Genomic DNA, 56369 nt, shown 5'->3' on the forward strand with positions numbered 1-56369 from the left:
CGCCGCGAGAAACGCCTGTACGCTTCCGGTCATCCGCAAGGACTTCATCACTCACGGCTATCAAGTCACCGAGGCCCGGGCGATCGGCGCTGACTGTATTCTGTTGATCGCCGCCGCCCTGGATGACAAAACCCTGGCAACCCTGCACCGTCAGGCGACGGATCTGGGTATGGACGTGCTGGTCGAGGTGCACGATGGCCAGGAGCTCGAGCGGGCGCTGGCGCTGGAGTTGAAGCTGGTCGGCATCAACAACCGCGACCTGCACACTTTTGAGACCGACCTCGACACGACCATCGAATTATTGCCGCGTATTCCCGAGGACGTCACGGTGATCACCGAGTCCGGCATTCTGACCCGCGACGATGTCACCCGGATGCGCGATCACCAGGTAAACGGCTTTCTGGTGGGCGAGGCATTCATGCGCAAGGATGACCCGGGCCAGGCGCTCGGCGCGCTCTTCTTCTAGCGCCGTTTTGCTTGCCTGGCACTGGTCAGCGCAGGAATAAAAAAGCCCCGGGCGATCGCGCTCGGGGCTTTTTCGCTTTGCAAGGCGCTACGCCGGCGCGGCGGCTTTCAGGCAGCGCAGCAGCGCCTGCAGCGGGTGCGCGAGCGTACGTTCCGAGTAGCGCTTGACCTGGCTGCGACACGAATAGCCGGTGGCCAACAGCCGGTCGGCGTTCTCCGTGGCCTCGACCTGGGGCTGCCAGGACTGAGCGTAGATGACCTTCGAGGTGGCGACGTTGCGGGTTTCGTGGCCGTAGGTGCCGGACATGCCGCAACAGCCGGTGGCCAGAAGCTCGAGCTCGAGGCCAAAGGCGGCGAACACCTGCTGCCAGGCTTTCGGGCTGCCCGGCGCGTTGGTTTTTTCAGTGCAGTGGGACAAGAGCCGGTAGCCCGGGTCCGCCAGCCGCCCCTTGAACGAGGCCAGCGCCTGGGTTTGGGTCACCAGCCACTCCTGCAGCATCAGCACGTCGGGCACGGCCTCACGGCCGAGCGCCTTCACGTACTCCTGCCGGTAGGTCAGCGTCATGGCCGGATCGATGCCGACGAAGGGGATCGAGAATTCGGCCAGCGCGCGCAGGCGTTTGGCCTGTTTCTCGGCGGTGCGCTCGAAGGCGCCGAGAAAGCCCTGCACCTGCAGCGGCTTGCCGTTGGCTGCAAACGGCAGCACGAACACGCGCACGTCCAGGCGGTGCAGAAGCTCCACCACGTCCAGCACCAGGTCCGCTTCCATGTGGGTGGTGAAGGCGTCCTGCACCAGAATCACGCTTTTCGCCCGCTGGCGCTCGGTCAGAAGCGCAAGCGAGGTCGGGGTGGCCTCGGCCACGCCCCAGGCACGCAGCTGCTTTTTCACGCTGGCGCGCGATAGCGTCGGCGAGTCGCTCATGCCGATCGACCGGCGCATCAAACGCTCCATCCAGGGCTTCTGGATCGCGGCGTTGTAGAGCGGCGCCATTTTGGCAAGCCAGGGCAGCGTCCACTCGGTGGCGCCGATCACGTAGTCGCGCACCGGGCGCAGATAGCGCCCGTGATAAACCTCCAGAAACTGCGAACGAAACTGCGGCACGTTCACCTTCACCGGGCACTGGCCGGCGCAGGACTTGCACGACAGGCATCCGGCCATGGCGTCGTACACCTGATGGGAAAAATCGTGATGCTGCTCGCGGCTGAGCGTGTTGCTGATCCGTTTGGGCAGGCTTTTAACAAAGCCAAAGCCCGTTTCGGCCTTTTTCCTGCGCGACTCCTCGACCACATCGATACCGGCGTTGGACTGCAGGCGCAGCCATTCGCGCACCAGGCTCGCGCGGCCCTTGGGGGAGTGGATACGATCGCGCGTCGCTTTCCAGGAGGGGCACATCGGGTCGTCGACGTCATAGTTGTAGCAGGCGCCGTTGCCGTTGCAGTAGACCGCGGCGTCATACGCCTGCCAGGCGCGCTCGTCGATGGTACGGTCGAGCTCGCCGCGAAGGGTCACGCCGTCGATGGTCAATAGCCCCGGGTCGCGGACGACCGGGTCGCGCTCGACCGGGTCGCGCTCGACCGGGTCGCGGTCGACGGCGATCAGCGTCGAAGGCGTCTGGTCGTCGCTGGCAGGTGTAGCGATCTTGCCCGGGTTCAGCTGGTTGTGGGGGTCGAACGCCGCCTTGACGCGCTGCAGGCTCGGGTAGAGTTTGCCAAAGAACTTGGGTGAGTACTCCGAGCGGATACCCTTGCCGTGTTCGCCCCAGAAAAGCCCGCCGTACTTCTGCGTGAGCGCGGCGAGCTCATCGGAAATCTCGCGAATCAGCGCCTGTTGGGCCGGGTCCTTCATGTCCAGCGCCGGGCGCACGTGGAGCACACCGGCATCGACGTGGCCGAACATGCCGTAGTCGAGCCCGCGGGCATCGAGCAGCGCGCGAAACTCACTGATGTAATCCGCCAGGTGCTCCGGCGGCACCGCCGTGTCCTCCACGAACGGCAACGGGCGCTTCTCGCCCTGCACGTTGCCCAGAAGGCCCACCGAGCGCTTGCGCATGCCGTAAACCGTACTGATCTGCTCGCGGCCGCGCGCCTCGGTATAGCCCAGCCGCGTAACGGTGGCGTCACGACCGAGGTGCTCGGTGAACGCCGCCACCCGCTCGGCGAGTGCGGCCTCGTCGTCGCCGCTGAACTCGACCAGGTTGATACCGCCGGTAGGCGGGTCGCTTTCCGGGAAGAACGCGGCCACGCCGTCCCAGACGAAATCCTCCATGGCGAGCTTGAGCACCGTATCGTCGATGGTTTCGATCGAGGTCGGCTGGGCGCTGGCCATCAGCGCCTTGGCATCGCGCAGCGCCTCCATGAAGCCCGGGTAGCGCACGTTGATCAGCGTCGAGTGTTTGGGGATCGGCAGCACGTTGAGCACCGCTTCACTGACCAGACCAAGCGAGCCTTCGCCGCCACACAGTAGGCTGTTGAGGTTCAGCCGCCCCTGATCATCGCGCAGGTGCGCCAGATCATAACCGGTCAGGCAGCGGTTGAGCGGCGGAAAGGTCGCCTCGATCAGCGCGCGCTGCTCATCGATGATGCTGGCCGCGACGCGGTGAACGCGCCCGAGCGCCCCGGGCTCCTCGAGCGCCTTTGCTTCTTCCTCGGCGTCGAGCGCTCGGCTGTGCAGATGGGCGCCGCCGAGCAGTACGGTATCGAGCTCGAGTACGTGATCGCGGGTCTTGCCGTAGACGCAGCTGCCCTGGCCGCTGGCATCGGTGGCGATCATGCCGCCGATGGTGGCGCGATTCGAGGTCGAAAGCTCCGGGGCGAAGAAAAGCCCGTAAGGCTTGAGCGCGGCGTTCAACTGATCCTTCACCACGCCGGCCTGAACGCGCACGCGGCGATTGTCCGCGTCGATCTCGAGAATTCGGTTCATGTGGCGCGAGACGTCCACTACCAGGCCGTCGGTCAGCGACTGCCCGTTGGTGCCGGTGCCGCCGCCGCGCGGGGTGAGCACGATATCGCGGTAGGGCAGCTCGACGGCGAGCCGGGCAAGGCGCTCCAGATCCTCGGCGTGACGCGGGAACACCGCCGCCTGGGGCTGGCGCTGGTAGATGGAGTTATCGGTGGCAAGCACCGTGCGGCTGGCGTGGTCCGGGGCGATCTCGCCCTCGAAGCCACGCGCCTTGAGTGCCTGCAAAAAGCGCATGTAGCGCTCGCCCAGGCCGGAAAACGGGATCTTGCGCGAATCAAGCGAAGCTATCATGGTCGGTCGAGCCGTCATTGCAGCGAATAGAAGAGGCGCTCTACTTTACCGGAGCCCGGCCGCGCGTGCATCTTCGACGCGTTACGGCGCTGCCAGAGCTTGTTCGACGATCGCGGCGCTGCCCGGCGTCATGGGCAGTGATAGCGCAAGCGTATGGGCCCGCTCGGACATCTTGCGCCAGGTTTTCTGCACGATGCGCACCATGTGGTCGTGCTCGATTTTGGTGGCAAACGCCGCGAAGTGGTTCTCCAGAAACACCAGGCAGGCGCAGTCCTCCAGCGTCTGCACGTTGGCGTCGCGCCCCAGCCCCTTCTTGGCGATCATATCCGCGACCCGCTTGGCGTCTTCATCATCGAAGCCGGCCCTGGTCATGATCTCGGCGACGGTTTCGCCGGCGCGCAGGCCCTGATCGCGCCGCCAGGTCAAATAGCCGACCCGCCCCTCGGGGTAGTCGCTGCGCGGCACTTTCCAGCGCTGCAGGTGCTGCGCGCGCACCGCCAGCTGCAATAGCTCATCCGGCGCGCTTTCGAGCGCAAACAGCCAGTGGGTCATGCGCTCGGCGTAGGCGAGCTCCTGCGGCGTCGATTCACCGCCGGGCGCCTCAACGTGGCGAGGGTCTTCGCCGTGAAGCGCATCGATGGCCTGCAGGGTCTGATCAAAAGCGGTCGACATGAGCGCGGTGCCTTTAAAGGAAATCGATGCCTCAGATTGCCGATAAATGGGTGGGATCTCAATGCTGGCCTTCGCAAGGCGGGCTTGGCGTAGCCCCTTGCCGCGCTTTTGCCTACAATAGGACGCTTTATCACCGGCGGCGTGCGCCGTGTTCAACCGATTTAGGCCAAGGAGTCTTCATGCTCGATCCGAAACTGCTGCGTACCGACCTGGATGCGCTGGCATCACAGCTTGCCAAGCGCGGCTATGCACTGGACACGTCGGGTCTCGAGGCGCTCGAGTCGCGCCGCCGCGAGCTGCAGACCCGGACCGAGCAGCTGCAAAACGAGCGTAACACCCGATCGAAGGCGATCGGCAAGGCCAAGGCTCAGGGTGAGGATATCCAGCCGCTTCTGAGCGAAGTCGACGATCTGGGTGGTCGTCTCGACGCCGCGAAGGAGGAACTCGCCGCGGTGCAGGCCGAGTGGGACGATGCGGTCAGCGGCATTCCCAACGTGCCCCACGAAAGCGTGCCCGAAGGCAAAAGCGAAGACGACAACGTCGAGCTGCACCGCTGGGGTACGCCGCGAACCTTCGATTTCGAGGTGCTCGACCACGTCGATCTGGGCAAGAAATCCGGCTATCTCGATTTCGAACTCGCATCAAAACTCACCGGCGCGCGCTTTGCCGTCATGCGTGGGCCGATTGCGCGCCTGCACCGGGCGCTGGCCCAGTTCATGCTGGACACCCAGACGCTGTCCCACGGCTACGAAGAGTGCTACGTACCCTACATGGTCAACCGGGACTCGCTGATGGGCACCGGGCAGCTGCCGAAATTCGGCGAGGACCTGTTCAAGCTCGACGACGAGCGCGAGTACCACCTGATTCCCACCTCGGAAGTGCCGCTGACCAACTTCGTGCGTGACGAGATCGTCGAACAGGCCCAGCTTCCCATGAAGCTGACCGCGCACACGCCGTGTTTTCGTAGCGAGGCAGGTGCCTACGGGCGCGATACCCGCGGCATGATTCGCCAGCACCAGTTCGACAAGGTCGAGATGGTGCAGATCGTCGAGCCGGAGAAGAGCTACGAGGCACTGGAGGAGATGCGCGGCCACGCCGAGGCGATCCTTCAGGCGCTGGAGCTACCGTATCGCGTGGTAACGCTGTGCACCGGCGACATGGGCTTTGGCGCGGCGAAAACCTATGACCTGGAAGTGTGGCTACCAAGCCAGGAAACCTTCCGCGAGATCTCGTCGGTGTCCAACTGCGAGGATTTTCAGGCGCGTCGCATGCAGGCGCGCTACCGTAAGCCGGACACGAAAAAGCCCCAGCTGCTTCACACCCTGAACGGCTCGGGGCTGGCAGTGGGGCGCTGCCTGCTGGCGGTTCTGGAGAATCACCAGCAGGCGGATGGCTCGGTCGTTATTCCTGAGCCGCTGCGTCCGTATCTTGGTGGTCTCGAGCGTCTCGCTCTCTAGCACCACGCTCGTCACCGCGCTCGCCGTCGTTCTGGCCGGCGAGTGCCCATTCGACGTTGACACCGGCATCGATGCGAATGATGCCGGGGCGGTACTCGGCGTTGGGTTCATCGCTGGCGCCGCTCGGGGCGCTTTCGGCGCGCATCGCCATCATGCGCGGCTGGAACACCGGGGCCTGGGTTTCGGCGATATGCTGCACGTCACCGAGCTCGGCGCCCAGCGTTTGGGCCATGAGCTCCGCCTTGCGCTGCGCTTTCTCGAGCGCCATCACCAGCGCCTCGTCGGTCGCCGCTTCGCGGTCCTTGAGATCGAACTGGACACCGTCCAGCGCGTTGACGCCGGCATCGACCAGCGCGTCCAGCACGTCGTTGAGCCGGTCGATGTCTGAGAGCTCGATATCGAAGGGGCGCTCGACCCGCGTGCGCACCATCATCTCCTGTTCGCCACCCTGGCCCTGGGGCTGGTTCATTTGCTCTTGATAGACGTTGAGCGAGCCTGCGCTAATGGCGCGCTCACTCAGCCCGGCCTCTTCCATCGCCTCGATCAGCTGGCGCGAGCGCTCTTCCAGGCGCTGGCGGGCCTCGCCAAGTGCGCCCTGTTCGCTATCGTCGAGCGATGACACAGCGGGGGTGTTTTCCCAAAGCCTGGCCGAGAGGCTCGCCTTGTCCGGTTCGACTTCGACGAAGGACTGGGCCTGAACGCTAAGCCCGGGGGGCTGCGTCGGCATCGTCGAGGCCTGGGCGGCACCGGCGCAGAGCAGGGCGGCCAAGGCCGTGCCGGCTACGTGAGTGCGAAGTTTCATCATCGAGCGAGCGTACGGGTTTAAAGTCATAAAACGATTCCTTGTAAAAGCGCTGGACGAAAGCGTCCGTCGAAGTGATCCGGGAAGGGCTCTAAGCGAACACGACTTGGAAGATCACGCCGGCAATAAGTTCACTTATCAAGCGTAGTCGTAAAACAGTTGCTTATTATATGCACCGTTTGTTAATTGAGCGGCGAGCAGCCATTATGTAAGGATCAATCTCAAGGAATGGGCCATGCAGAAGTTGTCGGATAAGGATTATCGCAGCATCCCCTTGAACGCGACGCTGGCGATCGCGGCGCTGGTGGTCATCGTCACGGGGATGAAGCTTGGCTCGGATCTACTGGTACCGCTGCTGCTGGCCATTTTCATCGCCGTGGTGTGTACCTCGCCGGTGCATTGGCTGCACCGCCACGGTGTCGGTATGCGCATGGCGGCGTTGATCACGCTGGTGGTGCTGGCCGCCTTCTTTTTGCTGCTCGGCGTGCTGGTGGTCAATAGCTTCAGCACCTTCATCGACGCGCTGCCGGATATCGAGGCGCGTCTCTACGAGCACTACTGGAGTATGCTCAATACGCTCTCCGCTCGCGGCGTGGCCATCGACCCGGATCAGCTGAGCAGTGCCTTGGCGATGGAGGACGATGGCTCGTGGGTGGCAGTGCTGGTCAGCGAAGTCGGGGCGATCATGATGCAGGGCAGTGTCGTGTCGCTGCTGGTCATGTTCATGCTGTTCGAGACGCTCAACTTTCGCTCCAAGGTGGCCCGGGCGCTGGAGAATCCGGCGCCGAGCCTCAAGCGCTTTGCCGAATTCAGCGCCACGTTGAAGCGTTATCTGGCGATCAAGACCGTGATCAGCCTGGCGACCGGCGTGCTGGTGTGGCTTTCGTGCTTGATGATCGGGGTCGAGTTTCCGCTACTCTGGGGCGTACTTGCCTTTGCGCTCAACTTCATTCCCAACATCGGCTCGGCGTTGGCGGCGGTGCCGCCGGTATTGCTGCTGCTCGTCGCTCAGGATGGGGGCGTGCTGCAGGCGTTGATGCTGGCCTCGGCGTATCTGGTGATCAACTTCGTCATGGGGAATTTGATCGAACCGCGAGTCATGGGACAGGCGCTGGGACTTTCCACCTTCGTGGCGTTTTTGTCGCTGGTAGTATGGGGCTGGATCTTCGGTGCGGCGGGGATGCTGTTGTCGGTGGTGTTGACCATGACGCTCAAGATCGCGCTCGACAGCCACCCGCAGACGCGTTGGATTGCCCATCTTCTGGGGCCGGGTACGCGCCAGCTGCGGCGAAGCGTCAATCACGGTGGCGATCCCAGTAAGGCGCCCTGGCGGCGCAAAAAGCCGGACCCGGAGCCTTTGATCAAGAAACCGGAAGCCAGCGAATAACCGGATGAACAGCAGGGCCCAAACGCAACACGGGGCTACCGCGAAAGCGGTAGCCCCGTGTCGTTTAGGCGCCTTGTCAGCGCCAGACGCTGGGCATTGAGCCTTATGCGTTCTGGTCGATGAACTGCGTCAGCTGGGATTTGGACTGCGCGCCGACCAGTGAAGCGACCTTGGTACCGGACTTGAACAGCATGACGGTGGGGACGCCGCGAACGCCTTGTTCAGCGGCGATCTCCGGGGCGTCGTCAACGTTGACGCTGACCACTTTCAGGCCGTCGCCGCGCTCGGATGCTACTTCGTCGACCACCGGTGCCATGACCTTGCACGGGCCGCACCAGGGGGCCCAAAACTTCAGCAGCACCGGCTGCTCGGCGTTGAGGACTTCCTGTTCGAAATTGGCGTTGGTGACATCTACATTGGTAGCCATTTACATCTCCTGATTACGTTGCTCTTACGATTCGTTGCCTTCACTGAGCAACGGCTATTACGCGATAGAATAGCGCATGTTTATCGCGCCAGGTGCCACGATGGTAGCGCCCGCCGCCTAAACTGGCAACTTTCACCCGGCTTTGACCGCCTGGGGCGATTAAATTATAGGGTGCCAGGCTTTCATATTTCTTATACTATAAGGGAATTAAGGGAATATTTTTTATTCAAATTTATGCGTTTAGCGGTTTGGCCCGCTTTGGGTCGCCGCGCGCGAACGTATGGCAGAAGAGGCGCTTTGAGCGGCTTCTTCGGGACGCAAGGTAGATCACATGAAGCTACAGCAACTTCGCTATATCTGGGAAGTGAACCGGCACAATCTCAACGTCTCGGCCACGGCTCAAAGCCTTTTTACGTCTCAGCCCGGCATCTCCAAACAGATCCGCCTTCTGGAAGACGAGCTGGGCGTGGAAATTTTTGCTCGAAGCGGCAAGCACCTCACCCGTGTAACGCCGGCGGGGGAGTCGATCATCGAGCTGGCAGGCCAGGTGCTTAAGCTTACCGACAACATCAAGCAGGTGGCCCAGGAGCACAGCGACGAACGCCGTGGGAGTTTAGCGATCGCCACCACGCACACCCAAGCGCGCTATGCGCTGCCGCCCGTGATAAGCGCCTTCACCCAAAAATATCCGGAAGTGGCGCTGCACATGCAGCAGGGCACGCCCAAGCAGATCGCCCAGATGGTCAGCGAAGGCCAGGCGGATTTCGCTATCGCCACCGAGTCGCTGGAGCTTTTTACCGATCTGATTTTGCTGCCCTGCTACCGCTGGAACCGCTGCGTGCTGGTGCCCAAGGGCCACCCGCTCGCTGAGCTCGATGGGCCGTTGACCCTGGAGGCGCTTGCCGAGCACCCGCTGGTCACCTACGTGTTCGGCTTTACCGGCCGCTCGCAGCTCGACGACGCGTTCAAGGCCCGGGGGCTTACGCCTAACGTGGTACTCACCGCCGCCGATGCCGACGTGATCAAGACCTACGTGCGCCTTGGCATGGGCGTAGGGATCGTCGCCCATATGGCGGTCGATGAGGCGCTGGATAGCGACCTGGTCGCGCTGGAGGCCGGCCACCTGTTTGCAAGCTCCACCACCAAAATCGGCATTCGCCGCGGCACCTTCATGCGCGGCTACATGTACGATTTTCTCGCCCGTTTCGCCCCGCACCTGACGCGCGAGCGCGTCGATGAAGCGCTCAACATCGGCCCGCGTCAGGAGCAGGGGCTGTTCGAGGGCGTCGAGCTGCCCGAGTACTGAGTTTATTCACGCTCACCCCGTACTCGCCAACGAAAAGGCGCCGCTTAGCGGCGCCTTTTTTGGTAGAAGCGGGCTATCCAGCGCCTAGTGCTGCAGGTGCAGGCCACACTCGCGCTTCTCTTCCACCTTGGTGGGGTCGAAATAGTCGAAGTTGTTGGGGAGATCATGCGCCTGCAGGTACTCGTACATATCCTTTGCGCTCCAGTGCAGAAGCGGCGCCACTTTCAAAAGGCCGTCGGCGTTTTGGCTCAGCGGCTGCATTTTGGCGCGCTCCGGCGTGTCCTCGGCGCGCAGCGCGGTCAGCCAGACGTCCGGGCGCATCTCCTTGAGCGCGCGCTCGAACGGCTCGATTTTGACTTCCTGAGTGAAGGCGTCGTGGCGCGGGTCGTCGATACCCGGCACGGGGCCCTCAAGCGCTTCACGGTGGGCGCGGGTGCGCTTGGGCAAAAAGCTGACGATATTCAGGTCCAGCCGCTCGATGATCTCGTTGGCAACGCGGTAGGTCGCCTCGGTATTGTAACCGCTGTCCATCCAGACGATCGGGATGTCCGGGCGCACCTGAGTCGCCATGTGCAGAATGACCGCCTCGAAGGGGCGAAAGTTGGTCGTGCAGATCGGGCGCTCGCCCTGTTTCAATGCCCATTCGATCAGGACGTGGGGGTCATTGGCGTGATCGCGATTCATGGCTTCCAGTGTTGACGACATGCGGCCTCCTGCGCTTTGAGCGAAACGTCGAACGCTAGGCTACCAAAGGAGATAGCGCGCGCCCCAATACCGTTTGGTTTGGCTTTTATATTACTTTCAGAATCAAAAAGCCTGTCACTTATTCCAGCGCACCGATCAGGTGGCAGATTTTATCCAGCGTCTCGGTGTACTCCTCCTGCGCTTGTGAGTCTGCCACCAGCCCACCGCCCCCCCAGACGTGCAGCGCGCCCTGATCCGCCACCATGGTGCGAATCGCGATCGAGGTGTCCATATGCCCCCGCACGTCGACGTAGCCAAGGCTTCCGCAGTAGACGCTGCGCTGGCAGGGCTCGAGTTCGTCGATGATCTGCATGGCGCGAAACTTGGGCGCGCCGGTGATCGAGCCGCCGGGAAACGCCGCCGCTAGAAGCGATAGCGCCGACTGATCCTCGGCCAGCGTGCCCTGTACCACGCTGACCAGATGGTGCACGTTGGGGTAGCTTTCGAGCGCGCAGAGTTTGGGCACGTGAATACTGCCCGGCCGGCATACCCGTCCCAGGTCGTTGCGCAAAAGATCCACAATCATCACGTTCTCGGCGCGATCCTTGACGCTGGCCAAAAGCGCTTCGGCCAGCGCCTGATCCTCTGCCGGTGTCTTGCCCCGAGCGCGGGTGCCCTTGATCGGGCGGGTTTCGACCTCACCACTCGCCACCTGAATGAAACGCTCCGGCGACAGCGACAGCACCGCCTGATCCTTCCAGGTCATGAAGGCGGAAAACGGCGTGGGCGTGGCGCGGCGAAGCCGCTGGTAGGCCTGCCACGCATCGCCTTCGAAAGGGGCGGACAGGCGCTGCGCCAGGTTGATCTGGTAGCAGTCGCCGGCGCGAATGTAGCGCTGTACCGCCTCGAAGCGCTCGACGTAGGCGCGCTGATCGAGCTCGGCCTCGAACGCCCCGGTCAGTCGGAAGTCATCTGGTTCGGGCGCGGGCGCGTCGAGCCACGCAAGAACCGTGTCACGCCGCGCAGGGGAGGCGACCAGCCAGGCCTGGCCGGCGTGATGGTCGAGCGTGATGCACCAGTCGTAAAGCCCCAGCCGCGCCGCGGGAAGCGACGTGGCGCTCTCGTGGCGGCTTTCGATGCCCTGCTGGGCGAGGCCGAACTCATAGCTCCAGTAGCCCATCAGCCCGCCCATAAAGGGAAGCTCGCTTTTCTCGACGGGTGGGGGAAGCTGCGCGAGTAGCCAGGCCTTGAGCGCGAAAGGGTCGTCCAGAAGCGCCCTGGGCGGTACAAGCGTGTCGGTGTCGAGCGCCACGGCGCCGCGCGCGTCGATCTCGAGCGTAGCGATAGGGTCACTGACCAGAATATCGAAGCGCCCGCTTTTGGCCGCCGGGCGGCCACTGTCGAGCAGGATGGCGCCTGGGCGGTGCTTGAGCCGGGCAAACAGCGCCAGTGGGTCCTGGGCGTAGGGAAGGGCGGTAATGGTGAACGACGCGCTCATGACTCGGTGCCTTGCGGTTGGGCCGGTTATTCTAGTGAGCGTGCTCGTCGAGGGCCAGTCGCGCATCGGCTTATTTTCCACGCGTGGTGCTCATCATTTTAGTTTTTCTCTTCGCCTGCATTGTAGACATTTCGGAGCAGCACTTTTGTTTTCTCCCACCAAAGTGCCATAAAACGCGCCTTGAGTGCGGTTGACGCTCGGTGGGTCGCGGGCTAAAGTGCCGGTAACTCTCTTTATTGTCGACAATTAGCCATGACCGCCATTAGCAAAGTGCCCAAGCCGCGCGTTGACAGCGCATTCGATCCCGATACGCCGGAAGTGCGCACCCTGGCCGAGCGGGTGTTTCACCAGCTGCAAAGTGCCATCGTGCGCGGCGAGCTGCCGCCGGGGAGCAAGATCACCGAGCCCGGGCTCTCCAAGAGTTACGGTATCTCTCGCGGGCCGCTGAGAGAAGCGATGCGCCGACTCGAAGCGCACCGGCTGATCGAGCGCGTGCCACACGTGGGCGCCCGGGTCGTCAAGCTCTCGATGAAGGAGCTGATCGAGCTATTCGACGTGCGCGAGGCGCTCGAGAGTATGGCCGCCCGCCTGGCCGCCGAGCATATGGGGCCAAAAGAGATTCAGGGGCTGCGCGACGTGTTGGCGGTGCACGAGAGTCAGTCGGATCTGCAGCGCGGCGAGGCCTACTATCAGCGCGAAGGCGATCTCGATTTTCACTACCTGATCGTGCAGGGCAGCCACAACAGAATGCTGATGAACCTGCTCTGCGACGATCTTTACTATCTCGTGCGCCTCTACCGCACCCAGTTCAGCGCCAGCGGCGCCCGGCCCCAGCGCGCCTTCGTGGAGCATCATCGCATCGTCGATGCCATCGAAGCCGGCGACGCCGAGCTTGCCGAGCTGTTGATGCGTCGCCACGTCAGCGCCTCCCGCGAAAACGTCGCCGACCGCTACGCGGCGATGCTGGCCGACGGCCAGACCGATTCATAGCGGCTTTTTTATAGCACCCTTTTTATAACAACATCGACAGGAGAGATCATGTCCACGCACGCACCTTCTTCGCTCACCCCGGGCGCCCGGTTTCGCCAGGCGCTGCAGGATCAGCGTCCGCTGCCCATTCTTGGCACCATCAACGCCTACACCGCGCTCATGGCCGAGCGGGTGGGGCACCAGGCGATCTATCTTTCCGGCGGCGGGGTGGCCAACGCTTCCTTCGGGCTGCCGGATCTGGGCATGACCACCATGAACGATGTAGTCGAGGATGCCCACCGCATCTGCGGGGCCACCGACCTGCCGCTGCTGGTGGATATCGATACCGGCTGGGGTGGCGCGTTCAACATCGCCCGCACCGTGAAGGAAATGGAGCGCGCCGGGGTGGCGGCGGTGCATATCGAGGACCAGGTGGCCCAAAAGCGCTGCGGTCACCGGCCGAACAAGGCGATCGTCTCGCAGAGTGAGATGGTCGATCGCATCAAGGCGGCGGCAGATGCCAGGCGTGACCCGGACTTTTACCTGATCGCGCGCACCGACGCCTTCCAGAAAGAGGGGTTGGATGCCGCGATCGAGCGCGCCAACGCCTGCATCGAGGCCGGCGCCGACGCTATTTTTGCCGAAGCCGTGCACACCCTCGATGACTACCGCGCGTTCTGTACCCGCGTGGACGCGCCGATTCTGGCCAATATCACCGAGTTTGGTGCCACGCCGCTCTTCACTCAGGCCGAGCTTGGCGAGGCTGGCTGCGCCATGGTGCTCTACCCGCTGTCGGCGTTTCGCGCCATGAACGCCGCGGCGCTCAAGGTCTACCAGAGCATTCTCGACAACGGCCATCAGCGTGAGGTGGTCGATACCATGCAGACCCGCGACGAGCTTTACGATTTTCTCAATTACCACGATTTCGAGCAGAAGCTCGACGCGCTGTTCAGCGAGCAAAACGAGCGCTGAGCAAAATGCTCTACAAGGCGGCGATAAAAAGGCCCTTGTAAAAGCAGTGACAGAAAGCAGTTATAAAACGCCCATAAGCAGCACTTATAAACGGTACTGATAGACAGTATTTACAAAAAGCACCTAAAAAAGCACCTAAAAAAGTACTTATAAAAAGCACCGAGGAGACGCACCATGGCTGACAAACAACCGCTGGCAGGCGCCGGGCTTCGTGGGCAGAGCGCGGGCAGTACCGCGCTTTGCACCGTAGGCAAGACCGGTTCCGGGCTCACCTACCGCGGCTTCGACATCAAGGAGCTGGCCGAGAAAGCCAAATTCGAGGAGGTCGCGTATTTGCTTTTGAAGGGCAAGCTGCCCAATCAGGCCGAGCTCGACCACTACATCGATAAGCTCAAGGGGCTGCGCGGCCTGCCCGGCCCGCTCAAAGCAGTGCTCGAAGAGATCCCCGCCGACGCCCACCCGATGGACGTGATGCGCACCGGCACCTCGATGCTTGGTAACCTGGAGACCGAGGAGAGCTTCGACGAGCAGCAGGACGTCGCCGACCGGCTGCTCGCCGTGCTGCCCTCGATCATCTGCTATTGGTACCGCTTCAGCCACGACGGCGTGCGCATCAATACCGAAACCGACGATATCTCCGTGGGCGGGCACTTTCTCAATATGCTGCGCGGCGAACCGGCCTCCGAGCTGCACGCCCGGGTGATGAACGTATCCCTAATTCTCTACGCCGAGCACGAGTTCAACGCCTCGACCTTTACCGCGCGAGTCTGCGCCTCGACGCTTTCCGACATGCACTCCTGCGTGACCGGGGCGATCGGCTCGCTCAGAGGCCCGCTGCACGGCGGCGCCAACGAAGCGGCGATGGCGATGATCCAGGACTGGACATCCCCGGACGAGGCAGAGCGCGAAATGCTCGGCAAGCTCGAGCGTAAGGAGAAGATCATGGGCTTTGGCCACGCGATCTACCGCGAGGTCGACCCACGCAACGAGATCATCAAACAGTGGTCCAAAAAGCTTTCCGAAGACGTGGGCGACACCACGCTCTATGCGGTCTCCGAGCGCTGTGAAGAGGTGATGTGGCGGGAGAAGAAGCTCTTTTGCAACGCGGACTTCTTCCACGCCAGCGCCTACCACTTCATGGAGATTCCGACCAAGCTGTTCACGCCGATCTTCGTCATGTCCCGGCTGACCGGCTGGGCGGCGCACGTGTTCGAACAGCGCGCCAACAATCGCATCATTCGCCCGAGCGCCGACTACACTGGCCCCGAGAAGAGCGAGTGGGTGCCGATCGAAGAGCGCGACTAGGAGGCCATCATGAATAGCGACTACCGCAAGACGCTGCCCGGCGCGCTAATGGGCGGTGAGCCGGTCGACTTCTTCGATGCCCGTCAGGCCGTCGAAGAGATCGCCCCGGGCGCTTATGAAACGCTGCCCTACACCTCGCGGGTACTCGCCGAGCAGCTGGTACGCCGCTGCGAGCCGGCGCTTCTGGTTGATGCGCTTTCCCAGCTCATCGAGCGCCGGCGCGATCTCGACTTTCCCTGGTACCCGGCGCGGGTAGTATGCCACGACATTCTCGGCCAGACCGCCCTGGTCGATCTCGCCGGGCTACGGGACGCCATCGCCGAGCGCGGCGGCGACCCCGCTCAGGTCAACCCGGTGGTGCCGACCCAACTGATCGTCGATCACTCGCTGGCGGTGGAGCACAACGGCGACGACGACCAGGCGTTCGAGAAGAACCGCGCCGTCGAAGAGCGGCGTAACGACGACCGCTTTCACTTCATCAACTGGACCAAGCTCGCATTCGAGAACGTCGACGTGATTCCGCCGGGCAACGGCATCATGCACCAGATCAATCTGGAGAAGATGTCGCCGGTGGTGCAGTGTCGCCAAATCGATTCCGGTGCGAAGGTCGCCTTTCCGGATACCTGCGTGGGCACCGATAGCCACACGCCGATGGTCGACGCGCTCGGCGTGATCTCGGTGGGCGTGGGCGGGCTCGAGGCAGAGAGCGTGATGCTTGGGCGCGCCTCGATGATGCGGCTGCCGGATATCGTGGGCGTGGAGCTGACGGGCAAACTAGCCCCGGGTGTCACCGGTACCGACATGGTGCTGGCGATCACCGAATTCTTGCGCCGTGAGCGCGTGGTCGGCGCCTATCTCGAGTTCTTTGGCGAAGGCGCGGACGCGCTCAGCATCGGCGACCGGGCGACGATCTCCAACATGACGCCGGAGTACGGTGCCAGTGCGGCGATGTTCTATATCGACGACCAGACCATCGACTATCTCAAGCTCACCGGGCGCGACGATGAGCAGGTGGCGCTGGTGGAAACCTACGCCAGGCACACGGGGCTTTGGGCCAGTGATCTTAAAACCGCGGAGTACGAACGGGTGCTGCGCTTCGATCTCTCGAACGTGGCACGCACGCTGGCCGGGCCGTCGAACCCGCACGCCCATTTGCCGACGTCGGAACTCGCCAGCCGCGGCATCGCGATCAATTACGAGGCCGTGCAGCAGGACGAGCTCGACGGCCGGCTGCCCGACGGCGCGGTGATCATCGCCGCGATCACCAGCTGCACCAACACCTCCAACCCGCGCAACATGGTGGCGGCGGGGCTGATCGCCCGCAACGCCAACCGGCTGGGGCTTCTTCGCAAGCCCTGGGTGAAGTCGTCGCTGGCGCCGGGGTCGAAAACCGTGACGATGTATCTCGAGGATGCCGGGCTGATGGATGAGCTCGAGGCGCTCGGTTTTGGCGTGGTGGGCTACGCCTGCACGACCTGCAACGGCATGTCTGGCTCCCTCGACCCGAAAATTCAGCAGGAGATCAAGGAGCGCGACCTTTACGCCACGGCGGTGCTCTCGGGCAATCGTAATTTCGATGGGCGCATTCATCCCTACGCCAAGCAGGCGTTTCTGGCTTCGCCGCCGCTGGTGGTGGCCTACGCCATCGCCGGTACCATCCGCTTCGATATCGAAAAGGACGTGCTGGGCGTGGATGATCGCGGCCATCCGATCACGCTCAAGGATATCTGGCCCGATGACAGCGAGATCGACGCCATCGTCAAGGCCTCGGTTAGACCTGAGCAGTTTCGCCAGACCTACATCCCGATGTTCGATCTCGACAAGAGCCAGCGTACTCAGGTCGAGCCGCTCTACGACTGGCGCCCGCAGAGTACCTATATTCGTCGCCCGCCTTATTGGGAGGGGAACATGGCGGCGGCCCGGGCGCTCAAGGGCATGCGGCCGCTGGCGATTTTGCCGGACAACATCACCACCGACCACCTGTCGCCGTCCAACGCCATTTTGCCGGACAGCGCGGCCGGCGAGTACCTGCTGAAAATGGGCCTGCCGGAGGAGGACTTCAACTCCTACGCCACCCACCGGGGCGATCACCTCACCGCCCAGCGGGCGACCTTCGCCAACCCCAAGCTCTACAACGAGATGGCCCTCGACGATGACGGCCACGTGCGCCAGGGGTCGCTTGCGCGTCTGGAACCCGAAGGCAAGGTGGTGCGCATGTGGGAGGCGATCGAAGCCTACATGGCGCGCAAACAGCCCTTGATCATTATCGCCGGCAACGACTACGGTCAGGGCTCCTCACGGGATTGGGCGGCCAAGGGCGTGGCGCTGGCCGGAGTCGAGGCGATCGTCGCCGAAGGCTTCGAGCGCATCCACCGCACCAACCTGGTAGGCATGGGCGTGATGCCGCTGCAGTTCGAGCCCGGCACTACGCGCAAGACCCTGGCGCTGGACGGCACCGAGGTGTTCGATGTGGAAGGGGATACCGCGCCGGGTGCGAAGCTGACGCTTTTGATCCACCGCGCCGGCGGCGTCGAGCGCGTGCCGGTGATCTGCCGGCTCGATACCGCCGAGGAGGTCACTATCTACGCCGCCGGCGGGGTGCTTCAGCGCTTCGCTCAGGATTTTCTGGAGGCGACGCCAGCCTGATTCGGCCTCGTTTGTCACCCTTCACACACGCCCGGCCCCGCGCCGGGCGTTTCAGGAGCACGCCATGACCATCAGTCCCCAGCTCGAGATTCCCGCCACCTACATGCGCGGCGGCACCAGCAAGGGCGTCTTCTTCGCGCTCGACGATCTGCCCAAAGCGGCCAGAGCGCCGGGTCCCGCCCGCGACCGCTTGCTACTGCGCTTGATGGGCAGCCCCGACCCCTACGAAAAGCAGATCGACGGCATGGGCGGGGCGACATCGAGCACCAGCAAGGCGGTGATTCTCTCGAAAAGCACCTCAACGGATCACGACGTTGACTATTTGTTCGGCCAGGTGTCCATCGACCGACCCTTCGTCGACTGGAGCGGTAACTGCGGCAACCTGTCCGCCGCCGTCGGCCCATTCGCGATTCGCGCCGGGCTCATCGACCCGGGGCGAATTCCCGACGATGGCGTGGTCGAGGTCCGTATCTGGCAGGCGAATATCGAAAAAACGATCATCGCTTGGGTACCGATCACCGGTGGCCGGGTGCAGGAAACCGGCGACTTCGAGCTCGACGGCGTGACCTTTCCCGCCGCCGAAATCCCGGTGGCCTTCGTCGACCCCGCCGACGGCGAAGGGGCGATCTTCCCCACGGGCAACGTGGTGGACGCCCTCGAGGTGCCAGGCATCGGTACGCTCGAGGCGACGATGATCAATGCCGGTATTCCCACCGTATTCGTCAACGCCCAGGACATCGGTTACACCGGCACGGAGCTCCAGGAAGCGATCAACGGTGACGCCCAGGCGCTTGCCCGGTTCGAGGCGATTCGCACCCACGCCTCGGTTAAAATGGGGCTGGCTGAAAACCTCGAGGCGGCGGGGGGGCGCCAGCACACGCCAAAGGTAGCGTTCGTGGCGCGGCCTTCGGACTATACGGCGTCGAGCGGCCGATCCGTGGTGGCGGGAGATATTGATTTGGTCGTGCGCGCGCTCTCGATGGGCAAGCTCCACCACGCCATGATGGGCACCGCGGCGGTAGCGATTGCCTCGGCGGCGGCGATAAAGGGAACGCTGGTGAACCTGGCCGCTGGCGGCGGCGAGCGCGAGGCGGTCACTTTCGGTCACCCATCCGGCACGCTGCACGTGGGTGCCAAGGCGAGCCTTGTGCAGGGCGTTTGGCAGATCGACCGGGCGCTGATGAGCCGTAGCGCCCGTGTACTGATGGAAGGCCGGGTGTTCGTACCCGGCGATGGTCTGGAAAGCGCTTGAACGAGCGGCCAAACCCTCGGTTCTGCGGCCTTTTATGCCCACACCCCGGCCCTGGAAATGGGGCGTGGGCGCCTGAAATCTACTCGTCGAAAGTGATCTGATCCTGCATGCCTTCGACCGTGGCGGGCCCGATGCCGCTAACGCGCGTGAGATCATCGGCGTTTTCGAAGTCGCCGTTGGCGCTACGCTCTTCGATAATGGCCGCCGCGCGGCTAGGGCCGACACCGGGCAGTTCGGCCAGCAGCTCCTCATCGGCGGTGTTGACGTTGATCGGCGCCATGGACTGCGCCAGCGCTGCGCCGCTGACCCCGATGCCCAATAACGTCGCTGCCAGTAATCCCTTGATCATTCGCTTCATGGTAAGCCCCCTTGAGATAACGATGGATTCTTGCTGTCGTTCGCCCGGTTCGATCCCCGCCGCCGGGACTACTGATCACCCTGGCAAGGCTTGTGTCACGCCGCCGTCATCTGAAAACGACGGCCTTTGTAAGCGCATTCCCAGGTTCGGTCCTGAGATCGCTTACACGAAAGCGCGGGGCAAGGCTGGTATAATGGCGCGGTTCAAACAAGGAGCGCGCCCGTGTCAACCGATTCTCCCCTCATCATCGCCCTCGATTACCCGTCGCTGGACCAGGCCCTTTGCATGGCGGACCAGCTCGACCCTGCCCGCTGTCGAGTGAAAGTGGGTAAAGAGCTTTTCACCCGCAGCGGCCCAGCGGTGCTCGAGGCGCTTCATGGGCGCGGCTTCGAGATCTTTCTGGATCTCAAGTTTCACGATATTCCCAACACCGTGGCCAGCGCCGTGCAGGCGGCGGCGGAGCAGGGCGTTTGGATGGTGAACGTGCATGCCAGTGGCGGCAAGGCGATGATGGAAACCGCGGCCGAGCGGCTCTCTCGAAACGGCCTGAAAACCCACCTGATCGCCGTGACCGTGCTGACCAGCATGAGTGGCGAGGCGCTTGGTGATATCGGCGTGAGCGGAGCGCTTGATGAGCAGGTGATGCGGCTGGCAAGGCTTACCCATGAAAGCGGTTTGGCCGGGGTGGTCTGCTCCGCCCAGGAGGCGGCAGCGGTCGAAAGCGCCTGCGGTAAGGCGTTTTTGAAAGTGACGCCAGGTATTCGCCCACGCTCTGCCGCACTCGATGACCAGTCGCGCGTCATGACCCCGAGCGCGGCGCTGGCCGCAGGCAGTACTCACATGGTGATCGGGCGCCCGGTCACCCAGGCCGAGGAGCCGATGGCGGCGCTCAAGGCGATCGAAGCCGACATCGCCGGCGCTACTCGCCCTCGATCCCGGTAATCGGTTTGATCGTGCCCCAGCGCCGGCAGCTGGGGCACTGCCACACCAGATGGTCGCTGGTAAAACCGCAGTGGCGGCAGCGCTGGCGCGGCCGGCCCTCAAGCAGAGCCCCGGTGTGGTGTTTCAACAGCAGCAGGCGGGTATCCGGCGACGTCTTGCCGTTTAGCCGCTCGCTTTCCAGATACAGATCGATCAGATAGTCGAGCCCGCCCAGACTCGGCGCTTCGCGCAGCCACTCGCCGGTGCGCTCGATCGCGCTATCGACGCCATCGCGGCGATGAACGAGTTCGCCCAGCGCCACGATCACGCTGGTGTACGGCGCCTGTTCCAGCAGTCTATGTAGATGCGCCTCGAAGCCCGCCGAGTTCTCCAAGCGCTCGTAGGCGCGCTTGAGCGCGCTCAGCATGGTGGGGGTATGCGCGATATCCTGATGGGGAATGCGCTCGAGCCAGTCGATCGCCCGCTGATAGTGGCCGTTTTCCATTTCGAGTTCGGCGTAGAGCAGCGTTGCACGCACGCAGTTCTCGTCCATCTGCAGCGCTTTTTTTAGATGCTTTCGCGCAAGCGCGCGGCTTGATTCGCTGATTTCCTCGACGGCAAGCTCACACAGCCAGTGGGCGGCGGGGCGGCGCAGAACGGGCTGCTGCTTGAGGATGGGAGCGACGGTCTCCAGCGCTTCCTGCCATTCGCGCTCGCGGTCGAGCAAATCGAGCAGCAGGCGCTTGGCGTGTAGCCGGTAGGTGTCGTCGGTAGTGTGACTCAACAGCGTTTTTAAAAGCCGCTGGGCGCGATCGTGTACGCCCAAAGCGATGAAATCCTGGGCGAGCTCGAGCTGGATGTGATCGTTGGTCGTGACCGAAAGGGCGGGGCGAGCGAGCAGGTTCTGGTGAATGCTGACGGCCTTGTCCGCCTCGCCGCGAGCGCGAAAGAGCTTGCCCAGGGCAATGTGCGTTTCGACGGTATCGCTATTGACGTCCAGCGCGTTGATGAAGGTGTTGATTGCCTCATCGGGCTGCTCGTTGAGCAAATAGTTGAGCCCGACAAAATACTCTTTCGACAGCGCCGGCGCTTTGGGCGTCGGTCGGATGAGACGCTTGCCGGCGCGATGGCGTACGCCAAGCCCAAAGCCAATGGCCAAGGCGGCGAAAAGCACGCCGAGCAGCGCGACATCCTGCATTTAAGCCAGTTCCTTGAACTCCTGGGTGCGAAGGCGGTCGAGTTCTTTTTGCTGGTGCTTATTGTGTCGCTCGCTACGAGCCAGACGGGCTTTCAGCCGAACGTAAACCCCCAGCATCGCCAGCATCCCCAGCACGACGCCCAGCGTCAGCGTGGCCAGAAGCCATACCGACAGCGAAATCGGGGGAAGTTCGGTCCAGATCAGATTCAGGGCGATCGCCTGCTGGTTGTTCACGGCAAACAGGATACCGACCAGCAGCACCACGAGTAATACGATGGCTAGTAAAAGCCCTTTGATCCAACGCATGAGAAGTTCCTGGTGTTTACGTGCAAGTTTTTACGTGCAGAAGGGCTCTATTGTGTATGAGTCAGGACGCGGCGTCATCCCCGACAACGCGATTGGCCCGCCTCGAACGCCCCTGTTTCAATACCCCAGCGCGCGGCTAGCGTCGACCTGCTCGCGCAGCTCCTTGCCCGGCTTGAAGTGGGGGACGTACTTGCCCTCGAGATCTACCGGGTCGCCGGTCTTGGGGTTACGACCAACCCGCGGCTCGCGGTAGTGCAGCGAAAAGCTGCCAAAGCCGCGGATTTCGACGCGGCCACCGCTGGAGAGGGCGTCGGTCATGTCGTCGAGTATGATACGCACCGCCGTTTCGACTTCCCTGGCGGACAGCTCAGGTTGACGCATCGCGATTTGTTCGATTAATTCAGACTTGGTCATCGGTTGGCTCCCTGCAAACGTTAAAGGTCGTATGCGCTTACGGCCGCAATAACATCTACTTCAGCATACTGCGCATCGGGTGATAAAACAATTCGATCAAAACTAGGTACTTTAGTTAAAACAAGGTTCTAGGTCGAATAACAGCATAGGCGAAGCCGGCCCCTGGCGCGACCCTGTGGCTCAGGTATACTGGCTTTCCATTCAAGACTTGATAGAGGTCCACGTTGAGCGATGACACTTCCCCGGAGGCCATCCTCCGTAAACGGCTTTATTGGCATTCGCGTCGCGGCATGTGGGAGCTGGATCTGCTGTTGATTCCCTTTCTCGAAAAGCGCTTCGATTCGCTCTGTGAAGAGGATCGACTGGTTTACCAGCGCCTGATCGAAGAGGAGGACCAGGATCTCTTCGTCTGGCTGATGCACCGCGAGTGGCCCACCGACCCGGACCTGCGCCGGCTCGTTCAGATGATCGTCGAGCATGCCGAAACCACCGATAACAGTGCCTATCGCACGCTCTAGATTCCCACCGATAATCCACGCGCTGCTGGCATCGGGACTTGCAGGCGTGGGTCTGACGTTTGCCCCGCCGCCTCTGGTGCTTGCCGTTTGGCTTTTACTGTTGGCAGCGGTCGCGTTACACGCCCGCGCCCAGCCCAAGGGCACGCTATCGATTCAAACGCTCGATGAGGTGCTTTATGCGCGCTGGATAAAAGCGTGCGGCGAGCCATATGACGCCGTTTTGCTTCGCTGTCACTATCTCGGCCCTTGGCTTTTGGGGCTGGACGTGGGCGGCGCGCGTCTCTGGCTCTGGCCGGATAGCGTGTCGGCTCAAGACCACCGCGCGCTTCGCCGGCTGCTGCACCGCCCCGGTCGCTAGCTCGGCTCGCGTTCACGCGGGCGCCAGTAAGGTCGTCAGTCGACGTTTTGAAAAACAGGGAGATGTTGCGCAGAGAGTTTGCGCAAACAAGCCGTGAAGCAGGTGTACGTAAAGCAGGGCTTGGGGATCAATCAGGAAAAGGGGAGTAATCGATGGTGCCCGGAGCCGGACTTGAACCGGCACGGGGTTACCCCCGAGAGATTTTAAGTCTCTTGCGTCTACCGATTTCGCCATCCGGGCGTATAGCAGCAGGCGATGGAGGGCATCTGGTCGCTGCTATAAAAAATATGGAGGCTGGAGTCGGAATCGAACCGGCGTACACGGAGTTGCAGTCCGCTGCATAACCACTCTGCCATCCAGCCTTACAAGTCGTTTGGAGCGGGAAAAGAGAGTCGACCGGGCTGGCGTTCCAGCTCTCGACTTGCTCCTGATCCTGCTGCCGACGCTTTGAGTCAATTTGGAGCGGGAAAAGAGATTCGAACTCTCGACCCTCGCCTTGGCAAGGCGATGCTCTACCACTGAGCTATTCCCGCTCGACTCGAGGGCGAATTATACGCACTAACGCGGGCTTGTCAATCGCTGAAATGGTCAATGCGACCAATAAGATAACGCGCGTTCAGCAAATGCCTACATCGAGCGGCTCAGGTGCGGCCAGGCCGCCCGCAGATACTGAAACATCGACCACAGCGTCAGCACCGCCGCCACGTACAAAATGGCAACGCCGACCATGGCCAGCGCATGGCCGGAGGGGACGGCAAGCAGAACCAGAAGCGCCACCATCTGCAGCGTGGTCTTGAGCTTGCCAATCCAGGAGACCGCGACCATGCCGCGCTTGCCCATTTCCGCCATCCACTCGCGCAGCGCCGAAATCACGATCTCACGTCCGATGATGACCAGCGCGGGCAACGTCAGCAGCGCAGTGTCGAAGCGCTCGATTAAAAGCGCCAGCGCCACCGCGACCATCAGCTTGTCCGCCACCGGATCCAGAAAGGCGCCAAAGGGCGTCGACTGATTCCAGAGCCGCGCCAGATAGCCGTCCAGCCAGTCGGTGATCGAGGCGAGCGCAAACAGGCCCGCTGCCAGCGGCATGCTCCAGCTGTAGGGCAGGTAAAAGAGCACGACCAGAAGGGGGATGAAAACGATTCTTGCCAGAGTCAATATGTTGGGTATGTTCATCGCAGGGCGCGATCCTTGCCGGAGAATCAGAAAATCAAACGTATGTAGGGCTATTCTATCCGCCTTGGGGCGCGGCATCCATGCCGCAAAGACCTTTATCCATTGAGCGCCTGGTAGATCGACGCGGCCATGGTCGCGCTAATGCCCGGTACGCGAGCGAGCTCGTCCTGACTTGCCTTCTGTACCCCCTGAAGCCCGCCGAAAAAGCGTAATAGTTCGCGCCGTCGCTTGGGCCCAACGCCTGGAATGTCCTGCAGGGTCGAGGTGCGCCGCGCCTTGTCGCGCTGGGCGCGGTGGCCGGCAATGGCGAAGCGGTGCGACTCGTCGCGGATGTGCTGAATCAGATGCAGCCCCGGTGAGGCCGGGTCCATCGGCAGCGGGTTGTCGCTGCTTTCCAGAAACAACGTCTCGAGCCCCGCCTTGCGCGTGGTGCCCTTGGCCACGCCCAAAAGCGTGATGCCTACGACGCCAAGCTCCTCGATCACCCCGCGGGCCATATTGAGCTGGCCCTTGCCGCCGTCGACGATCAGCACATCCGGCGCGATCGCTTCACCGCTTTTGACGCGCTTCAAGCGCCTCGTCAGCGCCTGCTGCATGGCGGCGTAGTCGTCGCCGGCAGCGACCCCTTCGATGCGAAAATGACGATAGTCGCTTTTACGCGGTCCCTGTTGATCGAAGACCACACACGACGCCACGGTTGCCTCGCCCTGGCTGTGACTGATATCGAAGCACTCCAGCCGCGCTGGCGTATTCTCGAGCCCCATCGCCTTTTGCAGCGACTCGAAGCGGGCCATGAGCTGGGTTTTGTTCGCCAGCTGAGAGGCGAGCTGCTGCTCGGCATTGGTCATGGCGAGTTTTTGCCACTGGGCGCGGTGGCCGCGTACCTGATGCGCCACGCGTACCTTCTTGCCGGCCTGCTCGCTGAGCGCATCGGCGATCAGCTGGCTATCGTCCAGGGCGTGGCTGGTGATCACTTCGGCGGGGACGTTGTGGGGCTGGCCGAAGTAGTACTGGCTGACCACCTCGGTCAAGAGCATCTCATCAGAGAGCTCGAGGTCGTTTTTCGGCGTGTGGTGGCGCGCGCCAAGCAGCCGGCCATCGCGAATGCTCATGATGGAAACGCCTTGGGCGCCGGGGCGGTGGGCGAGGGCGAAGATGTCCGCGTCGCCGCTTTCGTTGTCGACGAACTGGCGCTGCTGGAGCTGTCGGAGTTTCGAAATCTGGTCGCGAAGCCGCCCGGCCTCCTCGAAATCGAGCGCCTGGCTTGCCGTCTCCATGTCGCGGCCGAGCGCCTCGGTGACGCTGTCGCTTTTTCCCTCCAGGCACATCACCGCGTGCTCGACGTCGCGCTGATACTCTTCTTTAGAGATATAGCCCACACAGGGCGCGCTGCAGCGGTCGATCTGGTACTGAAGGCAGGGGCGGCTGCGGTGGGCGAAGACGCTGTCCTCACAGTTGCGGATGCGAAAGATCTTTTGCATCAGCGTCAGGCTCTCTTTCACCGCGCCGCTGCTTGGGTAGGGGCCCAGATAGCGGCCGTCGCCGCGCCGCTGGCGAGCGCGCTTGTACTCGAGCGCCGGATAGGCATGGCGATCGGTGACGAACACGAACGGATAGGATTTATCGTCGCGCAGCAGAATGTTGTAGGGCGGGCGCAGCTCCTTGATCAGCGTTTGCTCGAGCAGCAGCGCCTCGGTTTCGGTGCGCGTGACGGTAACCTGAACGTCGGCGATACGCGCCACCATCGCTTGGGTCTTGGCGTTGAGCTGGCCACGAAAATAGCTCGCCAGGCGCGCCTTGAGCCGCTTCGCCTTGCCAACGTAGAGCGTGTTTTGCTGATCGTCGAGCATCCGGTAAACGCCGGGGGAGGTGCTTACCGAGCTCAAGAATTGCTTGGCATCGAAAGTCATGGAACCTGGGATCTGCGTGAGCGAGCACTGGATGTTAGGCCTAACCCTCGCGCGCGTCAAAGCCCTCGACCAGCCCGTGGCGAAGCGCCAGATGGGTCAGCTCCACGTCGCTGGTCACGGCCAGCTTGTCGAATAGACGATAGCGGTAGGTGTTCACGGTTTTAGGGCTCAAATGCAGCCGTTCGGAGATGTCCTGAACCCGCTGGCAGTTGACGATCATCAGCGCGATTTGAAGCTCGCGCGGCGAGAGTTGGCGAAACGGGCTGCGCTCTTCGGTGAAGTGAGCAAGTGCCAGTCGCTGGGCGATCTCCTGGCTGACGTAGCGCCCGCCGCTGTAAACCTGGCGGATCGCTTTGGTCATCTCCTCTATGTTGGCGCTCTTGCTCAAAAAGCCAGAGGCGCCGGCTTCGAGCATACGCCTTAAAATGCTGTCTTCCATGTAGGCCGTTAAAATCAGAACGCGCACGTTTTTCATGCTGCGACAGATACGCCGGGTCGCTTCCAGCCCGCCAATGCCGGGCATTCGAATATCCATCAGCACCAGATCCGGTTTGACCTGACGACAAAGCGTGACCGCGTTTTCGCCATCGACGGCTTCGCCTGCAATCGTGATATCGCGCTCCTCGTTCAGCAGGTGCGCGATACTGCTTCTTACCAAATGGTGGTCGTCGGCGATGAGAACGTTAATCACGTGGTCGCTCCTGCATTCATGCACTCACACGTTGTGTTGTTCGACGTTTGTTCTGCCGTCGATTGCCTGGGGTTCGAGCTTAGGGGTCGAACCTAGGGTGCCATAGCTTTTGCCAAAGGAGAATTAGTAAATATAAAACCCACGCCGGGCTTGACCCGAGGCATTTTCTTGCTTAGTATTCGCCGCGCACTCGGCCACAAAACGCCGGTTGCTCTGGGGCCTTAGCTCAGCTGGGAGAGCGCAACACTGGCAGTGTTGAGGTCAGCGGTTCGATCCCGCTAGGCTCCACCAAATTCAAAAGCCCCGCTCATCGAGCGGGGCTTTTTCGTGCGCATCATGCGGGCGCCAAACGCCCGGCCAGTGCCGAGCGTAGCGAGCTTTAGCCAATGCGGCCCAGCAGCAAAAATTCCATCAGCGCCTTTTGCGCGTGCAGCCGGTTGCCGGCTTCCTGCCAGACCACCGCGCGCGGGTCGTCGAGCAGCGTCTCGCTGATCTCTTCGCCGCGGTGGGCGGGCAGACAGTGCAAAAACAGCACGTCGTCGGCGGCGGCATCCAGCATCGCCTCGGTGACCTGGAAGCCGGCGAAGTCGGCCTCGCGTTTGGCCTGCTCCTCTTCCTGGCCCATGGAGGCCCATACGTCGGTGGTGATCAAATCGACGCCCCGGGTCGCCTCGACCGGATCGTGGAACAGCGTCACGCGATCGCCTGCGGCCTCGAGAATGTCGGCGCGCGGCTCGTAGCCTTTCGGGCAGCAAACGTGCAGGTTGAAGCCGAACTGGCGCGCGGCGTTGATCCAGGAGTGGCACATGTTGTTGCCATCGCCCACCCACACTGCCGTGCGGCCTTCGACGCTACCCCGGTGCTCTTTCCAGGTCATCACGTCGGCCAGCAGTTGACAGGGGTGGTAGTCGTCGCTCAGCGCATTGATCACCGGTACCGAGCTTGCGCTGGCGAAGGTTTCGATGCCTTCGTGAGAGAAGGTGCGAATCATCACTGCGTCGACCATTTCCGAGAGCACCCGCGCGGTGTCCTCGATCGGCTCGCCGCGGCCAAGCTGGCTATCGCGAGGGGAGAGAAACAGCGCGTGGCCGCCGAACTGGGTCATACCGGTCTCGAACGAGACGCGGGTACGGGTCGAGGATTTTTCGAAAATCATCGCCAGCGTCCGGTTCTTGAACGGCGTATAAACGGGGCCTTCGGTCTTGAGCTCGCTTTTGATGGTGATGGCACGGTCGATCAAGTAGTCGAGCTCGTCCGGGCTCAGATCCAGCAGGGTCAGAAAATGGCGGGTCGCCATGATAACGTCTCTCCGGGTAAATACCCCATCCTAGCGACGGCGCGGGGGATGCGCAACGCCACCTGCATGCGTAGAATAGGGCGCTTGATAAAGCCGAGCAGTTTACTCAGGTACCGCTTGATGGCGGTACTCTTTAAAGACGTGACGAGTTGCGTACACTAGATGAACGCGCCACCGATCGAAGGAGCACTCCATGAGCACAACGGTTGAGAACATCCAGCGCCAAATCAGCGAAAACCCGATTCTGATCTACATGAAGGGCACGCCCCAGCTGCCCCAGTGTGGCTTTTCCGCCCAAACCGTTCAGGCGCTGATGAGCTGCGGCGAGCGTTTCGCGTTCGTTAACGTGCTGGACAACCCGGATATCCGTAGCGAACTGCCCAAGGTCGCCAACTGGCCGACGTTCCCGCAGCTGTGGGTCGAAGGCGAGCTGGTCGGCGGTTGCGATATCGTGATGGAAATGCATCAAAGCGGCGAACTCGAAAAGCTGATCAAGGAGGCCGGCCAGCGCGCCAGCGCCTCCGAAGGCAGCGACGCGCCGAGCGAGTAAGGCGCCTTTTGGCCCGCGGTTGGCGGGCTCTCTCCCAGCCGCTAGAATGGCCGCCCGCCATTCGACAGATCGTTTGAAGTGGCCTCCCCGGCGCTACCGGGGAGCCGCCAGCCCGCCAAAGGAAATAGTGCTCAATGAGCTATCAGGTTCTGGCCCGCAAATGGCGCCCGCGTACGTTTCACGAGCTGGTGGGGCAGACCCATGTTCAGCGCGCGCTGGTCAACGCCCTCGACCAGGGGCGCCTTCACCACGCCTACCTGTTCACCGGCACCCGCGGGGTCGGCAAGACGACACTTGCGCGTATTCTGGCCAAGTGCCTGAACTGCACCGCCAACGGCGAAGGGGACGACGGCGTTACGTCCACGCCCTGCGGGCAGTGCGATAGCTGCCGCGCCATCGATGAAGGCCGCTTCGTCGATTTGATCGAGGTGGACGCCGCCTCGCGCACCAAGGTCGAAGACACGCGCGAGCTTCTGGACAACGTGCAGTACGCGCCGACCCAGGGGCGCTACAAGGTGTACCTCATCGATGAGGTGCACATGCTCTCGACCAGCAGTTTCAACGCGCTGTTGAAAACCCTGGAAGAGCCGCCGCCGCACGTTAAATTCCTGCTGGCCACCACCGACCCGCAAAAGCTTCCGCCCACGGTTCTGTCGCGCTGTTTGCAGTTCACTCTCAAGCACATGCCGCCGGAGCGGGTGGTCGAGCATCTGACCTTCGTGCTGGGCCAGGAGGGCGTGGCCTTCGATGAAAGCGCGCTGTGGCTTCTGGGCAAGGCCGCCGAAGGCTCGATGCGCGACGCCATGAGCCTGACCGACCAAGCGATCGCCTTTGGTCAGGGCGCGGTGCGCCATGCCGATGTCGCCGCGATGCTGGGCACGCTCGATCATCGCCATATCCTGGCGCTGGCGAAGGCGCTGGCCGAGGTCGACGTACAGGCGATTCTCGCCGAAGTCGCCACGCTCTCCGAGCAGGGGCCGGACTTCGCCGCGGTGCTCGACGACCTGACCGGTATTCTGCACCGGCTGGCGGTCGCACAGATGGTGCCAGGCGCGGTCGACAATAGCCAAGGTGATCGCGAGACCATTCTCGAACTCGCCGGCCACTTCACCGCCGAGGACATTCAGCTTTATTACCAGATTGGTATTCAGGGGCGCGGCGACATGGAGCACGCCCCGGATCTGCGCAGCGCGCTGGAAATGACGCTTTTGCGCATGCTGGCGTTTCGCCCCCAGGGCGTGCCCCGGCCGCCGAAAACGCCGCTACCGCTACGCTCGGAACCCATGGCGCAAGCCAACGCGGCCACACCCGCCGACCACGAGCCGGCGGCCGACGCGCCAAAAAAGCCTGATCCTGCCCCGGCGGCGTTCGAATCAGCGCCTGTCAGCGCCCCGGTGCAGGAAGTCGCAAGTCCGATCGATCAACCGTCGCCCCCCTGGGCGATGTACGAAACCGCCGCGCATACTGAAGCGCCCGAGCCCGAGCCCGAGCCCGAGCCCGCCGCGCCGGCGTTCGTACCGGATACCCCCATCGTGGTTGACGCCGATGTGCCCGACTTCGATGAGCAGGATGTGCCTGTACAGGACGTGCCTGTCGAGGACGTGCCTGTCGAGGACGTGCCCGTACAGGACCTGTCGTCCGAGAGCGCCTTTATAGAAAGCGCACCTGCGCCGGATGCGCCTGCCGAGAGCGCTCAGGCACAGGGTCGGCAAGTTCAAGAGCCAGCCGACGAGCAGGCGTCGAGCGACGCGGCGGCGGCTAAAACCGCTCCGGTGCCCGGCGGGCGGCTCGACCACGCCGGGTGGCTTGCGCTGTTCGACCAGCTTGGCCTTGGCGGTTTGACCCGCAACCTGGCGGCGCACTGCCAGCTGGCAAGCGATGATGGACGCACGCTGGTGTTGACCCTGGACCCGAGCCAGTCGGCGATGCAGGCCGATGTACACCAGCAGCGCCTGGAGAAGGCGCTCGCCGATCAGGGCTTTTCGCGCTCGGTGAGCTTTGAGGTCGGCGAGCTCGACACCAGGCTCGAAACCCCGCGCGACCAGTCGCTGCGCTTTCAGCGCGAGCGTCACGCCAGCGCCGTTGATCTATTGCAACGCGACCCCAATATACAGAAGCTACGTCAAGCCTTTGGCGCAACGCTCAACGAAGAGAGCGTCAAGCCAAAAACCTCGACGTCGCCATGACAGCCCGGCGTTTGCGGCTTACGCTAAGCTTTCAAACCGCACCGATTGACCACCAGGGAGTAGACACCATGTTTAAAGGCGGAATGGGCAACCTGATGAAGCAGGCCCAGGAAATGCAGGAAAAGATGCAGCAGGTCCAGGAAGAGGCGGCGAAAGCCGAGGTCTTCGGCGAGGCCGGCGCGGGCATGGTGAAGGTCACCATGAACGGTCGTCACGATGTGAGCGACGTCACCATCGACCCAAGCGTGCTGGAAGAGGACAAGGAGCTGCTCGAAGACCTGCTGGCCGCGGCGGTCAACGACGCCGTGCGTAAGGTCGAAGCCAACTCCAAGGCGCGGATGGAAGAGGCCACCCAGGGGCTGAATCTGCCGCCCGGCTTCAAGATGCCGTTTTAAGCGATGCGTTTTTCCCCGCTCATCGAGCAGCTCATCGAAGCGTTTCGGGTGCTGCCAGGCGTTGGGCCGAAGACCGCCCAGCGCATGGCCATGCATCTGCTCGAGCGTGAGCGCGAGGGCGGCCAGCGTCTGTCCGAGGTGATCGAGCGCGCCATCCGTGAGGTGGGTTACTGCCAGCGCTGCCGCACGCTTACCGAGGCCGAGGTCTGCGCGCTGTGCGACAGCCCGCGGCGCGACGACAGCGTGCTCTGCGTGGTGGAGTCGCCGGCGGATCAGCTCGCCATCGAAGAGGCGGGCGGCTTTGGCGGGCGCTACTTCGTACTTCACGGCCATCTGTCGCCGCTCGACGGTATCGGCCCGGAAGCGATCGGGCTCGACCTGCTCGAGAAGCGCGTAAGCTTAGGCAATATCCGCGAGATCGTGTTGGCGACCAATCCCACCGTCGAAGGTGAAGCGACCGCGCACTACATCGCCTCGCAGCTCGCCCAGTACGGCGTCGCCTTTTCCCGGCTCGCCTACGGCGTACCCATGGGCGGCGAGCTCGAGTACGTCGATGGCGGCACGCTCAGCCGCGCGTTCAACGGCCGCCTGCCTTTCGGCCTCGAATAGCCGCGCCACACTCTTCTGCCTGCGCCCGCGGCGAGCCTGCCGCGAGGCGTCGATTACCGTCACCTGGGCCGCTTTTGGTACCACCACAGGGAAGTCTACCGTGTCCGTTTTAACCCAACCGTCCTACCGATGGATCGAGACCGCCGACCAGCTCGACGCCGCCTGTCGGGAGGTCGAGGCCGCCAGCGTGATCGCGCTCGATACGGAGTTTTTCCGCGAAAACACCTTTTTTCCGATTCCGGCGCTGATCCAGTTTTGCGCCGGTGATCTTGCCTATCTGATCGACCCGGTCGCCACCCCGTGCACCGAGGCGTTCAGGGCGCTGTTGCAAAACCAGGCCATCAAGCTGCTGCACGCGGGCAGCGAGGATCTGGAAATTTTCCAGCTCTGGGCCGGTGTGCTGCCGACGCCGCTGGTGGATACCCAGATCGCTCAGGCGCTGCTCGGCGAGGTGCCCGCCATGGGGTATCAAAAGCTGGTCGAGCACTGGGTCGGTGAGACCCTGCCCAAAGAGGAGACGCGCTCGAACTGGCTGCTCCGGCCGCTGACGCCGAGCCAGTGCGACTACGCCGCCCTCGACGTTATCTATCTGCTGCGGGTCTGGGCACTACAGGCGGGTCAGCTCGACATGCTGGGGCGCCGGGAGTGGCTTTTCGAGGAGTGCGCCGCTCAACTTGCCCAGGCCGAGCGCAGCAGCGAAAGCGACGCGCTCTGGTACACCCGCCAGCGCCAGCTGTGGCGGCTGCCCCCCCGGGCGATCGATGCCTATCAGCGGATGACCGCCTGGCGGGAAGGCGAAACCCGCCGACGCGACTTGCCGCGCAACTGGCTCGCCAGCGACAAGCTGCTGTTTGCCGTGGCCGAGGCAATGCCGAAAAACCGCTTCGAGCTAGCCGGCGTCGAAGGCGTGAAACCGGCCTTCGTCAAGAAGGAGGGCGATACGCTGCTCGAGTTCCTCAGAGAGGCGCGTCACTGCCCGGAAGAGGCGCTGCCCGCGCCTTGGCCGGACCCGGCGTCGCCGAGTTTCAAGCGTCGCTTCAAGGCGCTCAAGAAAGTCATTAGTGCAAAGGCGGCGGCGCTGGGTATCGCCCCGGAAGTGCTGCTCAGGCGGCGCGACATCGAGGCGCTGGTGATGCAGGACATGGCCGGTGAAGCGCCGACGCTTCCCGGCGGCTGGCGGGGCGAGTGTTTGAACGACGCGCTATCTCAGGCGCTACAGGAGAGCGGAGCATGAGCGATAAGCTGGTCTGCGAGATCTTCAAAAGCTCGCGCAAGGAAGAGATGTATCTTTACGTGGACAAGCGCCAGGGGCTTGCACCGGTGCCCGAGGCGCTGATGGAGACTTTTGGCAAGCCCGTGGCGGTGCTGACCATGATTTTGACCGCGGATAAAAAGCTCGCCCGTGTCGATGTCGGCGATGTGCTCGAGGGGATCGAGACCCAGGGCTTTTACCTGCAGATGCCGCCGGCAAAAGAGGAGTATCTTTTGGACGTCCACCGCGCCCACGTCGACCGCCATTCATGAACTTTCTGGCCCACGCCTTGCTTGCCCGCCGCGGCAGCGACGGCTTTTTGCTGGGCAACGTGATCGCCGACGGCGTCAAGGGAAGCGACCTTGCCCCTTGGCCGTCATCAGTGGCGGCGGGCATTCGCCACCATCGGCGGGTCGACGCCTTTGTCGATAGCCACGCGCGGGTCAAGGGGGTCAAGGCGTCGGCGCCGGCGGGTCAGCGCCGCGTGGCCGGTATTGCGCTGGACGTTCTTTGGGATCACTTTCTAGCGCGTGAGCTGATCGGCACCGCCGAGTTCGAAGCGCTGGTGGCGCGCCTTTATACACTGCTCGAGCGTGAAGGCGCCCCCAACCGGCTGGCCGCGATGATGCCGGCGCTGATCGAGCAGGACTGGCTTCATCGCTACGCCGATTTCGACTTCACCTGCCGCGCCATTGCGGGCCTCGGCCAGCGGCTCTCCGGACCCAACCGGCTGGCCGAATTGACGCCCTGGCTTGACCACCAATACGGCTGGCTCGAAGCGCAATTCGAGCCGCTGTGGGCCGACTGTCTCGAGCGGCTCGACGCTACCGGCAATGAACGGCCGGCGACGAACGGCTGACGATGAGCTGATGACGGTAGACAGCAACGCCTGCCACACTTGACGAACGAGGATGAGATGCGCGAACGCTTCTGGGAAAAATACGCTCTCGAGGAGCTGGCCGATGACGAGTGGGAGGCGCTTTGTGACGGCTGCGGGCAGTGCTGCCTGCTGAAGTTTCACGACGACGACACCAACGAGCTCGCCGTTTTGAACGTGGCGTGTCGCTTGCTCGATACACACAGCTGCCAGTGTAGCGACTACGAGAACCGCTTCGATACCGTGCCGGACTGTACTCAGCTAACGCCGGCACTGGTGCGCGAATTCAACTGGCTACCGGCGACCTGCGGTTATCGCCGGGTGGCAGAAGGGCGCAAGCTGGCCGGCTGGCACCCGCTCTTGAGTAACGACGCCGAGCGCGTCCACCGCAAGGGCATTAGCGTTCGCGGCTTCGCCGTTTCTCAGGATGACGTGCCGGAGCGCGAGTGGGACGAGCACATCATTGCCGTGCTGCCCATTCGCTAGCGCCCGTCTGAGCGCTTAACGCTTGAGCGCCACCAGCATCAGCGACAGGCTTTTGAAAAGCGACACGCGCGGTTTGGCGGCTTTTTTCTGGCGCTCGGTCTGCGTCGCCGGGGTGTCCCAAATGGTCAGAAACTGTTCCTGATACTTCATGCTGCTCTCCTGCGCCGAGGCGCCGTTAAGGTATAAAACTTTCGTCTATGCGACTAACGGCTATTATGGCGCACTCCTGTACGGCTGAAAAGTATTTTTGGAAAACGTTTCCATTAAGTTAGCGGCGTTTAAAAAATCGAATTATTGGCGTTCAATAAAAAGCGCTCGCATGGAATTGCGAGCGCTTTTTTGGATATTGGGGTGAACGCTTGCGTTATAAGGGCTTACCTGTCGAGACCCAGCGCCCACAGGATGAACGCGTCCTGGCGGGCGGCGTCCTTCCACGCCTTGAAGCGCCCGGATGCGCCGCCGTGACCGCTCTCCCTGTCGGTGTAAAGCAACACCGGGGCGTCGGCCTGCTGGGCCTGGGTGACCTGGACGTAGAACTTGGCCGGCTCCCAGTAGCTGACGCGGGTATCGAACCAGCTGCCTTCGATCCAGAGCGGCGGATAGGCCTGGGCTTTGACGTTATCCACCGGCGAATAACCCTGAATGCGCGCGTACACCTCCGGCTCTGCCGGGTTGCCCCACTCGCTGTACTCGGCGGTGGTGAGCGGAAGCTCCGGGTTTTGCATGGTGCGCAGCACGTCGAGAAACGGCACGTCCAACACGGCGGCGCAGAACGCCTCGGGGGCGCGATTGAGGCAGGTGCCCACCAAAAGCCCGCCGGCGCTGGCGCCGCAGGCGACGATTTTGTCATCAAGGCTCGCGCCTTGATCGACCAGCGCCTGACGCGCGGCGAGAAAATCAGAGAAGCTGTTCTCCTTGTGCGCCATCTTGCCGTCCAGATACCAGGGCTCGCCGCGCTCGCCGCCGCCGCGAACGTGGGCAACGGCGAAGGCCACGCCGCGCTCTAGAAGCGACAGCCGGGCGATCGAAAACCAGGGGTCCAGCGGCTCGCCGTAGGCGCCGTAGCCGTACAGCAGGGTGGGTAGCGGGGCATCGATCAAATCCGCCCGTGCCACGATCGATACCGGCATGCGCTCACCGTCCGGGGCCGTGGCCCAGAGGCGGCGGCTGGCAAGCTGCTCGGGTTTGAGGTTTCCGTGCACCGCCAGGGTTTTGAGCAGCGTGCGCTCGCCGCTCCCCAGATCCAGCGCGTACCAGCTCGCCGGGCGAGTGAAGGACTCCTCGCGCACCTGTACCACGGTGGTGTCGAAGTGCGGTGCGTCTTCCATCAGCTGCGAGCAGGGCAGCTCGACCAGCTCGATCGGCGCATCCTGGGTAATAACACCATTGCCTTCGAGCACCAGCCGGCGCAGCCGCGTCTGTGCCTGGTGGTGGTCGCGCTCGGCCACGATCAGCCCCCAGGCAAAAGCATCCACGCCTTCCAGGGTTTGATCGTCCCGATGGGCAATCAGCGTTTGCCACTCGGCGCTTTCAGCGTCTTCCTCGGTCAGGGCGTGCTCGTCGAGTACGTCGAGGGCGAAGTGGGGCCCGGCCTGGTTTTGCAGCCGGTAGAAGGCGCCGGGGCGGTGGTCGATGCTCGCCTCGACGCCTTTCACGCGCCGATGTAGCAGCAGAGGCGGCGTGGCCGGGGCGTCGGCGGGCACGGCGAGAATTTCGCTGGTGTCCTTGGCGCTGGTTTCGATCAAAAGCCAGGCCTTCGAGCGCGTTTTGCCCACGCCCAGCCAGAACTCGGCATCGTCTTCGCGCAGCACGAGCGTGGCCGGGGCATCCTGGGCGGGGTTGGCGAAATCCACCGCGCAGCGCCAGAGGCTGTCCGGGCGCTGGGTGGCATCGAAGCGGGTGAACAGCAGCGTAGCGCCGCGCGGGGTTTGATCCTCCGCCCAGCAAAGCGCCGGGCCGATATCGCTTGCCAGCTTGTGCGGCTCGCCGTTGGGCAGCGCTTTCAGCCACAGCGTGTAGCGCTCGTCGCCCTGGGTGTCCTCGCTCCAGGCAAGCCACTGCTCGTCCGGGGTGAGCGCCATGTCGCCGATCTCGAAAAAGGCGTGCCCCTCTGCGCGCGCCACCACGTCGAAAAAGCACTCCGGCGCGCCGGGGTTGTCGAGCGGGGCGCGCCACCAGCGCGGGTAGTCGTCGTCTTCGCCGGTTTCACTCCAGAACGTAAACACGTCGAGTGCGGTCTCAAGGCTTTTGACGGCGAGCTCACGCCGGGAAAGATTTTCCTGATAGAGCGTGTCGGCAAGCGGCGCGAGCGGGCGAAACCAGCGCTCGTGCTCCTCGTTGGTCGCGGTCAGAAAGGCGTCGACCTCAGCCGTGTCGCGTTGCTCCAGCCAGTGCCAGTGGGGGTCGTCGGCGCGATAGTAGCGCGCCACGGGCGAGTCTTTGCGCATGCCAGGCTGTGCTTTCATAAATTGACAGGTACCATAACGGGAAATCAACCGCGGGTGCGTTCACCCACACGAGGGTATTATGCTGTTTACAGGCTCAATGTCACTGCTCTGGCTAAGTTATTACGGGGTTTCGCTGGTAGTGCTATTGGCGGTGTATTTTGCGTTGTCGTTTTTGCCGCGCCTGCCGCGGCTGGTCCTTACCTGGGGCGTGGCCGGCGCGATGTGGATACCGGCGCGCTTTAGCCTGCCGCTGATCGAGGAGAACGAGTTCTACACCGGCTGGGCGCCGGCGGCGATGGTGTCGGCGGTCGGCTTTCTCGAGCACAGCGCCTCGGCCCTTTGGGGCGGGCTGGTCTGGCTTCTCATCGGCATCGCGCTGGGCGCCTGCGCGGGTGTTGCGCTCTGGTGGGTTCGCCGCCCGGCCGCGCCGACCAAGCGTGGCCCGACCAAGCGTGGCCCGACCAAACGCGGTCCGTCAAACCACGACGACGGCGATGACGACCGCCCGCGCGCGCCGCGCAACGCCGGCCCCAAACGCGCGGCGCCTAAAACGCGAAGCGCCGGTGGTGACACCAAACGTCGCGAGCCGGTGATCAACTAGGCTAAACATCTGGCAAGGAGAGCCCCATGTGCGAGCTTTTAGGCATGAGCGCCAACGTGCCGACGGATATCTGCTTTAGCTTTTCGGGCTTTCTGCACCGCGGCGGGGGAACCGGCCCCCACCGCGACGGCTGGGGCATCGCCTTCTACGAGCAGGGCGGCTACCGAGAATTTCGCGACCCGCACCCATCGGTGGATTCGCCCATCGCTCGGCTAATCTGCGACTATCCGATCAAATCCAACGTGGTGATCAGCCATATCCGCCAGGCCAACGTGGGCGGCGTGCGCCTGGCCAACACCCATCCGTTCACCCGCGAAATGTGGGGCCGCCTTTGGTGCTACGCCCACAATGGCCAGCTCGACGGGTGGCAGGAGCTTGCGCTCGATGTCTACACCCCGGTCGGCTCGACGGACAGCGAACACGCCTTTTGCTGGCTGTTGGGTGAGCTTCGCCGCGCGTTTCCAACTCCGCCTGCGTCTTTCGAACCGGTCGCGGCGCTGTTGCACACGCTCTGCGAGCGCCTGCGGGGGCTTGGCGTATTCAATTTGCTGCTCTCAGACGGTGAGTCGCTCTATAGCTACTGCTCGACCAAACTCGCGCACATTACCCGACGTGCCCCCTTTGGCGAGGCGGAGCTGTCGGATGCCGAAATGACGGTCAATTTTAGCGAGCACACCACCGCGAATGATGTGGTTTCGGTGATCGCCACCGCGCCGCTGACGCACAACGAGGTGTGGACGACGATGCTGCCCGGCGAGCTTCTGGTATGGCGAGAGGGAAGCATAAAGGCGCGTTACGCACCATAATGAGCACGCGACACGTCGGTTTCGAGCCAGGCGCATGGCTCGCATGAAACAGTAGTTTCAATCGAGCGTTTTACAGCCCTGCGCCCCTGGTATATCTTGGAGCGACGTCAACATCACAAGATCGTCAAACGATTAACAAAACAACAAGGTCGGTCCACTTATCGACACGGATAGCGGAGATTGCACCATGAGCGAACACGCCGATGCTCCCATTTTGAATGGCCCCACGCTTGAAGGACTGGATCAATTTGATTCCGTTGTCGACGTTTTCGACAACGCCGTCAAACGCTACGGCGACCGGCCCGCGTTTAGCTGCATGGGGCAAACCCTGAGCTTTGACGAGCTCGACCGCTATGCCGGGCGCTTCGCCAGCTGGGTGCAGAATCATACCGATCTAAAGCCCGGCGATCGCATCGCCATTCAGCTGCCCAACGTGCTGCAGTTTCCCGTGGCGGTGTTCGGCGCGCTGCGCGCGGGGCTGGTGGTAGTCAATACCAACCCGCTCTACACCGAACGTGAAATGGCCCACCAGTTCAAGGACTCCGGCGCAAAGGCGATCCTGATTCTGGCGAACATGGCGCACAAGCTCGACAAGGTGCTCGACAAAACCGATATCAAACACGTGGTAGTCACCGAACTCGCCGATCTTCACGGCGTGCCGAAACGCTGGCTGATCAACGCCGCGGTCAAGTACGTCAAGAAGATGGTGCCGACCTACCGGCTGCCTGGCGCCACCGGCTTTCGCCAGGTCATGAAGGCCGGCCAGGAGAAAGACTTTACCCCGGTCAAACGCACCCCGGACGATGTCGCAGCGCTCCAGTACACTGGCGGCACCACCGGCCGGCCCAAGGGCGCGATGCTGACCAACACCAACCTGATCGCCAACATGCTGCAGGCGCGTGCGGCGATCGGCAAGCACCTGAAGGACGGCAGCGAAACCATCATCGCGCCGCTGCCGGTCTATCATATCTACACCTTCACGGTGAACTGTCTGTTTTTGATGGATACCGGCAACCATTCGGTGCTGATCACCAACCCCCGCGATTTGCCCGGCTTCGTCAAGGAGCTCAAGAAGCTCAAGTTCTCCGGTTTTATCGGGCTCAATACGCTGTTCAACGCGCTGTGTCAGCGCGATGACTTCAAATCGCTCGACTTTTCGCACCTGAAACTCACTATTTCTGGCGGCATGGCGCTGACCAAACCCGTCGCCCAGCGTTGGGAAGAGGTGACCGGCTGCCCGGTGGCGGAAGGCTATGGGCTGACCGAGACCTCGCCGGTGGTGAGCTTCAACCCCACCGACGCCATCAAGCTTGGCACCATCGGCAAGCCCGTGGCGGGCACCTCGGTCAAGACCGTGGACGCCGACGGTCACGATGTGGCTCTGGGTGAGCCCGGCGAGCTCTGCATCAAGGGGCCTCAGGTGATGAAGGGGTACTGGAACCAGGACGGCGAGACGAAAAAGTCGATCGACGAAGGCGGCTGGTTTCACAGCGGCGATATCGCCGTGCTCCAGGATGACGGCTACATTCGCATCGTGGACCGTAAAAAGGACATGATTCTGATCTCCGGCTTCAACGTCTATCCCAATGAGATCGAGGACGTAGTGGCCGGCCACCCGGACGTCGTCGAAGCGGCAGCGGTGGGTGTGCCGGATGAAGACGCGGGTGAAGCGATCAAGCTCTTCGTGGTCTCGAAAAATTCGAGCCTCGACGCCGAGACGCTGCGCGCCTGGTGCAAGAAAGAGCTGACCGCCTATAAAGTGCCCAAGTACGTCGAGTTTCGCGATGAGCTGCCCAAGACCAACGTGGGCAAGGTGCTGCGCCGCGAGCTGCGCGACGAGCAAAAAAGCGAAGAGAAGGGCGAGGAGCAGGCGAACGTCTGACCCCAGGGGAAGGGCGCCTTGCCGGGTTAGCCCTGTTGCGAGTGAAAGCGCTATACTGTTCGGCCCGCTTTTTCAGGCGGGCCGAATTTTTGTTTCTCCAGATGGAATTTGAGCCTAACGTGACCACCGAGACGCCCTCCTTGACCAGCGCCGACCAGGTAACGCAGCTCGAGCGCGCCCTCGACGAGTTGACCCTTCGCGACCGCCACCGCCTGGCGCGGCGAGTCGACGGGCTCAAGCGGCGTCTGCGTGAGGACAAGCCCATCGACCGCGGCTTGGCCGAACTAAGCCGCGACATCGACAAGGCCCAGCGCCATTTCGAGCGCCGTGCCTCGACCCATGTGGCGGTCAGCTACCCGCCCAATCTTCCCGTGGTCGAGCGCCGCGAGGACATTCTGGAGGCGATACGCGATCACCAGGTGGTGGTGGTGGCCGGTGAAACCGGCTCGGGCAAGACGACCCAGCTGCCCAAGATCTGCCTGGAGCTCGGTCGCGGCCGCCGGGGGCTGATTGGACACACCCAGCCGCGGCGTCTTGCCGCGCGCAGCGTCGCCATGCGTATCTCCGAAGAGCTCGAGGTGAATCTGGGCGAGCAGGTGGGCTATCAGGTGCGCTTCACCGATCAAAGTGCGCCGAACACCCTGGTCAAGCTGATGACCGACGGGATCCTGCTGGCCGAAACCCAGCACGACCCGATGCTCTGGCGCTACGACACGATCATCATCGATGAGGCCCACGAGCGCAGTCTCAACATCGACTTTCTGCTGGGATATCTCAAGCGCCTGCTGCCCAAGCGCCCGGATCTCAAGGTGATCATTACCTCGGCGACCATCGACGTCGAGCGCTTCGCCGCCCACTTCAGCGACGGCAAAAAGCCCGCGCCGGTGGTCGAGGTCTCCGGGCGCGCGTATGACGTCGATGTGCTCTACCGCCCGCTGGTACGAGGCGACGACGACGAGGAGGATCGTACGCTCCAGGAGGGGATTCTTCAGGCGATTGGTGAGATCGAAACCCTGGAGCGCGAGCGCGGCTGGCTGCACGGCCCGCGAGACGTGCTGATTTTTCTGCCCGGCGAGCGCGAGATTCGCGAAACCGCCGACACCCTGCGCCGGGCGGATTTCAAGGGCACCGAGGTGCTGCCGCTCTACGCAAGGCTTTCCAACGAAGAGCAGAACCGGGTGTTTGCCCCGCACCGCGGCCGTCGCATCGTGCTGGCCACCAACGTGGCGGAAACCTCGCTCACCGTGCCCGGCATTCGCTACGTGGTCGACCCGGGGCTGGTGCGCATCAGCCGCTACAGCTACCGGGCGAAGATCCAGCGTCTGCCCATCGAGCCGATCAGCCAGGCCAGCGCCAACCAGCGTAAGGGCCGCTGTGGGCGGGTCGCCGAAGGCGTGTGTATTCGCCTGTACGACGAGGAGGATTTTCTCTCGCGCCCGGCGTTCACCGACCCGGAGATCCAGCGCACCAATCTCGCTTCGGTAATCCTGTCGATGCTCTCGTTGAAGCTTGGCAACATCGAGGCGTTTCCCTTCGTCGATCCGCCGGACAGCCGCTTCGTCAAGGATGGCTTTCGGCTGCTGTTCGAGCTCGGCGCGGTGGATCAGAAAGAGCAGATCAGTCCGCTCGGGCGCAAGCTCGCAAGGCTCCCCATCGACCCTAGGCTTGCGCGCATGGTGCTCGAAGGCGCCGAGCGCCAGAGCCTTCGCGACGTGCTGGTGGTGGTGTCGGCGCTGGCGATCCAGGACCCGCGCGAGCGCCCGGCGGACAAACGTCAGGCGGCCGATCAGGCCCACCAGAAATGGCACGACCCGGACTCCGACTTCGTCGCGCTTTTGAATTTGTGGCACGGCATCGAAAACGCGCGCGCCTCGCTTTCCAGCAGCCAGCTGCGCCGCTGGTGTCGCGATCATTTCATCAATTACCTGCGCATGCGCGAGTGGCACGACACGTTCCGCCAGCTCAGACAGCTTTTGCGCGACATGGAGATCGAGGTGCCGGGGCCGCTGCCTGCCAATGAAGACGAAAGCGAGGAGCAGGCGCGCCAGGCAAGGCGCAAGACGTCGGCCCGGCTTCACCAGTCGCTGCTCTCCGGGCTTTTGTCGAATTTGGGTAATCTGCTCGAGAACCGCGAATATCTGGGCGCGCGCAACCGCAAGTTCTTCATCCACCCGGGCTCGGGGCTCGCCAAAAAGACGCCCAAATGGGTAATGGCGTTCGAGCTGGTCGAAACCACCAAACTCTACGCCCGCACCGTGGCGAAGATCGATCCGACGTGGATCGAGCCTCAGGCCGAACATCTGGTCAAGCGAAGCTACAGCGAGCCGCACTGGGAAATGAAGCGCGCTCAGGTCGTGGCCTTCGAGCAGGTCACGCTGTTTGGTCTTCCGATCGTCTCACGCCGGCGGATCAATTTTGGTCCCATCGACCCGAAAGCGTCCCGCGAGATCTTCATCCGCCGGGCGCTGGTCGAAGGCGAGTTTCAGACCAAAGGCGCGTTTTTCGCCCACAACCGTGAGCTGATCGACGAGGTCGAAGCGCTCGAGGACCGGGCGCGGCGTCGCGACATTCTGGTCGATGAAGAGACGCTGTTTGCCTTTTACGATGAGCGCATTCCGTCTGATGTGGTCAACGGCAAGGGCTTCGAGCACTGGCGCAAGCAGGCCGAGCGCGAAACCCCCGAGCTTTTGCACTTCGACATCGCCTCGCTCAAGGCACGCGAGGCCGAGGACGTCACGCGTGCCCAGTACCCGGATTACCTGACCCTGGGGGGCGTTGCCTACCCGGTAAGCTACCACTTTGCCCCCGGCGCCGAAGACGATGGCGTCACGCTTACCGTGCCTGCGGCGATGCTTTCGCAGCTGCCGGCAAACGCCTTGGAGTGGCTGGTGCCGGGGCTTTTGCGCGAAAAGTGTATTGCGCTTCTGAAGTCGTTGCCCAAGAGCATTCGCCGCCAGGTCGTGCCGATTCCCGACTGGATCGACGCCGCGCTGCAAACGCTGGTGCCCGGGGAGCGCCCACTGACCGAGGCGCTGGGCGAGTTTCTGCGCCAGCGCACCGGCACCCGCGTTCACCCGGACGACTGGCGTTTCGACCAGCTCGACGCGCACCTGATCATGAACGTGCGCGTGGTCGACCACGCGGGTGAAACACTCGGCCAGGGGCGCGACGTGCGCGCGCTGGAAAAGCGCTTCGAGCAAGCGGCCAATTTGGGCGCCCAGGCGCTGGCCAGAGAGGCCACCCAGGCACCGGCTCTAAACGAGCTCCCACCATCGCCGCTGCCCGAGTCGCGGGTGACTACCCAGGCCGGCATCCGCGTGGAGGCTTACCCGGCGCTGGCCGTCGACGGAGCGTCCTTCAAGGTGGCGCTATTCGATCACCCGGCCAAGGCCCTGGCCGCGCACCGGGAAGGTGTGGCGCGGCTTGCGATCACCCAGCGCGGCGAGCGGGTCAAGGCCATTCGCGCGCTGCCACGTCTTGAAAAGTGCGCGCTGCTGTTCACCAACGTCGGCGCGAAGTCCGCATTCATCGACGACGTGCTGCTGGCGGTGTTTACCCAGGTCGTGGCCATCGATCCGCTGCCACGCTCGGCGGGGGAACTGGAGGCCCGCCTTAATGAGGTGGAAGACCAGCTGCCCGAGCGCGCCGAAAAACTCTTGAAAGAGGTCGAGGCGGCGCTCAAGGCGCATCTCGAACTCGCCAAGCGGCTCAAGGGCAATCTCGACTTCTCCCAAGCGCTCGTTTATAGCGATGTGCGGGCGCAAATGCAGCGTTTGGTCTATCCTGGCTTCATCCGTGATGCGGGGGCGTGGCTTTCGGAGTACCCTCGGTACTTCGACGCCGCGCTGATACGTCTTGAAAAGGCGGGGCGCGAGCGCGGGCGCGACCAGATGATGATGAAAGAGATTCAGGCGCTGGAGGCGAAGTTCGACGCAAGGCGTGAAAGCGAGCGCCGCGGCCAGGTCGAGGATCCGGTGCTGGTCGCCTTCGGCTGGTGGATTCAGGAGCTTCGCGTGTCGCTGTTCGCCCAGCAGCTCGGTACTCTCATGCCGGTGTCGGTCAAGCGCCTCGAAAAACAGTGGGAAGAGATTACGCGCCCGTAAGGCGCAACGCGCGCCCTCCAGGGCCGGGGGCGACGATGACACTCAACGCAGCAGGCCGAGTGCCTAAGCAGGCCAGGTACCGGGGTCGTTGAGCACAACGCGAGGGAGAACAAGTATGAATGACGTGGTGATTACCGGCACGGGCCTATATACACCGGAACACGCCATCGACAACGAGGCGCTGGTCGCGACGTTCAACGCGTTTGTTGACCGTCACAACGAGCGCTTTAGCGCCGAAATTGCCGCCGGCGAGCGCGAGGCGCTGGCCTACTCGAGCAGCGAATTCATCGAAAAGGCCTCGGGCATCAAAAGCCGGTACGTGCTCGATGCTGAGGGTATTCTCGACCCGGCGCGCATGCGCCCAAATCTGCCACAGCGCAGCGACGACGAGCCGTCGATCCAGTGCGAGATGGCCGTCGAGGCCGCTGGGCAGGCGCTGAAAAACGCCGGCGTCGAGGCCGAGGGAATCGAGCTCGTCATCGTTGCCTGCTCGAATCTGGAGCGCGCCTATCCGGCGGTGGCGGTCGAGATCCAGCAGGCGCTCGGCACCGCGGGCTACGGCTTCGACATGAACGTCGCCTGCAGCTCAGCCACCTTTGCCATCGAAACCGCGGCCAACGCCATCGCGTCAGGAAGCGTCAAGCGCGCGCTGGTGGTGAGCCCTGAAATCTGCTCGGCGCATTTGAACTTCACCGACCGCGACAGCCATTTCATCTTCGGCGACGCGTGCACGGCGGTGGTGCTCGAGCGAAGCGATCTCGCCGTGGCGAGCCAGCGCTTCGAGGTGTTGGGCACACGTTTGGTCACCCGGTTCTCGAACGCCATTCGCAACAACGCCGGCTTTTTGAACCGCGTGACCGACAGCGACCCGCTCGGCGTCGACAAGTTGTTCGTGCAGCAGGGGCGGCAGGTGTTCAAGGAGGTGTGCCCGATGGTGGCCAGTCTCATCACCTCGCATCTGGCCTCGCTCGAACTCGAAGGCTCTGACGTCAAGCGATTGTGGCTGCATCAGGCGAACCGGCACATGAACGATTTGATCGCGCGCAGGGTGCTCGGGTTCGACCCCAACGAAAGTCAGGCGCCGATCATTCTCGATCGCTACGCTAATACGAGCTCTGCCGGATCGATCATCGCGTTTCACTTGCACCGCGACGATTTCAAGACTGGCGACACTGGCCTGATCTGCTCCTTCGGGGCAGGCTATAGCGCCGGCAGCGTCGTGCTGCGCTGTCAGTAGACGCGTGTATTAAATAAAGCAGGGACACACTAAAAAAGAGGGAATCATCATGTCAGGGTTACTAGCCGCCTCAAGGGCCAATCGACTCAACGCCGGCGCGCTCAAGAGCGTTTTACCGGTCGTGCTGCTGGCCACCATGGGGCTGTCCGGCTGTGCCAGCACCCAAACGACGGCGCAGCAGGCGCACCCGGACGACCCCTGGGAGAGCTTCAACCGGCGCGTATTCGCCTTCAACGACGTGCTTGACCGCTACGCGTTGAAGCCGGTCGCCACCGGCTATCGCAACGTCACGCCAGACCCGGTGCAGACTGGCGTGGGCAACTTCTTCTCCAACCTCGGCGAGATCCGCACCGCGCTCAACAGCCTCTTGCAGGGCAAGCCGGCCAACGCCGGGCTTGCGACGTCGCGGTTTTTGATCAACTCGACGGTCGGGATCGGTGGTCTTCTGGACTACGCGACCCACATGGAGATCACCGCCGACGAGGAAGATTTCGGCCAGACCCTGGCGCGCTGGGGCTGGAGCGACTCGCGCTATCTGGTGTTGCCGCTGCTCGGCCCGAGCACGCTGCGCGACACCACGGGCCTGCCGGCGGATATCGCGGCCTACCCCAATACCTACGTCGAGGACGATGCGGTACGTATCAGCCTGACCGCGCTTAACGTCATCGACACCCGGGCGGGGCTGCTCGACCAGGAGTCGCTGATCAGCGGCGACCGCTACCAATTCATTCGCGACGCATACCTGCAGCGTCGCCAGTTCATGATCAACGACGGCGAGCTCGGTGACGACCCCTTCGCCATGGACAGCTTTGAATTCGACGATGCAGATTTTGGTGACGATGACGTCGCCGACTGAGGCTTGATATGGATTCCTCCAAGCATCTGATCGCGGTCATCGATGCCCCGGGCGATGAGCGCGATGCGCTCACTCGCGCCATCACCTGCCGCGACATGGCGGTGCTGGCCGCCAGCGACATCGAACGTTTGCCCGACAACGTCGCGCTGGTCGTGGCGCGGGTCGGCGTGGTGCCCCGCGAGCAGTGGGCGCTGTTGGCCGCCCGGGTGCCAACGTTGGTAGTCAGCGACTCCCGTGAGGACCAGGCGCTCTTTCAGGCGGTGGAGAGCGGACTTCTGGATCACGTGGTCGACCCCTTGCGACACAGCGAGCTTTTACGGCGCATGATTCGCAAGGCGGTCGAACTCAGTGCGCTTGCCCGCGAGCGCGAGCGCGACCGGGCGCGCCTCAAGGAGCTCAACGAAAGCCTGGAGACGCACCTGGCGCTTTTGCGCATGGACCAGCAAAGCGGCGGGCATATCCAGCGCCGTTTGCTGCCGGTGAACGCGCGCACTATCAACGGCATTCGATTCGATTACTGGTTCGCGCCGTCGCTCTATTTGTCCGGCGATTTTCTCGACTATCAGCCGTTCAATGAGCGCTTCAGCGCCTTCTATTTTGCCGATGTATCCGGCCACGGCGCCTCGTCGGCCTTCGTCACGGTGTTGCTCAAGTACTTGTTTATTCGCTGGCTTAACGAGTGGGACGGCCAGGCGCCGGAGCGTTTGGCCGCCACGTGGCTCAAGGCGCTCAACCGCGAGCTTCAGGATACCGATATCGGCAAGCACGCCACCCTTTTCGTGGGGGTGATTGACCACGAGGCCAAGACCCTTCACTATTCGCTCGGTGCACAGCTGCCGATGCCGATACTGGTGACCGACCAGGGCCTGACGCGCCTCGAGGGCGAAGGCATGCCGGTCGGGCTTTTCCCCGATATCGAGTATCCTTCTCTTAGCTGTGACCTTCCGCCTGACTTTCGCCTGTGGCTCTGTTCAGACGGCGTATTGGAATGCTTGCCGGGTAAGACGCTCGACACGCGGCTCATGGAGCTTGAGCAATTAGTAAGCGAGAGTGACACACTCGAGCGGTTGCGCGACCGGCTGGTTCAGACCAACGCCCTGCTGATGGAGGGGGAGACGGCTGACGAGGAGAGCCAGGACCGCAACGCTTTACCCGACGATCTGACAATCATGATGGTGAGCGGATTTGGTCATGCTGATTGAGGAAGGCCGTATCAAGGCGGCATTCGATTCCGGGGTTTTCATCCTGAAGCTCTGTGGCGACGTGCGCCTGACGCTCTGCGCCACGCTCGACGTCCAGGCCCAGCGGCTCGCCGACACGCCCGGGCTTCGCTCGGTGATGATCGACCTGCGCGAGGCGAGTAACGTCGACTCCAGTGCCCTGGGCTTTCTGGCCAAGGTAGCCATGGCGGTGAAAGGGCGTCTGGAACATCCGCCGACGATCATCGCTGACAACCCCGATATTCAGAAAATGCTGGATGTGATGGGGTTCGCGCGTTTTTTTACCCTGGTCGAGGCGCCGCTTCAAAACGCGGGCGGCATTGACCCGACGCTGACCGAGCTGCCCGAAGTGCCTACGGACGAGGAGGGGCTGCGTGATCGAATCCTCGAGGCTCACCGTATCCTGATGCACATGAACGAACACAACCGCGAACAGTTTCAGCCGCTGGTCGACATGCTGGAATCCCAGGACTCGCCGGTACACTAGGGTCATCGCTCGATGACCCTTCGCTTGACATCAAAGGCCCCGGGGCGCAACCCCCGGGGCCTTTATCATCTCCGCTTGGGTGGCACGGCCCGCCCCGCTGGGGTGATCACTGGCGCAGTTTGGCCAGCAGCTCCTCAAGCTTTTTCTGATCCGCCATGAACTTGCGGATGCCTTCGGCGAGCTTGTCGTGGGCCATTTCATCATCGTTCATCGCCCAGCGAAACTCCTGCTCGCTCAAGGCGTCATCGGCGCCTACCTTCGCGCTTTTCGCGCTCAGCTTGCGCTCGAGCGTGCCGTGCTCTTCATCGAGCTCGTTGAGCAGCGCCGGCGAGATGGTCAGGCGGTCGCAGCCGGCGAGCGACTTGATTTCGTCGACGTTGCGAAAGCTTGCGCCCATCACGATGGTGGCGTAATTCTGCGCCTTGTAGTACTCGAAGATGCGCTTGACCGAGGCCACCCCGGGGTCGTTGTCGCCGCTGAAGTCGCCGTCCGGATTTTGCGCCTTGTGCCAGTCGAGAATACGTCCGACGAAGGGCGAGATCAGCGTCGCGCCGGCGTCGGCGCAGGCCTTGGCTTGGGCGAAGCCGAACAAGAGCGTGAGGTTGGTACGAATGCCGTCGCGCTCGAGCGCTCGCGCCGCCTGAATCCCCTCCCAGGTCGAGGCAGTCTTGATCAGAATTCGCTCGGCGGGAACGCCGTTTTTCGCGTAACGCTCGATCAGCGAGTGCGCTTTTTTGATCGTTGCCTCGCGGTCAAACGAGAGTCGCGAGCTGACCTCGGTAGAGACGTAGCCTGGCACCAGCTCGCTGATTTCGGAGCCGATCTCTACCGCGACCCGATCCACCGCCTCGTCGATATCTGCGCTTTCACGGGCGATGACGGCCAGGCGCTCGCGGCGATCCTCCTGCTGGGCGGCCTGCAGGATGAGCGACGGGTTGGTGGTGGCATCCTCCGGGCGAAAGCGGCGGATCGTTTCCAGATCGCCGGTGTCGGCGACGACCTTGGTCATCTCTTTTAGCTGCGTGAGTAGGCTCGTGCTCATGTAAGGCTCCTCCCTGTTGAGTCCAGCCCTACTCTAGCAAGGCTTCCGGTCTGTGGATATTGCCGCGGGCCGATTGCACCAACGCCTGGTCGGGGCGCCAGTGAAAGCCGGTCGGCGGAGCATCGTCGATTTGAAAGGCGTCGGCGGCTTCTCTGAGCGCCTCGGCGATCTGCTCGAGCGCGAGCGCGTCCCGGGCGCTTTGTTCGACCCGGTCGGCACTGGCCCGGTGGGTTTGGGTCTGCTCGGCAAGCGTGGCGTTGAGCCGCTCGATATGACGATGCTGCTCCTGGGCGGCGCTGGCGATGTGCGCCATCAGGCGATTGGCCTGCTCGCCAGCGTCGGCGATGTCGTGCATGGTGTCGCTTGCCTGGCGCGAGCGCGCGTAGCCCTGCTCGATCTGGCGGCCCGACTCCGCCAGAAGCGCTCTGATCTCGCCGGCGGCGTCGGCGCTTCGCGTGGCGAGCGTTCTGACCTCCTCTGCCACCACCGCGAACCCCTTGCCCTCGGTGCCGGCGCGTGCTGCCTCCACCGAGGCGTTGAGCGCGAGAATGTTGGTCTGAAACGCGATCGCATCGATGGCCTCGACGATCCCGTCCACTTCGCGAGCGCGCGCCTGGATGCGCTCCATGGTGGCGAGAAAGTCGCTCATCACCTCGCTTCCTTCGGCCGTGCGCGCTCGGGCCGAAGCGGTCAGGTTGGCCGCCTCGGCGGCAAAGCCGGCGGTGGAGGCGGTGTGCGTGGTGAGCTCGTCGAGCGTGGTGGTCGTGGCCGCGTGAAAGGCCTGCTGCTCACGACTCTGTACGGTCAGCTCTTCGCTTCCCAGTGCCAGGCGCTGGGCGCTTTCGAACATCGAGCGGCTCTGGGTGTGAAGCTGGGTGACGGTGTCGATGAACGCGCGGCGCATGGTGTCTAGCTCGGCGTAGAGTTGGCCGATTTCATTACGCCCCGGGCTCTCGACCTTCCGGCTCAAATCGCCCCTGGCGAGGGTACGAAGATGGCCCACCAGGGTTTTGATCGGGCGCAGAAAGTAGCGCTGCCCGATCACGGCGATCATCAGCAGAATACCGAGCGTTGCCAGCACGCCCGCGATCAGCGCCTGGCCGAGCGTGGCGGCCTGGCGCTCGGCGCGCGAGAGCAGGGTAGAGCCCTGTTGATCCGCCAAGGCATAGAAGGCGCGCGCCTGCTCGCTAAACGCCTGACTGAGCGTGAGTGCCTGGGCGGTAAGCTCGCGATACCCGCCGCGGTCGCCGGCGCGTACCGCCGCAAGCTGCTGCTCCATCGTGGCGATCAGCGCCCGAGCCGACGCCTCGAGCGCGTCGCGGCCGGCGTAGTCGGCGCTGGCAGCGAGAAATCGCGCCAGGCCGCTGTTCATCTCTTCGAGGTCGCTTTCTACCGCTTCGAGCGCCTCGATCGGGTCGCCAAGCGAGGGCCGGAGCTGACGCTCGAGCGCCCGGTCGAGGCGGTGAAGCCCTTCAAGGCCTGATATGTGCACCCGATTGAGCGAGGACGCCTGCTGGACGTTGACCCGCTCGAGCAGCGCCAGATCGTTTTGCCCCCGTTCGATCACGCTCCAGGCAAGCAGGGCGAGGGCCACGACGCAGAGCGTGACCAGCGATAGCGCCGCCAAGGCCAGCGTGCGAAGCGAAAGGTGGTGAAGCGCTTTGAGGGTCATGGGCAGTCCAAGTTCGCGTAGTAAAATAGCAGTAGACTAAGCGCGGTTTGTTGCGGTTTTTTGAACCGGGACCTCGAGCGGCGAAGAAGTGCCGTATCATGAAAGCACGCGCGCCGGGCGTTTTCGTCGCTAACGCCGTGATGTTTCGGTTCGGGCGCTTGCCGGCGTGGTGGTCGGGCTTTTTGAGGTCGATCACCTGGGGCCGATGCTGCTCACCATGCTGGCGGTCGCGCTGCTGGGCAACCTGGGCGTGCGCTGGCTGACGCCGCGCTCAGTAACGCCGCCTTGATGCGCGCCTTGGGCCGTACACGTTAAAAAAAGTGGGTGAGCGCGGCGCTGTCATATAATTGCAATCAAAGCGCGGCAGACTCCTCGGTGTTGAAGGCCACAGGGCCACCTTTTCCAGCGGCGCGCTGGATTTCACACCAAGGGGAACGCAACGATGAATGTAACCAAAAAGACGCTAAGTGTTGCCGTAGTCGCCGCCCTGAGCGCTGGCGTATCCAGCGTAGCCATGGCTCGCGACACCATTCAGATTGCGGGCTCTTCTACCGTACTGCCGTTTGCCAGTATCGTTGCAGAAGAGTTTGGCAACACCTATTCCCAGTTCAATACGCCGGTCGTGGGCTCCGGTGGCTCCAGCGGTGGTCTGCGTCAGTTCTGTCAGGGCGTCGGTGAAAACACCATCGACATCGCCAACGCCTCGCGCCCGATTCGTCAAAGCGAAGTCGAAAGCTGCGGCGAGAACGGCGTCAACGACATTCTCGAGGTGAAATTCGGCTACGACGGTATCGTCTTCGCCTCGCGCCTGGATCAAAACGCATTCGAGCTGACGCCGGAATTCGTTTTCAAGGCCGCCGCCGCCAAGCTGCCCCAAAACGGCGAGCTGGTCGACAACCCCTACACCAACTGGTCCGATATCGACGAGAGCCTCCCGGACCAGGAAATCACGCTGGTCATTCCGGCTTCCAACCACGGTACTCGTGAAGTATTCGAAGAGCGCGTGCTGCACGCCGGCTGCGAAGCCGTCGCGGAAGTGGAAGAAGACGCCTGCAACACGCTGCGCGGTGACGGCCGTATCGTCGAAATCGCCGGCGACTACACCGAAACCCTGGCGCGCCTGGACGCTCAGGAGAACGCCGTGGGCGTGTTCGGTTTGAGCTTCTACGACCAGAACCGCGACCGTCTGCAAGTGGCGACCATGGACGGCGTCGAGCCGAGCCTCGAAACCATCGGCTCCGGTGAATACCCGGTATCGCGCCCGCTGTTCTTCTACGTGAAAGGCGAGCACCTGGACGTCATCCCCGGCCTTGCCGAGTACACCGAGTTCTTCCTCAACGACATGACCTCTGGCTACGGAAGCCCGCTGGAAGACGCAGGCCTGATCCCGATGGACGAAGGCGAGCGTCAGGAGCAGCTCGAGCAGTTCGAGTCGCGCACCGTGGTCAGCGCCGAGTAACGTCTGGCCCGCCTTGCGACAGGCGCCGTGCCTGACAACGCAAGGCAGGTGAGAAAGTGATTGCGCCGGCATCGAGGCATTCGATGCCGGCGTTTAAACGTAGAAAGTAAAAGGCGAAGACATACCATGAGCAATTTTGCCTTGATCGCCACGCTTTTGATGCTGATGGCCTTGGCATATCACCTGGGGCTGACACGCAGCCGCGCGGTGGCGTCAAGCCGCGACGTGCGACTGCACTCGCGCCCGGGTTATTACGGCGCGCTGGTTGCCCTCTGGTGCGGGCTGCCGGCGCTGGCCATTTTTCTTCTCTGGTCGTTTCTGGCGCCCCAACTGATCGACACGTTGGTTACCGGCCAACTGCCGCCGGAGCTGGTCAGCGGGCTCGGCGACCAGGAGATGCAGACCCTGATGCGTCGCATCTCGGCGCTGGCCGATGGGCGCGGTGTCGCCGGCGGTGGAAGCCCGGAAGAGCTTGCCGCGGCGAGCCACATGGCGCGGCTGCAAACGCTTGAAAACATCGCCCTGATCGCGGTGATGGCGGTGCTGGCGGTAGCGGGGCTGGTGCTGGCGCGGCGGCGCATTTCGCCGAGCTGGCGGGCGCGCAACCAGGTCGAGCGGGTCATCACCTTTGCGCTGGCCGCCAGTTCGGCGATCGCGATTCTGACGACGGTCGGCATCGTGCTGTCGATGCTGGGCGAGGCGCTGCGCTTTTTCAGTTTCATCCACCCGGCGGATTTCTTCTTCGGCACGGTGTGGAACCCGCGATTCAGCACCGCCGGCGCGAGCGGGCAGGGCGAGTTCGGTTTGCTGCCGCTTTTGTGGGGCACCCTGATGGTCAGCGCCATCGCGCTTCTGGTCGCCATCCCCGTGGGGCTGATGACGGCGATCTACATGGCGGAGTACGCCTCGCCCTGGCTTCGAAGCATCGCCAAGCCGATCATCGAGATTCTGGCGGGCATTCCCACCATCGTGTACGGCTTTTTCGCCCTGACGGTCATCGGCCCGTTTCTGTCGATGCTTGGAGATCTGGTAGGGATCAATATCCGCACCACCAGCGCCATGACCGCCGGCATCGCCATGGGCATCATGATCATTCCGTTCGTCTCGTCGCTGTCCGATGACATCATCACGCAGGTGCCCAAGTCGCTTCGTGACGGCGCGTTGGGCCTTGGCGCGACCAAATCGGAAACCGTGCGCCAGGTGGTGCTGCCTGCGGCACTTCCCGGCATCGTTGGGGCGTTTTTGCTTGCGGCGAGCCGGGCGATCGGCGAGACCATGATCGTGGTGCTGGCGGCGGGCAACAACCCGGTGCTGCATGCCAACCCGTTCGAGGCGGTCTCCACGATCACCGTGACCATCGTCAACCAGCTCACCGGGGACATGGACTTCGCCAGCCCCCAGTCGCTGGTCGCCTTCGCGCTCGGTTTGACGCTGTTCGTGATCACGCTGGGCTTGAACGTCATCGCACTGGTCGTGGTGCGCAAATATCGTCAGCAATACGAGTAGATGCCCATGTCCCTAACGATTGAGCAGCGCCGCCAGCATCGCCTCGAAACGATCGAGAAGTCGCTTTCCAAACGTCACCGTAAGGAGAACACGTTCCGTCGGCTGGGGCTGGTGGCGGTACTGACCGGCATGACCCTGGTGGCCATTCTGTTCGCCAGCATCCTGAGCAAGGGCATTCCCGCCTTCTGGCAGGCCACGCTCTATACCGAGGTGACGTTTGATCCGGACGTCATCGACCTTCCGCCCAAACCCGAGCGCGAAGCGGGCGAGAGCCAGTTCGCCTTCGATGAGCGCATGACCCAGTGGCTGACTCAGGCAGGGCTGGTGAACTGGCAGTCGTTGATCGATACCTCGCTCGAGCAGGCCTTGGGCGAAGAGGTCGAGCCACGAGCGCTTCGCGACCTGCGCGCGCTTGTCGCCTCCGGCGAGCGCTATGCGCTGCGCGACCGCTTCACCGAGGACCCCTCGCTTTTAGGTGAAACCGTGTCGCTCAAGATGCTCGCCAGCGCCGACGTCGACGTGTGGGTGAAGGGCAACATCGACCGGGATCTGCCGGATGCGCGCCTGCAGTTGAGCCCGCAGTCCCGCGCCTGGGTCGATGTACTGCAAGAGCAGGACGTACTGCGTCAGTCCTTTAGCACGTCGCTATTCATGAATACCGACTCGCGAAGCTCGCTCGCCTCGGCAGGGCTTGCCGGTGCCTTCATGGGGTCGCTGTTCATGATGATGGTGGTGATTTCGCTGTCGGTACCGCTGGGGGTATCGAGCGCGATCTATCTCGAGGAGTTCGCGCCCAAAAATCGCCTGACCGATCTCATCGAGATCAACATCAACAACCTGGCCGCGGTACCGTCGATCGTCTTCGGCTTGCTGGGCGCCTCGATCTTCATTGGCTACCTGCGCCTGCCGCTGTCGGCGCCGCTGGTCGGGGGCCTGGTGCTCACGCTGATGACGCTGCCGACGATCATCATCGCCACGCGCGCATCATTACGTTCGATTCCGCCCTCGATTCGCCAGGCCGCGCTGGGTATTGGCGCCTCGCGCGTGCAAACGGTGTTTCACCACGTGCTGCCGCTGGCACTGCCGGGCATTCTCACTGGCTCGATTCTGGGCGTGGCTCAGGCGCTGGGCGAAACGGCGCCGCTTTTGCTGATCGGCATGAACGCGTTCGTGGCCAACGTGCCGGGCTCGCCGATGGATCAGTCCACGGCGCTACCGGTGCAAATCTATCTGTGGCAGGGTAACGAGCTGCGCAATTTCTTCGAGGCGCGCACGTCCGCGGCGATCATCGTGCTGTTGGGCCTGATGCTCAGCCTGAACGCGCTGGCCATCTGGCTGCGTAAAAAATTCGAAACGAGGTGGTAAGTGGATACTTCTACGCACTCTTCTGCGAGCTCTTCTGCGAATTCCGAGTCGACGAATGCCGGGGCGCGCGCACCATCCGGCGCCATGTCCAGCGTCAGCGTCGGTAACGGTGAAAACCGCGTCAGCAAGGCAACAGACAAGGTCAAGCTCAAGGCCGAAGGTGTCAACGTTTTCTACGGCGATACCCAGGCGATCAATGGCATCGATCTGGATATTTACGAAAACGAAGTGCTGGCCTTTATCGGTCCCTCGGGCTGCGGCAAGTCGACGTTTCTGCGCTGTTTGAACCGCATGAACGACACCATCGACATCTGCCGTGTCGAGGGCAAGATCACCCTCGATGAGCGCGATATCTACGCGCCGGATCGCGACGTGGTGCTGCTGCGCGCTCAGGTCGGCATCGTGTTTCAAAAGCCCAACCCGTTCCCGAAGTCGATCTACGAGAACATTGCCTACGGGCCGCGCCTTCATGGGCTTGCCAAGCGCAAGGCGGAACTCGATGACATCGTCGAGAGCAGCCTGCGCCGCGCCGGGCTGTGGGACGAGGTCAAGGATCGGTTGGATAAGCCCGGCACCGGACTCTCCGGCGGCCAGCAGCAGCGCCTTTGTATCGCCCGCACCGTGGCGGTGAGCCCGGACGTGATCCTGATGGACGAGCCGTGTTCGGCGCTCGACCCCATCGCCACGGCGAAGGTGGAGCAGCTGATCGACGAGCTCAGCGAGAGCTATACCATCGTCATGGTGACTCACAATATGCAGCAGGCCGCGCGCGTGGCCGACCGTACCGCGTTTTTCCACATGGGCGATCTTGCCGAGGTCGACACCACCGACAACATCTTCACCAACCCCCAGGATCAGCGCACCCACGACTACATCACCGGGCGCTTTGGCTAAACACTACCGCTGTTTGGGTCAATAAAAACCCGCATCGAGTCGATGCGGGTTTTTTTGTGAAAGCTGCCTGATGATCAATCGATCAGCTCGACTGCCAACGCCGTGGCTTCGCCGCCGCCGATACACAGACTCGCCACCCCACGCTTGCCGCCGGTCGTGCGCAGCGCGTGGATCAGTGTCGCGATGATGCGCGAGCCG

At 63.0% G+C, this 56369-nt stretch carries 52 protein-coding genes and 4 tRNA genes (2 of these 56 running past the window's edge); 34 read left to right on the forward strand and 22 right to left on the reverse strand.

Translation table 11 applies throughout. The annotated features are described in order from the left end of the window. On the forward strand, positions 1 to 466 hold the 3' portion of the coding sequence (gene trpC, locus OCT39_RS05830) for an indole-3-glycerol phosphate synthase TrpC (RefSeq protein ID WP_263586730.1). Its footprint begins 338 nt before the window's first position; 466 of the gene's 804 nt are visible here — the last part of the coding sequence; its start codon lies beyond the left edge, outside the window; it ends in the stop codon at positions 464 to 466. 87 nt (positions 467 to 553) lie between these two features. Here the strand turns inward: trpC and OCT39_RS05835 are convergent, their stop codons facing one another. Both OCT39_RS05835 and OCT39_RS05840 read right to left on the reverse strand, forming a co-directional pair. After that, positions 554 to 3715 (reverse strand): FAD-binding and (Fe-S)-binding domain-containing protein, encoded by a 3162-nt coding sequence (locus OCT39_RS05835; protein ID WP_263586731.1) that lies wholly within the window; start codon positions 3713 to 3715, stop codon positions 554 to 556. Between the two features lie 81 nt (positions 3716 to 3796). Then, the gene (locus tag OCT39_RS05840) at positions 3797 to 4387 is read right to left on the reverse strand and encodes a DUF4202 domain-containing protein (RefSeq protein ID WP_263586732.1); all 591 of its coding nucleotides are present in this window, start codon (positions 4385 to 4387) and stop codon (positions 3797 to 3799) included. Positions 4388 to 4566: 179 nt separating this feature from the next. Here OCT39_RS05840 and serS point away from each other — a divergent pair, with 179 nt between their 5' ends. Continuing rightward, entirely contained in the window at positions 4567 to 5844 is a 1278-nt protein-coding gene (gene serS, locus OCT39_RS05845; RefSeq protein WP_263586733.1) for a serine--tRNA ligase, read from the forward strand. Here serS and OCT39_RS05850 read toward each other — a convergent pair. After that, positions 5789 to 6676 carry an SIMPL domain-containing protein gene (locus OCT39_RS05850; RefSeq protein WP_263586734.1) on the reverse strand — a complete coding sequence of 296 codons (888 nt, stop codon included), beginning with the start codon at positions 6674 to 6676 and terminating at the stop codon, positions 5789 to 5791. The genes serS and OCT39_RS05850 overlap by 56 nt on opposite strands. 205 nt (positions 6677 to 6881) lie before the next feature. Between OCT39_RS05850 and OCT39_RS05855 the strand changes: the two genes are divergently transcribed. Further along, on the forward strand, positions 6882 to 8033 hold the full coding sequence (locus OCT39_RS05855; protein WP_263586735.1) for an AI-2E family transporter: 1152 nt from the start codon (positions 6882 to 6884) through the stop codon (positions 8031 to 8033). Positions 8034 to 8136: 103 nt separating this feature from the next. Here OCT39_RS05855 and trxA read toward each other — a convergent pair whose 3' ends face one another. Next, on the reverse strand, positions 8137 to 8460 hold the full coding sequence (gene trxA / locus OCT39_RS05860; protein ID WP_252109029.1) for a thioredoxin: 324 nt from the start codon (positions 8458 to 8460) through the stop codon (positions 8137 to 8139). 331 nt (positions 8461 to 8791) lie between these two features. Between trxA and cysB the strand changes: the two genes are divergently transcribed. Then, positions 8792 to 9766, forward strand: a complete 975-nt coding sequence (cysB, locus tag OCT39_RS05865) for an HTH-type transcriptional regulator CysB (protein WP_263586736.1) — start codon at positions 8792 to 8794, stop codon at positions 9764 to 9766. Positions 9767 to 9850: 84 nt separating this feature from the next. Here the strand turns inward: cysB and OCT39_RS05870 are convergent, their stop codons facing one another. Together OCT39_RS05870 and pabB are read right to left on the reverse strand one after the other, a co-directional pair. Beyond that, positions 9851 to 10471 carry a phosphoadenosine phosphosulfate reductase family protein gene (locus tag OCT39_RS05870; protein WP_263586737.1) on the reverse strand — a complete coding sequence of 207 codons (621 nt, stop codon included), beginning with the start codon at positions 10469 to 10471 and terminating at the stop codon, positions 9851 to 9853. A 118-nt stretch (positions 10472 to 10589) separates the two neighbouring features. Next, on the reverse strand, positions 10590 to 11948 hold the full coding sequence (pabB, locus tag OCT39_RS05875; RefSeq protein ID WP_263586738.1) for an aminodeoxychorismate synthase component I: 1359 nt from the start codon (positions 11946 to 11948) through the stop codon (positions 10590 to 10592). Between the two features lie 252 nt (positions 11949 to 12200). Here pabB and OCT39_RS05880 point away from each other — a divergent pair, with 252 nt between their 5' ends. From OCT39_RS05880 to prpF, 5 genes are all read left to right on the forward strand, one after another. Next, on the forward strand, positions 12201 to 12938 hold the full coding sequence (locus OCT39_RS05880) for a GntR family transcriptional regulator (protein WP_263586739.1): 738 nt from the start codon (positions 12201 to 12203) through the stop codon (positions 12936 to 12938). Between the two features lie 48 nt (positions 12939 to 12986). After that, positions 12987 to 13889 (forward strand): methylisocitrate lyase, encoded by a 903-nt coding sequence (prpB, locus tag OCT39_RS05885; protein ID WP_263586740.1) that lies wholly within the window; start codon positions 12987 to 12989, stop codon positions 13887 to 13889. Positions 13890 to 14063: 174 nt separating this feature from the next. Beyond that, positions 14064 to 15194, forward strand: coding sequence for a 2-methylcitrate synthase (gene prpC / locus OCT39_RS05890; RefSeq protein WP_263586741.1), 1131 nt, complete (start codon positions 14064 to 14066; stop codon positions 15192 to 15194). 9 nt (positions 15195 to 15203) lie between these two features. Beyond that, entirely contained in the window at positions 15204 to 17840 is a 2637-nt protein-coding gene (acnD, locus tag OCT39_RS05895; RefSeq protein ID WP_263586742.1) for a Fe/S-dependent 2-methylisocitrate dehydratase AcnD, read from the forward strand. A gap of 64 nt (positions 17841 to 17904) precedes the next feature. Further along, on the forward strand, positions 17905 to 19092 hold the full coding sequence (gene prpF, locus OCT39_RS05900) for a 2-methylaconitate cis-trans isomerase PrpF (RefSeq protein ID WP_263586743.1): 1188 nt from the start codon (positions 17905 to 17907) through the stop codon (positions 19090 to 19092). Between the two features lie 79 nt (positions 19093 to 19171). Here prpF and OCT39_RS05905 read toward each other — a convergent pair whose 3' ends face one another. Then, positions 19172 to 19450: a ComEA family DNA-binding protein gene (locus OCT39_RS05905; protein ID WP_263586744.1), complete on the reverse strand. Its 279-nt coding sequence runs from the start codon at positions 19448 to 19450 to the stop codon at positions 19172 to 19174. Between the two features lie 222 nt (positions 19451 to 19672). On the opposite strand from OCT39_RS05905, the gene pyrF reads away from it, so the two are divergent. Continuing rightward, entirely contained in the window at positions 19673 to 20392 is a 720-nt protein-coding gene (pyrF, locus tag OCT39_RS05910; protein ID WP_263586745.1) for an orotidine-5'-phosphate decarboxylase, read from the forward strand. Here the strand turns inward: pyrF and lapB are convergent. From lapB to OCT39_RS05925, 3 genes are all read right to left on the reverse strand, one after another. Continuing rightward, a complete protein-coding gene (lapB, locus tag OCT39_RS05915; protein ID WP_263586746.1) occupies positions 20370 to 21569 on the reverse strand; it encodes a lipopolysaccharide assembly protein LapB in 1200 nt (399 codons plus the stop codon). The two genes, pyrF and lapB, sit on opposite strands and share 23 nt — an antisense overlap. Next, entirely contained in the window at positions 21570 to 21875 is a 306-nt protein-coding gene (locus OCT39_RS05920; RefSeq protein ID WP_263586747.1) for a LapA family protein, read from the reverse strand. A gap of 117 nt (positions 21876 to 21992) precedes the next feature. Continuing rightward, on the reverse strand, positions 21993 to 22289 hold the full coding sequence (locus OCT39_RS05925; RefSeq protein ID WP_252109016.1) for an integration host factor subunit beta: 297 nt from the start codon (positions 22287 to 22289) through the stop codon (positions 21993 to 21995). A gap of 224 nt (positions 22290 to 22513) precedes the next feature. Between OCT39_RS05925 and OCT39_RS05930 the strand changes: the two genes are divergently transcribed. Both OCT39_RS05930 and OCT39_RS05935 read left to right on the forward strand, forming a co-directional pair. Then, positions 22514 to 22807 carry a succinate dehydrogenase assembly factor 2 gene (locus OCT39_RS05930; protein WP_263586748.1) on the forward strand — a complete coding sequence of 98 codons (294 nt, stop codon included), beginning with the start codon at positions 22514 to 22516 and terminating at the stop codon, positions 22805 to 22807. A gap of 46 nt (positions 22808 to 22853) precedes the next feature. Beyond that, positions 22854 to 23165 carry a hypothetical protein gene (locus OCT39_RS05935; protein ID WP_263586749.1) on the forward strand — a complete coding sequence of 104 codons (312 nt, stop codon included), beginning with the start codon at positions 22854 to 22856 and terminating at the stop codon, positions 23163 to 23165. Positions 23166 to 23318: 153 nt separating this feature from the next. On the opposite strand, the gene OCT39_RS05940 is transcribed toward OCT39_RS05935, so the two are convergent. From OCT39_RS05940 to uvrY, 6 genes are all read right to left on the reverse strand, one after another. After that, positions 23319 to 23405: transfer RNA gene (locus OCT39_RS05940), tRNA-Leu, on the reverse strand. A gap of 48 nt (positions 23406 to 23453) precedes the next feature. Next, positions 23454 to 23527, reverse strand: a tRNA-Cys gene (locus OCT39_RS05945). Between the two features lie 96 nt (positions 23528 to 23623). Then, positions 23624 to 23698 (reverse strand) — tRNA-Gly (locus OCT39_RS05950). 94 nt (positions 23699 to 23792) lie between these two features. Beyond that, positions 23793 to 24341, reverse strand: coding sequence for a CDP-diacylglycerol--glycerol-3-phosphate 3-phosphatidyltransferase (gene pgsA, locus OCT39_RS05955; RefSeq protein WP_263586750.1), 549 nt, complete (start codon positions 24339 to 24341; stop codon positions 23793 to 23795). 95 nt (positions 24342 to 24436) lie between these two features. Then, on the reverse strand, positions 24437 to 26251 hold the full coding sequence (gene uvrC, locus OCT39_RS05960) for an excinuclease ABC subunit UvrC (protein WP_263586751.1): 1815 nt from the start codon (positions 26249 to 26251) through the stop codon (positions 24437 to 24439). A 40-nt stretch (positions 26252 to 26291) separates the two neighbouring features. After that, entirely contained in the window at positions 26292 to 26942 is a 651-nt protein-coding gene (uvrY, locus tag OCT39_RS05965; protein ID WP_263586752.1) for a UvrY/SirA/GacA family response regulator transcription factor, read from the reverse strand. 215 nt (positions 26943 to 27157) lie between these two features. Here uvrY and OCT39_RS05970 point away from each other — a divergent pair. Then, positions 27158 to 27233: transfer RNA gene (locus tag OCT39_RS05970), tRNA-Ala, on the forward strand. Positions 27234 to 27321: 88 nt separating this feature from the next. Here the strand turns inward: OCT39_RS05970 and argF are convergent. After that, positions 27322 to 28239: an ornithine carbamoyltransferase gene (gene argF / locus OCT39_RS05975; RefSeq protein ID WP_263586753.1), complete on the reverse strand. Its 918-nt coding sequence runs from the start codon at positions 28237 to 28239 to the stop codon at positions 27322 to 27324. A gap of 193 nt (positions 28240 to 28432) precedes the next feature. Between argF and grxD the strand changes: the two genes are divergently transcribed. The 8 genes from grxD to OCT39_RS06015 all read left to right on the forward strand — a co-directional run bounded on the left by grxD (position 28433) and on the right by OCT39_RS06015 (position 34594). Further along, positions 28433 to 28789: a Grx4 family monothiol glutaredoxin gene (gene grxD, locus OCT39_RS05980; RefSeq protein ID WP_252108933.1), complete on the forward strand. Its 357-nt coding sequence runs from the start codon at positions 28433 to 28435 to the stop codon at positions 28787 to 28789. 134 nt (positions 28790 to 28923) lie between these two features. Further along, positions 28924 to 30975 carry a DNA polymerase III subunit gamma/tau gene (gene dnaX, locus OCT39_RS05985; protein WP_263586754.1) on the forward strand — a complete coding sequence of 684 codons (2052 nt, stop codon included), beginning with the start codon at positions 28924 to 28926 and terminating at the stop codon, positions 30973 to 30975. Positions 30976 to 31043: 68 nt separating this feature from the next. Further along, entirely contained in the window at positions 31044 to 31370 is a 327-nt protein-coding gene (locus OCT39_RS05990) for a YbaB/EbfC family nucleoid-associated protein (RefSeq protein ID WP_252108931.1), read from the forward strand. 3 nt (positions 31371 to 31373) lie between these two features. Beyond that, on the forward strand, positions 31374 to 31979 hold the full coding sequence (gene recR, locus OCT39_RS05995; protein ID WP_263586755.1) for a recombination mediator RecR: 606 nt from the start codon (positions 31374 to 31376) through the stop codon (positions 31977 to 31979). A gap of 100 nt (positions 31980 to 32079) precedes the next feature. Next, entirely contained in the window at positions 32080 to 33213 is a 1134-nt protein-coding gene (rnd, locus tag OCT39_RS06000) for a ribonuclease D (protein WP_263586756.1), read from the forward strand. Further along, positions 33210 to 33503, forward strand: a complete 294-nt coding sequence (locus tag OCT39_RS06005) for a YcgL domain-containing protein (protein ID WP_263586757.1) — start codon at positions 33210 to 33212, stop codon at positions 33501 to 33503. The genes rnd and OCT39_RS06005 overlap by 4 nt, the downstream gene beginning before the upstream one ends. Beyond that, the gene (locus OCT39_RS06010; protein ID WP_263586758.1) at positions 33500 to 34090 is read left to right on the forward strand and encodes an ACP phosphodiesterase; all 591 of its coding nucleotides are present in this window, start codon (positions 33500 to 33502) and stop codon (positions 34088 to 34090) included. The genes OCT39_RS06005 and OCT39_RS06010 overlap by 4 nt, the downstream gene beginning before the upstream one ends. 57 nt (positions 34091 to 34147) lie before the next feature. Further along, on the forward strand, positions 34148 to 34594 hold the full coding sequence (locus tag OCT39_RS06015; RefSeq protein WP_263586759.1) for a YcgN family cysteine cluster protein: 447 nt from the start codon (positions 34148 to 34150) through the stop codon (positions 34592 to 34594). A 15-nt stretch (positions 34595 to 34609) separates the two neighbouring features. On the opposite strand, the gene OCT39_RS06020 is transcribed toward OCT39_RS06015, so the two are convergent. Further along, complete coding sequence (locus OCT39_RS06020) at positions 34610 to 34744, reverse strand: hypothetical protein (RefSeq protein WP_263586760.1); 135 nt, start codon at positions 34742 to 34744, stop codon at positions 34610 to 34612. Between the two features lie 224 nt (positions 34745 to 34968). Beyond that, positions 34969 to 37059, reverse strand: coding sequence for a S9 family peptidase (locus OCT39_RS06025; protein WP_412031137.1), 2091 nt, complete (start codon positions 37057 to 37059; stop codon positions 34969 to 34971). Between the two features lie 61 nt (positions 37060 to 37120). On the opposite strand from OCT39_RS06025, the gene OCT39_RS06030 reads away from it, so the two are divergent. The 8 genes from OCT39_RS06030 to OCT39_RS06065 all read left to right on the forward strand — a co-directional run bounded on the left by OCT39_RS06030 (position 37121) and on the right by OCT39_RS06065 (position 48233). Next, positions 37121 to 37642: a hypothetical protein gene (locus OCT39_RS06030; protein WP_263586762.1), complete on the forward strand. Its 522-nt coding sequence runs from the start codon at positions 37121 to 37123 to the stop codon at positions 37640 to 37642. A gap of 26 nt (positions 37643 to 37668) precedes the next feature. Further along, positions 37669 to 38448 (forward strand): class II glutamine amidotransferase, encoded by a 780-nt coding sequence (locus OCT39_RS06035; RefSeq protein WP_263586763.1) that lies wholly within the window; start codon positions 37669 to 37671, stop codon positions 38446 to 38448. Positions 38449 to 38635: 187 nt separating this feature from the next. Next, complete coding sequence (locus tag OCT39_RS06040; protein WP_263586764.1) at positions 38636 to 40330, forward strand: AMP-binding protein; 1695 nt, start codon at positions 38636 to 38638, stop codon at positions 40328 to 40330. Positions 40331 to 40431: 101 nt separating this feature from the next. Further along, on the forward strand, positions 40432 to 44433 hold the full coding sequence (gene hrpA / locus OCT39_RS06045) for an ATP-dependent RNA helicase HrpA (RefSeq protein WP_263586765.1): 4002 nt from the start codon (positions 40432 to 40434) through the stop codon (positions 44431 to 44433). A gap of 115 nt (positions 44434 to 44548) precedes the next feature. After that, a complete protein-coding gene (locus tag OCT39_RS06050) occupies positions 44549 to 45670 on the forward strand; it encodes a beta-ketoacyl-ACP synthase III (protein WP_263586766.1) in 1122 nt (373 codons plus the stop codon). A 136-nt stretch (positions 45671 to 45806) separates the two neighbouring features. Next, positions 45807 to 46526 (forward strand): VacJ family lipoprotein, encoded by a 720-nt coding sequence (locus OCT39_RS06055; RefSeq protein ID WP_409335801.1) that lies wholly within the window; start codon positions 45807 to 45809, stop codon positions 46524 to 46526. A gap of 8 nt (positions 46527 to 46534) precedes the next feature. Beyond that, positions 46535 to 47728, forward strand: coding sequence for a PP2C family protein-serine/threonine phosphatase (locus OCT39_RS06060; protein ID WP_263586768.1), 1194 nt, complete (start codon positions 46535 to 46537; stop codon positions 47726 to 47728). Further along, on the forward strand, positions 47718 to 48233 hold the full coding sequence (locus OCT39_RS06065) for an STAS domain-containing protein (RefSeq protein WP_263586769.1): 516 nt from the start codon (positions 47718 to 47720) through the stop codon (positions 48231 to 48233). The genes OCT39_RS06060 and OCT39_RS06065 overlap by 11 nt, the downstream gene beginning before the upstream one ends. A gap of 106 nt (positions 48234 to 48339) precedes the next feature. On the opposite strand, the gene tal is transcribed toward OCT39_RS06065, so the two are convergent. Then, on the reverse strand, positions 48340 to 49275 hold the full coding sequence (tal, locus tag OCT39_RS06070) for a transaldolase (RefSeq protein WP_263586770.1): 936 nt from the start codon (positions 49273 to 49275) through the stop codon (positions 48340 to 48342). A 28-nt stretch (positions 49276 to 49303) separates the two neighbouring features. After that, positions 49304 to 50947 (reverse strand): methyl-accepting chemotaxis protein, encoded by a 1644-nt coding sequence (locus OCT39_RS06075; protein ID WP_263586771.1) that lies wholly within the window; start codon positions 50945 to 50947, stop codon positions 49304 to 49306. Between the two features lie 166 nt (positions 50948 to 51113). On the opposite strand from OCT39_RS06075, the gene OCT39_RS06080 reads away from it, so the two are divergent. From OCT39_RS06080 to pstB, 5 genes are all read left to right on the forward strand, one after another. After that, positions 51114 to 51236 (forward strand): hypothetical protein, encoded by a 123-nt coding sequence (locus OCT39_RS06080; RefSeq protein ID WP_412031138.1) that lies wholly within the window; start codon positions 51114 to 51116, stop codon positions 51234 to 51236. Between the two features lie 153 nt (positions 51237 to 51389). Next, positions 51390 to 52406 (forward strand): substrate-binding domain-containing protein, encoded by a 1017-nt coding sequence (locus OCT39_RS06085; RefSeq protein WP_263586772.1) that lies wholly within the window; start codon positions 51390 to 51392, stop codon positions 52404 to 52406. Between the two features lie 126 nt (positions 52407 to 52532). Continuing rightward, positions 52533 to 53912: a phosphate ABC transporter permease subunit PstC gene (gene pstC, locus OCT39_RS06090; protein WP_263586773.1), complete on the forward strand. Its 1380-nt coding sequence runs from the start codon at positions 52533 to 52535 to the stop codon at positions 53910 to 53912. A gap of 6 nt (positions 53913 to 53918) precedes the next feature. After that, positions 53919 to 55277 carry a phosphate ABC transporter permease PstA gene (pstA, locus tag OCT39_RS06095; RefSeq protein WP_263586774.1) on the forward strand — a complete coding sequence of 453 codons (1359 nt, stop codon included), beginning with the start codon at positions 53919 to 53921 and terminating at the stop codon, positions 55275 to 55277. 84 nt (positions 55278 to 55361) lie between these two features. Then, positions 55362 to 56171 carry a phosphate ABC transporter ATP-binding protein PstB gene (gene pstB / locus OCT39_RS06100; RefSeq protein WP_252109181.1) on the forward strand — a complete coding sequence of 270 codons (810 nt, stop codon included), beginning with the start codon at positions 55362 to 55364 and terminating at the stop codon, positions 56169 to 56171. A gap of 74 nt (positions 56172 to 56245) precedes the next feature. Here pstB and OCT39_RS06105 read toward each other — a convergent pair whose 3' ends face one another. After that, positions 56246 to 56369, reverse strand: partial view of an acetyl-CoA C-acyltransferase gene (locus OCT39_RS06105; protein WP_263586775.1) — the end only. The gene runs 1064 nt beyond the window's last position; the window shows 124 of its 1188 coding nt (coding positions 1065-1188); its start codon lies off the right edge, out of view — the gene reads right to left on this strand; the stop codon is at positions 56246 to 56248.

It is taken from the genome of Halomonas sp. GD1P12 (assembly GCF_025725645.1).
GTDB lineage: Bacteria > Pseudomonadota > Gammaproteobacteria > Pseudomonadales > Halomonadaceae > Vreelandella.

What these genes read in the sequence shown, in the direction of transcription:
- OCT39_RS05835 (WP_263586731.1), bottom strand. Translation starts at nt 3,715, where the DNA reads ATGATAGCTTCGCTTGATTCGCGCAAGATCCCGTTTTCCGGCCTGGGC.
- OCT39_RS05840 (WP_263586732.1), bottom strand. Translation starts at nt 4,387, where the DNA reads ATGTCGACCGCTTTTGATCAGACCCTGCAGGCCATCGATGCGCTTCAC.
- serS (WP_263586733.1), top strand. Translation starts at nt 4,567, where the DNA reads ATGCTCGATCCGAAACTGCTGCGTACCGACCTGGATGCGCTGGCATCA.
- OCT39_RS05850 (WP_263586734.1), bottom strand. Translation starts at nt 6,676, where the DNA reads ATGACTTTAAACCCGTACGCTCGCTCGATGATGAAACTTCGCACTCAC.
- OCT39_RS05855 (WP_263586735.1), top strand. Translation starts at nt 6,882, where the DNA reads ATGCAGAAGTTGTCGGATAAGGATTATCGCAGCATCCCCTTGAACGCG.
- trxA (WP_252109029.1), bottom strand. Translation starts at nt 8,460, where the DNA reads ATGGCTACCAATGTAGATGTCACCAACGCCAATTTCGAACAGGAAGTC.
- cysB (WP_263586736.1), top strand. Translation starts at nt 8,792, where the DNA reads ATGAAGCTACAGCAACTTCGCTATATCTGGGAAGTGAACCGGCACAAT.
- OCT39_RS05870 (WP_263586737.1), bottom strand. Translation starts at nt 10,471, where the DNA reads ATGTCGTCAACACTGGAAGCCATGAATCGCGATCACGCCAATGACCCC.
- pabB (WP_263586738.1), bottom strand. Translation starts at nt 11,948, where the DNA reads ATGAGCGCGTCGTTCACCATTACCGCCCTTCCCTACGCCCAGGACCCA.
- OCT39_RS05880 (WP_263586739.1), top strand. Translation starts at nt 12,201, where the DNA reads ATGACCGCCATTAGCAAAGTGCCCAAGCCGCGCGTTGACAGCGCATTC.
- prpB (WP_263586740.1), top strand. Translation starts at nt 12,987, where the DNA reads ATGTCCACGCACGCACCTTCTTCGCTCACCCCGGGCGCCCGGTTTCGC.
- prpC (WP_263586741.1), top strand. Translation starts at nt 14,064, where the DNA reads ATGGCTGACAAACAACCGCTGGCAGGCGCCGGGCTTCGTGGGCAGAGC.
- acnD (WP_263586742.1), top strand. Translation starts at nt 15,204, where the DNA reads ATGAATAGCGACTACCGCAAGACGCTGCCCGGCGCGCTAATGGGCGGT.
- prpF (WP_263586743.1), top strand. Translation starts at nt 17,905, where the DNA reads ATGACCATCAGTCCCCAGCTCGAGATTCCCGCCACCTACATGCGCGGC.
- OCT39_RS05905 (WP_263586744.1), bottom strand. Translation starts at nt 19,450, where the DNA reads ATGAAGCGAATGATCAAGGGATTACTGGCAGCGACGTTATTGGGCATC.
- lapB (WP_263586746.1), bottom strand. Translation starts at nt 21,569, where the DNA reads ATGCAGGATGTCGCGCTGCTCGGCGTGCTTTTCGCCGCCTTGGCCATT.
- OCT39_RS05920 (WP_263586747.1), bottom strand. Translation starts at nt 21,875, where the DNA reads ATGCGTTGGATCAAAGGGCTTTTACTAGCCATCGTATTACTCGTGGTG.
- OCT39_RS05925 (WP_252109016.1), bottom strand. Translation starts at nt 22,289, where the DNA reads ATGACCAAGTCTGAATTAATCGAACAAATCGCGATGCGTCAACCTGAG.
- pgsA (WP_263586750.1), bottom strand. Translation starts at nt 24,341, where the DNA reads ATGAACATACCCAACATATTGACTCTGGCAAGAATCGTTTTCATCCCC.
- uvrC (WP_263586751.1), bottom strand. Translation starts at nt 26,251, where the DNA reads ATGACTTTCGATGCCAAGCAATTCTTGAGCTCGGTAAGCACCTCCCCC.
- argF (WP_263586753.1), bottom strand. Translation starts at nt 28,239, where the DNA reads ATGGCGACCCGCCATTTTCTGACCCTGCTGGATCTGAGCCCGGACGAG.
- grxD (WP_252108933.1), top strand. Translation starts at nt 28,433, where the DNA reads ATGAGCACAACGGTTGAGAACATCCAGCGCCAAATCAGCGAAAACCCG.
- dnaX (WP_263586754.1), top strand. Translation starts at nt 28,924, where the DNA reads ATGAGCTATCAGGTTCTGGCCCGCAAATGGCGCCCGCGTACGTTTCAC.
- OCT39_RS05990 (WP_252108931.1), top strand. Translation starts at nt 31,044, where the DNA reads ATGTTTAAAGGCGGAATGGGCAACCTGATGAAGCAGGCCCAGGAAATG.
- recR (WP_263586755.1), top strand. Translation starts at nt 31,374, where the DNA reads ATGCGTTTTTCCCCGCTCATCGAGCAGCTCATCGAAGCGTTTCGGGTG.
- OCT39_RS06005 (WP_263586757.1), top strand. Translation starts at nt 33,210, where the DNA reads ATGAGCGATAAGCTGGTCTGCGAGATCTTCAAAAGCTCGCGCAAGGAA.
- OCT39_RS06010 (WP_263586758.1), top strand. Translation starts at nt 33,500, where the DNA reads ATGAACTTTCTGGCCCACGCCTTGCTTGCCCGCCGCGGCAGCGACGGC.
- OCT39_RS06015 (WP_263586759.1), top strand. Translation starts at nt 34,148, where the DNA reads ATGCGCGAACGCTTCTGGGAAAAATACGCTCTCGAGGAGCTGGCCGAT.
- OCT39_RS06020 (WP_263586760.1), bottom strand. Translation starts at nt 34,744, where the DNA reads ATGAAGTATCAGGAACAGTTTCTGACCATTTGGGACACCCCGGCGACG.
- OCT39_RS06025 (WP_412031137.1), bottom strand. Translation starts at nt 37,059, where the DNA reads ATGAAAGCACAGCCTGGCATGCGCAAAGACTCGCCCGTGGCGCGCTAC.
- OCT39_RS06030 (WP_263586762.1), top strand. Translation starts at nt 37,121, where the DNA reads ATGCTGTTTACAGGCTCAATGTCACTGCTCTGGCTAAGTTATTACGGG.
- OCT39_RS06035 (WP_263586763.1), top strand. Translation starts at nt 37,669, where the DNA reads ATGTGCGAGCTTTTAGGCATGAGCGCCAACGTGCCGACGGATATCTGC.
- OCT39_RS06040 (WP_263586764.1), top strand. Translation starts at nt 38,636, where the DNA reads ATGAGCGAACACGCCGATGCTCCCATTTTGAATGGCCCCACGCTTGAA.
- hrpA (WP_263586765.1), top strand. Translation starts at nt 40,432, where the DNA reads ATGGAATTTGAGCCTAACGTGACCACCGAGACGCCCTCCTTGACCAGC.
- OCT39_RS06050 (WP_263586766.1), top strand. Translation starts at nt 44,549, where the DNA reads ATGAATGACGTGGTGATTACCGGCACGGGCCTATATACACCGGAACAC.
- OCT39_RS06055 (WP_409335801.1), top strand. Translation starts at nt 45,807, where the DNA reads ATGGGGCTGTCCGGCTGTGCCAGCACCCAAACGACGGCGCAGCAGGCG.
- OCT39_RS06060 (WP_263586768.1), top strand. Translation starts at nt 46,535, where the DNA reads ATGGATTCCTCCAAGCATCTGATCGCGGTCATCGATGCCCCGGGCGAT.
- OCT39_RS06065 (WP_263586769.1), top strand. Translation starts at nt 47,718, where the DNA reads ATGCTGATTGAGGAAGGCCGTATCAAGGCGGCATTCGATTCCGGGGTT.
- tal (WP_263586770.1), bottom strand. Translation starts at nt 49,275, where the DNA reads ATGAGCACGAGCCTACTCACGCAGCTAAAAGAGATGACCAAGGTCGTC.
- OCT39_RS06075 (WP_263586771.1), bottom strand. Translation starts at nt 50,947, where the DNA reads ATGACCCTCAAAGCGCTTCACCACCTTTCGCTTCGCACGCTGGCCTTG.
- OCT39_RS06085 (WP_263586772.1), top strand. Translation starts at nt 51,390, where the DNA reads ATGAATGTAACCAAAAAGACGCTAAGTGTTGCCGTAGTCGCCGCCCTG.
- pstC (WP_263586773.1), top strand. Translation starts at nt 52,533, where the DNA reads ATGAGCAATTTTGCCTTGATCGCCACGCTTTTGATGCTGATGGCCTTG.
- pstA (WP_263586774.1), top strand. Translation starts at nt 53,919, where the DNA reads ATGTCCCTAACGATTGAGCAGCGCCGCCAGCATCGCCTCGAAACGATC.
- pstB (WP_252109181.1), top strand. Translation starts at nt 55,362, where the DNA reads ATGTCCAGCGTCAGCGTCGGTAACGGTGAAAACCGCGTCAGCAAGGCA.